This is a genomic window from Actinospica acidithermotolerans (genome assembly GCF_018139625.1).
GTDB lineage: Bacteria > Actinomycetota > Actinomycetes > Streptomycetales > Catenulisporaceae > Actinospica > Actinospica acidithermotolerans.
In genome coordinates this window covers 1-50,719 of the sequence record NZ_JAGSOH010000046.1, presented here as the reverse complement: position 1 = coordinate 50,719, position 50,719 = coordinate 1, and the positions used below count along the sequence as shown (strand labels likewise).

Here is a 50,719-nt window from a genome sequence, read left to right as displayed (position 1 = left end):
CCCGACCCCCCGCCCCTCACCCCAGCGGTGCCTTCTCCTCCCGCATGCTGACCCAGTCGCGCCAGGTGTGGCCGCAGGGGAGGACTGCGGGCTCTTCGACATCGCCGGCCATCAGGCGGGCGTGGGCCAGGGCGGTGGACTCGTCGGCGGGGGTCATGACCTGCATGCGCAGGCCGTTGGTGCCGTGGATGCCGAAGCTGGTGGAGACGAACCTGAGCAGGCCGACGGCGGGCTGGTAGTAGACGCGCAGCTGGCGGCCGAAGGCGGCCACCTCGTTGCGGGACCAGCACTCGGCGAAGACCTCGCTGTAGGCGATCAGGTCCCTGATGAGCTTCTCCCAGCTCGGCTCGCCGACGTGGCGGGCGTACGCGGCGCGGAGCAGGGCGACCATCTGGGGGATGGTCTCGTGGCGGTTGACGAAGGGGTGGCAGCACTCGGGCAGGTTGAACATGCACCAGAAGACGTTGTGGTTCTGCTTCGCCTGCGCGAGCACGCTGGGGAAGAGCACGTCGAACCGGCGGTTGGTGGCGACCATGTCGAAGCGCTCGTTCACCACCGTCGCGATGTGGCCCATGCCGTCGAGGATCGGGCGGATCTCGGCGGGCAGGCAGCAGTCCTCGGCCTCGGGCGCCCGCAGCTCGGGGACCTTCGCCAGGGTGTAGAGGTGGCGGTGTTCGGCGGCGTCCAGCTGCAGGGTGCGGGCGATGGCGTCGAGGACCTGGGTGCTGGCGTTGATCTGGCGGCCCTGCTCGAGCCAGGTGTACCAGGTCACGCCCACGCCGGCGAGCTGCGCCACCTCCTCGCGGCGCAGGCCGGGGGTGCGGCGGCGGGGCGGGACGGGGGGCAGGCCGGCCTGCTCGGGGGAGATGCGCTCCCGGCGCGAGCGCAGGAAGTCGGCCAGTTCGGTGCGTCGCGCGGCGTTCTTCGTCGCAGCCAGGTCCGTCACAAGTCCCAGTCTCGCCCCTCGTCGCTCCCGGTACCAGGTACCAGCGGTAATAGGATAACGAGGCTCTAGGTAACAGGATCGCCGGGCGCCCACGATGGAGCCATGACGACGACTCTCGGCTCCACCGAATCAGTCTACGAAAACGAGGGCAACAAGCAGGGTTCTGCGAGGAAGAGCCGGCCTGGGGCCGTGCTCGCGGTCGTGCTGCTCGGCTACTTCATGGCGATCCTCGACGTCGCGATCGTGAACGTCGCGCTCCCGACTATTCGCAGCACCCTTCATTCCTCCGGCGCCGGGCTTCAGCTGTCGGTGTCCGGATACACCATCTCCTACGCGGTGCTCATCGTCACCGGGGCGCGGCTCGGCGACCTGTGGGGGCACGCGCGGCTGTTCCGCGGCGGGCTCGTCCTGTTCACGCTCGCCTCGCTCGCCTGCGGGCTCGCGCCGAGCACCGGCGCGCTGGTCGCCTTCCGGCTGGTGCAGGGCGCGGGGGCGGCGGCGATGATGCCGCAGGTGCTCTCGCTCATCCAGCGCACGTTCGAGGGCCGGGCGCGGCTGAAGGCGATGAGCCTGTACACGGCCGTCATCTCCGGCGGCGCGGTCGCCGGCCAGGTGCTCGGCGGCGTGCTGATCTCGGCGGACATCCTGCACTCCACGTGGCGGCCGTGCTTCCTGGTGAACGTGCCGGTCGGGATCGTCGTGCTGCTCGCCAGCATCAGGGTGCTGCCGAAGGACAAGGGGGAGCCGGGCCGCGGCCTGGACCCGGTGGGCGTCGCGATCCTCACCCCGACCGTGCTCGCCTTCGTCGTCCCGCTGGTGATGGGGCACGACGAGCACTGGCCGCTGTGGGGCTGGCTGCTGCTCGGCGCCAGCGCACTGGGCCTCGCGCTGTTCGCGGTCGTCGAGAGCCGGATCGGCCGACGCGGCGGTACGCCGATCATCCCCGGACGCGTGCTGCGGCTCGAGGGCTTCGCCGTCAGCGTCGGCACGCTGTTCCTGTCGCTGGTTCTGATGATGGGCCTGATGTTCGCGATCACGCTGCACCTGCAGGGCGCGCTCGGCTTCTCCGCGCTCGACTCGGGCCTCGCGTTCGCCCCGCAGGCGGTCGCCGTCTTCCTGGTCGCGATGAACTGGCGGAGGCTTCCGCAGCGCTGGTTCGTGCACGAGGTCGTGTTCGGCTTCCTGCTGACGTCCGCCTCGGTGGCGGGCATGGCGCTGGTGCTGCGGCACGGCGGGACCGGCGGGGGTGCGCGCTGGATCCTGATGACCACACTCGGGTTCGGGCTCGGCTTCGCCTTCAGCCCGCTGATGGGCCTGATGCTCTCCCGGGTGCCGCTGCGCGACGCCGCCGACGCGAGCGGCGTGATCGCGACGCTCACCCAGATCGGCCAGGTGACCGGAGTGGCCACGGTCGGCACGCTGTTCCTGAACCTGGACACCGGCGCACGGGGTTCCTCGGCGCACGCGGTGGCGGTGGTGTGCGCGGTGTCCGCGGGGCTGGCGTTGCTCGGGGCGCTCGCTGCGTCGCGTATTCCACGTCTGCGGTAGCGATTCCCTTGATGATCAAAAGGTTTCGCCTTTCGCACAAGATCAATATTGCGGCCATGTTTCGGTAAGGGCTAAAAGGCCTGATGATCATGGTAAGGCGCGGATCTTCATGACTTCTTGATCCGATCGTGACGCGAGATCCTGTCCCAGGCAGTCCTTTCTGCGCTACAAATTCCCCCAGCACACGCAACGCCACAAGAAATCAGCAGGATGGCATGTCCCGCGCGGCGACCTCGCGTCGCGCGGCCGAGAGACCGCGCGCGCCGGAATCGGTGACCCCGTCCGGTGCTGCGCGCGGCTGTGCGTAATGGGATGGATGTTCGCTATGGCAAAAGATCGGAATCGGGGCCGCGGTCGCCTAACGGTGGGAATGGCGGCGATCGGCGCCCTCGCTCTGGCGTTTACCGCCGCGTGCTCCTCGTCGAAGGCCTCGACGACGCAGACGTCGGCCAACGAGAACACGTGGAACACGATCAACACCGCGTCCGTGAAGGACGGCGGCACGGTGACCGTGGGCATCGAGAAGCAGCTCGGTGACTGGAACCCGCTGGACTCCTCGATCTCGGCCGACCAGGTCTACGCGCTGGACGGGGTGTACTACGCCGGCGCCTTCATCTCCGACCCGGACGGCAGCGTGGTGCTCAACACGAACACCATGGCCAGCGCCACGCTCTCCAGCACGTCGCCGGAGACCGTGGTCTACAAGATCAAGCCGGGAGCGGTCTGGAGCGACGGCACGCCGATCGACGCGTCCGACTTCGTCTACGACTGGCTGGTCAACAGCGGCACGGACCCGAACATGCTGAACGCCAGCTCCACCGGCTACAACGACATCTCGTCGGTGGTCGGCTCGGACGGCGGCAAGACGGTCACCGTGACCTTCTCGACCGCGTTCCCGGACTGGAAGTCGCTGTTCGGCCCGCTGCTGCCGGCGCACATCGCCGCCAAGCACGGCTACGACGAGTCGATGACGCTCGCCCAGCTGACCGCCGACGTCAAGGCGGAGAACGGCGCGACCACCTCGACCGGCGCGGTGCTGCAGCTGGAGAACTCGTTCAACTACTTCAGCAACACCGCCCCGCCGGTCTCGAGCGGACCGTACGAGGTCACCAACGCGCCCTCCGACGGCTCGAGCGTGACCGAGACGAAGAACCCGAAGTGGTACGGCGACGGCGGGCACCTGGCCACGATGGTGTTCAAGTACATCGCGGACGCCTCGCAGGAGCCGACGGCCCTGCAGAACGGCGAGATCAACGTGATGTACCCGCAGCCGGAGACCGACCTGGTCACCCAGGTCAAGGGCATGGGCTCGTCGGTCAAGTACCAGATCGCCGCGGGCTACGAGTGGGAGCACTTCGACTTCAACCTCAACAGCACGGCGCTCGGCGGCAAGACCGAGTCCGCGCAGGAGGCCGCTGACAAGGTGGCGCTGCGCACCGCGATGCTGACGGCCGTCGACCGCAAGGCGATCATCGCCCGTACCGTCGGCCTGTTCGACCCGGCCTCCAAGCCGCTCAACAGCCGTCTGTTCATCCCGCAGCAGGCGGGCTACACGGACAACATCTCGAAGTACGGCCTGGGCTCCGGCTCCTCCAGCTCGGCCGAGTCGATCCTGAAGAAGGCCGGGTTCACCGGCATCGGCACCGCGCTGAAGTACCCGGACGGCACCGCCGTCCCGGCGCTGACGATGCGCTACACCTCGGGTAACTCCATCCGGCAGACCGAGTGCAACCTGTTCGCCTCCGAGATGAAGGCGCTCGGCATCACGGTGAACGTGGAGACGACCTCCAGCCTCGGCAAGTCCCTGACGCACGCGGCCGGCTACGACTACGACGTCATCGTCTTCGCCTGGGTGGACACCCCGTTCCCGAACTCCGGCAACTACTCGCTCTACGTCACCGGCCAGGGCCAGAACTACGGCGGCTACACCAGCGCCCAGGTCGACGCCCTGTACAAGACGGCCTCGTCGAGCTTCGACACCGCGACCGTGAACAGCGACCTGAACAAGATCGACAACATCCTGTCGCAGGACGCGATCACGCTGCCGCTGTACCAGAAGGACCAGATGGTGGCCTACGACTCCACCCTCGGCAACGTGCGGATCAACTCGACCGCCCAGGAGTTCACCTACAACGTGCAGGAATGGGGATACGTCTCGGGCTCGGCCTCGCCGAGCTCCTGACCCGACCCCCGCGGCCTGACAGGTCGCGACCGGTCCGCCCGTCGGACGCCGCAATCCGGCGTCCGGCGGGCGGCCGTCCCCGCTCCAGCACTGATATTCGAGGTCTTCGATGCTTGTCTACAGCGTCCGACGGCTGATCCAGTCGATACCGATCCTGGTCGCCTCGACCTTCGTCATCTTCCTGATGGTCGCCTCCTCGGTCGACCCGATGACGCCCTATCTCACGAAGAAACCGCCGCTGTCCGCCGCTCAGCTCGATTCGCTGAGGGTGAAGTTCGGGCTCACGAAGCCCCTCCTCCAGCGGTACTGGGACTGGCTGACCGGCCTCGTGCTGCACGGCACATTCGGCTCGAGCACCCAGACGAACTACCACATCGGCCAGCAGCTCGGCTACGCGATGGAGGTGACGCTGCGGCTGGTGGTCGGCACCATCCTGATCGCGTTGATCCTCGCGGTCATCGTCGGCGTGGTCACCGCGGTGCGCCAGTACAGCAAGCTGGACTACGCCACGACCACGATCGGCTTCCTGTTCCTGTCGCTGCCGACCTTCTGGTTCGCGGTGCTGCTCAAGGAATGGGCGATCCAGTTCAACGAGGCCACCGGCACCCACCTGTTCGACACGCTGTGGGAGTCGAGCCCCAATCCGCCGGCCGGCTTCCTGCCGCAGCTCGGCGACGCGGCCCAGCACATGATCCTCCCGGTGGTCACGCTCGCGCTGCTGTCCTACGCGGCGTGGTCCCGGTTCCAGCGCGCGTCCATGCTCGAGGTCCTCGGCAGCGACTACATGCGCCTGGCCCGCGCGAAGGGCCTGAGCCCGTTCCGGGTGATGTTCCGGCACGGCCTGCGCAACGCCCTGATCCCGCTGACCACGCAGGTGGCCCTGGACACCGCGGCGCTGCTGAGCGGCGCGGTGATCACCGAGACCATCTACTCGTGGCGCGGCATGGGCCTGTTCTTCATCAGCTCGATCCAGATGGCCGACCCGAACTCGGTGATGGCCTGGCTGCTGGTGACCGCCGTCTTCGTCATCGTCATGAACCTCATCGCCGACCTGCTCTACGCGGTCCTGGACCCGAGGATCCGTCTTGCCTAGCCGCGTGAACACCTCCGCCGGGGACACGCTCGGCACGACCGCCGCCCCGGGGGCGAAGGCCGCCGAATTCACCGTCCGCGCGCGCAGCCAGCGGCAGATCGTCTTCCGCCGCTTCCGCCAGCACAAGGCCGCGATGGCCTCGCTCGTCGTGTTCGCGCTCGTGGTGCTGTTCGCGTTCGTCGGCCCGCTGCTGTGGTCGACCAGCGCGTCGTTCATGAGCAACGACATCTTCACCGCTCCGGACGCCTCGCACCCCTTCGGCACCGACAGCAACGGCATCGACCTGCTGTCCGCGGTGATGAAGGGCACCCAGTCCTCGCTGATCATCGCCGTCGTCGTCTCGGTGGTCTCCACCGCGTTCGGCGCGATCTACGGCGCGGTCTCCGGCTTCTACGGCGGCTGGACCGACACGATCATGATGCGGATCGCGGACCTGTTCCTCACCTTCCCGATCATCGCCATCGCGATCATGCTGGACAACCGCTTCCAGGCCGAGGCCAGCTCGCTCTGGCTGCTGATATTCGTGCTCACCGCGCTGTTCTGGCCGAGCGCGGGGCGCGTCATCCGCGCGCAGGTGCTCTCGCTCAAGGAGAAGGAGTTCGTCGAGGCCGCGCGCGCCCTCGGCGCCCGGGACCGCCGGATCATCTTCCGGCACCTGCTGCCGAACACGCTCGGCTCGATCATCGTCATCAGCACGCTGACCGTGGCCGGCACCATCCTGACCGAGACCGCGCTGTCCTTCCTCGGCTTCGGCGTGCAGTTCCCGAACACCTCGCTCGGCCTGCTGGTGACCAACAACCAGACCGCGATCGAGGGCGGCCACCCGTGGCTGTTCTACATCCCCGGCATCTTCATCATCCTGATCGCGCTGACCATCAACTTCATCGGAGACGGCCTGCGCGACGCCTTCGATCCGCAGCAGACAAGGGTACGCGCGTGACCGACCGGAATCCCAGGTTCGACTCGGGCGAGGAACTGCTCGCCGTCCGGGACCTCACCGTCACCTTCCCGACCGCCGACGGCGACGTGCAGGCCGTGCGCGGCGTCGACTACGTGCTGCGCCGCGGCGAGGTGCTCGGCATCGTCGGCGAATCCGGCTCGGGCAAGTCGGTCTCCTCGCTGGCCGTGATGGGCCTGCTGCCGAAGTCGGCGCGGATCCAGGGCTCGATCACCTTCCAGGGCGAGGAGCTGCTCGGGCTCTCGGAGCGCAAGCTGATGAGCGTGCGCGGCAAGAAGATCGCGATGATCTTCCAGGACCCGATGACCTCGCTCAACCCCGTCTACAAGGTCGGATTCCAGCTCGAGGAGGCCATCCTCGCGCACAACGACATCCCGAAGGAGCAGGCCCGCAAGCGCGCGGTCGAGCTGCTCGAGATCGTCGGGATCCCCTTCCCGGCCAAGCGGATCGACCAGTTCCCGCACGAGTTCTCCGGCGGCATGCGCCAGCGTGTGGTGATCGCGATCGCGATGGCCAACAACCCGGACGTGATCATCGCGGACGAGCCGACCACCGCCCTGGACGTGACCGTGCAGGCGCAGGTGCTCGAATCGCTGCGCACGGCCCAGCAGGAGACCGGCGCCGCCATGGTGCTGATCACGCACGACCTCGGCGTCGTCGCGGGGCAGGCGGACCGGGTGCTGGTGATGTACGCCGGCAAGCCGGTCGAGATCGGCACCGTGGACGACATCTACTACAACCCGCGGATGCCCTACACGCTCGGCCTGCTCGGCTCGCTGCCGCGGCTCGACGCGGACCGCGCCGAACGGCTCACCCCGATCCAGGGCACCCCGCCCTCGCTGCTCTCGCTGCCGCCGGGCTGCCCCTTCATGCCGCGCTGCCCGCTGGCGAAGGACCGCTGCGCGGAGGAGGAGCCCGAACTGCTCGTGACGGACACGACCGACCACTCGGCGGCCTGTCACTACAGCGCGCTGCTCGCCGGCAAGCAGGCGGACGAGGTGTTCTCGCACACGGCCGAGGACGCGGCGATGCCCGAGTCCTACGGCGCCGAGATCGCCGGGGTGACCGGCGAGGTCTCCGCGGCCGCCGTGGAAGTGCCGAAGCCGAACACGAAGGGCGTCTCATGACCACGACCGACACCACGGCCGGGGCCGAGCCGATCCTCTCGGTGCGCAACCTGGTCAAGGAGTTCCCGATCAAGTCGGCCAGCGTGGTGCGGCGCACGATCGGCGCGGTGCACGCCGTCTCCGGGGTCTCCTTCGACATCCAGCCGGGCCAGACCCTCGGCCTGGTCGGCGAGTCCGGCTGCGGCAAGACCACCACCAGCCGCGCGATCCTGCACCTGCAGCCGGCCACCAGCGGCGAGGTGCTCTTCCAGGGCCGCGACGTGACGAAGATGTCGAAGGGCGAGCTGCGCCGGATGCGCCGGGACATGCAGATCGTCTTCCAGGACCCGTACGCGAGCCTGAACCCGCGCATCACGGTCAGCGAGATCATCGCCGAGCCGCTGCGCATCCACGGGCTGTACGGCAACGACGGGCCCGGGCAGGTCGCCGAGCTGATGCGGCTGGTCGGGCTCAATCCCGAGCACGGCAACCGCTTCCCGCACGAGTTCTCCGGCGGCCAGCGCCAGCGCATCGGCATCGCCCGCGCGCTCGCGCTCAAGCCGAAGGTGCTGGTGCTCGACGAGCCGGTCTCGGCGCTCGACGTCTCCATCCAGGCCGGCGTCATCAACCTGCTGGAGGACCTGCAGGACGAGCTGGGCCTCGCCTACCTGTTCGTGGCGCACGACCTGTCCGTCGTCCGGCACATCGCCGACCGGGTCGCGGTCATGTACCTCGGCAAGATCGTCGAGATCGCGGACGGCAACTCGCTGTTCGAGCGCAGCCAGCACCCGTACACGCAGGCGCTCATCTCGGCGATCCCGATCCCGGACCCGCGCCGGGAGCGCGAGCGGGAGCGGATCATCGTGCAGGGCGACGTGCCGTCCCCGGCCGACCCGCCCTCCGGCTGCCGCTTCCGCACCCGCTGCCCGCTGCGGATGACCCTCTCCGAGACCGACGCCGCCCGCTGCTCCGCCGAGGAGCCCGAGTTGCGCGATCGCGGCCTCGGCGCCGGCCATCTGACGGCGTGCCACTTCGTCGAAGCGTAACTCTAAACTCGTTGAAACTGAGACGACCCCGTCCGGGCAAATCCCGGGCGGGGTCGCAATTCTCTCAACACTAAAAAAGACGCCGTCGCCGCGGAGAGTGATGAGGCGCGCCGTTCGGTGTGCGCGCCTCCATGTGGGGGCAGCGAAGCACGGTGACCTGCGCTCTTGTCCGCGCCACTGGCGCGTTGCTGCCACCGCCCGCAGCGAATCATGGCGGGTTTCCGCCGCCTCGGCGAAGAAACATCAGGGAAACCTTGCACTATCCGGACGGTTTCTTGATCGGATCGTGATGGTTACGGCCTCCCGGCTCCGCGGATTTGTGGGGTACAAATGCGGAAGCACAAATGAGAGTCTTTCGCCGCGGTGGCCCACGGGTGACCTTCCCAGGGGCCGGCGACCCGCGACGCGCGTCCACCCATGACGCGTCTGCCGGGGGACTGAGTTGGCAGCACACCCGCGCTGCGTAGGTTCGTGGCGCGGTGGACGGTTTCGATTGCGCGTCCGGCGCCCACGGGGTCTGACGCATGTGCGAATAGGAATGCATTCCATGAGAATGTCGAGGAAGACACGGGCGGTCGCGGGCGTCGCGGCGCTCGCCGCGGGCGTTGCCGTGCTGGCGGGCTGCTCTGCGACGAAGAGCGGCTCGAGCACTCAATCGAACGGGGCGCCCAAGCAGGGCGGCGTCGCCCGGGTGGACCAGATCAGCGGCACGCAGCCGACTGCGATCTTCCCGCTTCTCACCCCCACCGAGAACCTCTCACAGAACTCTGCGTTCCAGTGGGAGATGTACGCGCCGCTGTACTTCTACGGCGCCAACGACAGCGTCACGCTGAACGCGACCGACTCGGCCGCCTCGAACACGACCTGGAGCGCCGACGGCAAGTCCGTCACCATCACGGTCAAGAGCTGGAAGTGGTCGAACGGCGAGAGCCTCGACGGCCAGGACGTGCTGTTCTTCCTGAACATGCTCAAGGCCAACAAGACGAGCTGGGCCCTGTACACGCCGGCGAACACCAAGCTCGGTGCCGACTACTTCCCGGACAACGTCACCTCGGCCACGGCCTCCGGCCAGACGGTCACCATCGGCTTCGACAAGGCCTACAACCAGACGTGGATGCAGGAGAACTGGCTCTCCGCGATCACGCCGTTCCCGCTGGCCTGGGACAAGACCTCCGCGTCGGCCGCCGGCAAGTGCTCCGCCGACGCCTTCGGCTCCAGCGCCGCCGCGACCGACTGCGCCGCGACCTACAAGTACCTCTCGACCGAGTCCACCGACGACAAGAACTGGTCCTCCAGCGCGCTGTGGTCGGTTGTCGACGGCCCGTTCAAGCTCAAGAGCTTCAACGCGACCTCGGGTGCGTTCTCGCTCGTGCCGAACTCGTCCTACAGCGGCACCGACAAGCCGTACCTCGACGAGGTCGACTTCGTGCCGTTCACCTCGGACACCGCGATGTACGCCTCGCTGAAGGCGGGCTCGAAGTCCAAGGACGCGCTGCAGGTCGGCTACGTGCCGGCCGAGGACATGCCGAAGTACGACGCGGGCAACCTGCAGCAGGGCAACCCGCTGGCCAAGGACGGGTACTACTTCTCGAACCCGATCAACATCGACCTCGTCTCGTTCTACTACCTGAACGACGGCAACCCGACGGTCGGCGCGCTGTTCAAGCAGGAGTACTTCATCAAGGCCCTGCAGGACACGATCGACCAGCAGGGTGAGATCAACGGCATCGCCAAGGGCTGGGGCTACCCGACCTACAACCTGATCCCGAGCCTGCCCGCCGGCAACCCGATCTCGCCGACGGCCGCCGCCGCCAAGGCCACCTTCGACGTGTCCGCCGCGAAGGCGCTGCTCAAGGCCAACGGCTGGGACGTCAGCACCACCCCGGCCACCTGCGCGAACCCGGGCACCGGCTCCGGCCAGTGCGGCGCGGGCATCGCCAAGGGCCAGAAGGCCGCGTTCAGCTTCAACTACGGCTCGGGCGTCCAGTCCGCCGTGACCGAGGTCAACGACATGGTCTCGAACGCCGCGCAGGCCGGCATCACCATCACCCCGGACGCGATGGCCTACTCCGCGCTGAACAACTACATGACCGCCAGCACCGCCGCCTCCGGCGGCACCGCGTGGGAGGCCAACTGGTACGGCAGCTGGATCTACAGCCCGTACCCCTCCGGCGAGGCCTTCCTCGCCACCGGCTCCGGCAACAACATCATGAGCTTCTCGGACGCCACGCTCGACAAGCTGATCTACAACGTGACGGTCGCCAAGGACTCCTCGGCCATGTACGCCTACGAGGACTACACGGTCACCCACGCCATCCCGCTGATCATGCTGCCGAACTACCAGAACACCTTCGAGCCGCTCGCGGTGGCCAACGGCTTCCACATCGACGCCGGCGACGCCTTCGGCGGCAACCTGATGCAGGACTGGTACTACACCAAGTAGTTCCGAGCCCCCGGGCGGCCGCGGCCGCCCGGGGCACCCGGACGAACAGAACGTGAACAAGGGGGAGGCCGTGGCCCACAGGACCTGTGGGCCACGGCCTCCCGTTCGATCAGTCGGGCCTCGAACTTAAGGATCGGTGCAACCAGCGTGAGCCCCGCCAACCCCCGTGTCGTCGAGCCCTCGAAGGGGAGGACTCCGTGACGGCGTACATCGTCCGCCGCACCCTGCAGGCGGTCCTGACCGTGATTCTGGTCAGCATCATCACCTTCGGCCTGCTGCACCTGCTGCCCGGCGGCATGGTCCGCGGCCTGCTCGGCACCCACGCCAACCCGCAGTCCATCGCCCAGCTCTCCGCGCAGATGGGCCTGAACCGTCCGCTGTTCATGCAGTATCTCAGCTGGTTCGGGAACTTTCTGCACGGGGATTTCGGCTGGGACTACTTCAAGCAGCAGAGCGTGGGCTCGCTGATCCAGGGCACGATCGGCCAGTCGATGTACATCGTCGGGCTCTCCCTGGTCCTGTCGGTGCTGATCTCGATCCCGATCGGCGTGCTGCAGGCCGTGCGCCGCAACACGCTGCTCGACCACACGCTGACCTTCGTCTCCTTCGTGCTCTGGGGAATCCCGACCTTCCTGATCGCCTTCCTCATGCTCGACCTGTTCGTCGACCAGCTCGGCTGGATCCCGACGAGCAACGAGATCGCCTCGTTCCACGACGCGCTGACCCAGCCGCAGGCGATCATCCTGCCGGTCGCCTGCCTGACGCTGACCAGCTTCGCCGGGTACAGCAGGTACCTGCGCTCCTCGGTGCTGGACGAGCTGACCCAGGAGTACGTGCGCACCGCGATCGCGAAGGGCGCCGGCCGGCGCCGTGTGCTCTACGGGCACGTGCTGCGCAACGCCATGATCCCGATGATCACGCTGATCGGCCTGTCGCTGCCCGCCCTCGTCGGCGGCGCGGTCATCATCGAGAACGTCTTCAACATCCAGGGCATCGGCCTGCTCACCACCCAGGCCGCGCTCACCAACGACTTCGGCGTGACGCTGGCCATCACCATGCTGACCGCCGCGCTCACCGTGCTCGGGTCGCTGATCGCAGACCTCAGCTACGCAATCCTCGACCCGCGAGTGAGGCTCGACTGATGACCACCACCCCTGAAGAAGTCCTCTCGCCGGAGCCGACCTCGGTCGAGCTCGGCCTGGAGTCGGTCGAGAAGCCGCGTTCGATGTTCCGCCGCGGCTGGGAGGTGTTCGCGGAGAACAAGCTCGCCCTCGCCGCGCTCGTCTTCCTCGTCGCCTTCATCCTGCTCTGCTACCTGGGCCCGATGTTCTACCACGGCAACGGAACCCAGTCGGACATGGAGGCGGTCACCCTGCCGCCCGGCGCCGGGCATCCGCTCGGCACCGACGAGAACGGCGCCGACGTGCTGGCGCAGTTCTTCAAGGGCGGCCAGCTCTCGCTCAACGTCGGCGTCCTCGGCGGGGTGATCAGCGCCGTCATCGGCACGCTGTACGGCGCGATCTCCGGCTACTTCGGCGGCTGGCTCGACGCGGTGATGATGCGCGTCATCGACGCCCTGATGTCGATCCCGCTGATCTTCCTGCTGATCTACCTGGGCATGATCTGGGGCCACGACGCGACCCTGATGATCTGGGTCATCGGCCTGACCGGCTGGGTGGGCATCACCCGCCTGATCCGCGGCGAGTCCATGGTGATCAAGGTGCGCGACTACGTCGCGGCGGCGCGCATGATGGGCGGCAGCGGCCCGCACATCATCCGCAAGCACATCCTGCCGAACACGATCGGCACCACGATCGTCAACACCACCTTCTCGATCGCCGGCTCGATCTTCTACCTCTCGACGCTGAGCTTCATCGGCCTCGGCCTCGAGTCCCCGCACGCCGACCTCGGCGGCATGCTCAACGACGGGACCCAGTTCGTCGACCAGGGCTACTGGTGGATGATCTACCCGGCGGCGATCGCGATCATCCTGGTGATCCTCGCCTTCAACGTCATCGGCGACGCCCTGCGTGACGCCTTCGAAACCCGTCTGCAGAAGCGGTGAGTCCAACCATGCCCCTGCTCGAACTGAAGGACGTCCGCACCGAGATCCGGCTCAAGCGCTCCACCGTGCACGCGCTCGACGGGGTCAACCTGTCCATCGAGGCCGGGCAGACCCTCGGCGTGGTGGGCGAGTCCGGCTGCGGCAAGACGATGACCGCGATGTCGATCATGCGGCTGCTGCCCAACGGCGGCGCCGTCACCGGCGGCGAGATCCTGCTCGAGGGCCGCGACCTGCTGCCGCTGAGCGACGCCGAGATGGCCAAGGTGCGCGGCAACGACATCGGCATGATCTTCCAGGACCCGATGACGTCGCTGAACCCGACGATGAGCGTGGGCCGGCAGATCTCCGAGTCGGTGCGCATCCACAAGGGCTACGACAAGAAGCAGGCGCACGAGCGCGCCGTCGAGATGCTCTCGTTCGTCGGCATGCCCTCGCCGCAGCGGCGCGCGCTCGACTACCCGCACCAGCTCTCCGGCGGTATGCGGCAGCGCGCGATGATCGCGATGGCGCTGGCGAACGAGCCGAAGCTGCTGATCGCGGACGAGCCGACCACGGCGCTCGACGTGACCGTGCAGAAGCAGATCCTCGGCCTGATCGACTCGATCAAGGAGCGGCTCGGGATGGCCGTCATCCTGGTCACCCACGACCTCGGCGTCATCGCCGGGCGCGCCGACAAGATCGCCGTCATGTACGCGGGCCGGGTGGTCGAGACGACCAACACCGAGACCCTGTACGCGAATCCGCGCCACCCGTACACCGAGGCGCTGTTCGACTCGCTGCCCGAGCGCGGCGCCGAGTCGGGCACCAAGCTCTACTCGATCCCGGGCCTGCCGCCGGACCTGACCAAGCCGCCGGCCGGCTGCCGGTTCGCGGCGCGCTGCCGCTACGCGCAGCCCTCCTGCCGCGAGCAGGACCCGCAGCTGACCGGCGAGACCTCGGAGCATCAGTACGCGTGCTTCTTCCCGGTGGGCGAGGTCGAGCGCTCGGCCAAGGCCGTGCCGGTGACGCTGACCGAGGAGACCAGCGCCGAGGCGATCCCGCAGTCGCGCATCGGCGAGCCGCTGCTGACGGTCAGGAACCTGGTCAAGGAGTACCCGATCACCGCGGGCGCCGTGCTGCGCCGCAAGATCGGCGCGGTCTCGGCCGTCGCGGACGTCTCCTTCACCATCTACCAGGGCGAGACCCTCGGCCTGGTGGGCGAGTCCGGCTGCGGCAAGACCACGGTCGGCAAGCTGCTGGTCGGCCTCGAGGACGCGACCGGCGGCGAGATCGGCTACGGCGGCCGGGACCTGGCCGCGGACAGGCACGCGCGCGGCGCGGTGCGCCGGGAGATCCAGCTGATGTTCCAGGACTCCTACGCGGCGATGAACCCGCGCATGCGGGTCCGCTCGGTGCTGCGCGAGCCGCTGGACATCCAGAAGGTCGGCGACAAGGCGAGCCGGGACAAGCGGATCGCCGAGCTGTTCGACCAGGTGGGCCTGCCGCGCACCGCGCTCGAGCGCTACCCGCACGAGTTCTCCGGCGGCCAGCGCCAGCGCGTCGGGCTGGCCCGCGCGCTCACCCTGGCGCCGAAGCTGATCGTGGCGGACGAGCCGGTCTCCGCGCTGGACGTCTCGATCCAGTCGCAGGTGCTGAACCTGATGAAGGACCTGCAGGTCGAGTTCGGCCTGTCGTACCTGTTCATCTCGCACGACCTGTCCGTGGTCCGCTACCTCTCGGACCGGATCGGCGTGATGTACCTGGGCAAGCTGGTGGAGATCGGCCCGGCCGAGTCGGTGTACGCGAACCCGGTGCACCACTACACCCGCGGCCTGCTCGACACCATCCCGGTGGCCGACCCGGCGGTGGAGAAGGCCAAGGAGGACAAGGGGATCGTCGGCGAGCTGCCCTCGGCGATCGACCCGCCCTCCGGCTGCCGCTTCCGCACCCGCTGTCCCGCGGCCCAGTCGCTGTGCGCGGAGCAGGAGCCGCCGCTGGTGGAGTTCGGCACGAACGGCCACCTGGCAGCCTGCCACTTCCCGCTGCGCAGGTTCGACGGCGACGCGGGCGAGCCGGCGGCCGTCGGCGAGGTCGTGCTGCCGTCCCAGCCCGACGCGATCGACGACGCGACGGAGTCGGCCACAGCCTGAGCGGCGAGCTGACGGAGCTGGAGCAGCGGCCTCGCGCCCCGGGGATTCCGGAGCGCGAGGCCGCTCGCCGTGGGACGGGCCGAGATGGCCGACAGCGCCGCGTATCCACGATGCCGACGTACGGGTTTTGGCGCGAGCCGGTTGAACTGTGTGCGGGTCGGAGCGGCGTGAGCGACGCCCGACCCGCACACGCTCGGTTGGCCGGGCCGCGTCAGCCCTCCAGCGCCCGGGACTTCAGCGCGCGCTCGACGCCGTCGCGGGCCTCGATGAGCACGCGCCGCAGCGCGTTGTCGCGCGGCTCCGCGTCGAGGAAGGCGTCGACGCGGCGGATCAGCTCCTCGGAGGCCGCGGTCTGCGGGAACAGGCGCGCGACGAGCAGGTTGCGCATCTGCTCGGGGCGCTCGGCCCACAGCCTCGGCAGCACCTCGAAGTAGGCGTCGACGTACCCGCGCGTCAGCTCGGCGTGCTCGCCGACGCCGAATCCGTCGCTCAGGCTCATGACACCCTCGGGACCGAGCTCGGTCTGCGTCAGCAGCCGCCAGGCCTCGGCCTTGTGCTCGGCGTCGGGGATGGCGGCGCGGGCGCCGAGGGCGTGGTTGCGGCCCTGGTCGGTCGCGTCGCGCTCCAGTTCGGCGTCGATCTCGGCGTCGCCGATCTCGCCGAGCGAGGCCAGCCGGCGTACCAGGGTCCAGCGCAGGTCCGTGTCCACGGTCAGTCCCGGCAGCTCGATCGTCCCGTCGAGCAGGCCCTGGGCGAACTCCACCTGCTCCGGCGTGGTGGCCAGGCCCCCGACCAGCTGGGCCCAGGTCAGCTGGCGGTCGCTGCCCGGCTCGGCCGCGCGCAGCAGCTCCAGGCCCGCGGCGGCCAGCTGCGCCTTGCCGGTCGGGATCCAGTCCGGCTCGGCCAGCGCGCGCATCGCGCGGGATCCGGTGGCCAGCAGCGACTGCAGCACCGAGATCGAGCTCTCGTACGCCATGCCCTGAGCCAGCATCCTGATGAACGCCGGGATGGACAGCCGGGCCTGGCTCGCCATGTTCATCGCCGCGCTCCAGGACAGGGCGCGCGGGAGCGAGTCGGCGAACTCGCCGACCGACTCCGTGAGCGTGCCGAGGGAGCGCTCGTCGAACTCGATCAGGGCGAAGGTGAGGTCGTCGTCGTTGAGCAGCACCAGGTCCGGCTGCTCGATCCCGACGAACCCGGGCACCTCCGTGCGCGCGCCGGTCACGTCCAGCTCCACCCGGTGGGTGCGCACGAGCGCGCCGTCGACCCGGTTGTAGAGGCCGATCGCGATGTGGTGCGGCCGCAGGTGCGGGTGCTCCTCGGGGGCGCCCTGCACCACGGTGAACGCGGTGTAGCGGCCGTCGGCGTCGAGTTCGAACTCTGAGCTCAGGGTGTTGGGTCCGGCGGTCTCCAGCCAGGCCTTCGACCAGTCCGACAGGTCCCGGCCCGAGGCCTGCTCCAGCTTCGCCAGCAGGTCGCCGAGCGAGGCGTTGCCCCAGGCGTACTCGGCGAAGTACGCGCGCAGCCCGGCGAAGAAGTTCTCCCGGCCGACGTAGGCGACCAGCGCCTTGAGCACCGAGGCGCCCTTGGCGTAGCTGATCCCGTCGAAGTTCGCGATCGCCTCGCTGAGGGTCTCCACGTCGGCCGAGATCGGGTGCGTGGACGGCAGCTGATCCTGGCCGTAGCCCCAGGTCTTACGGTCGTTGGTGAACGTGGTCCAGGCGTCAGTGAACCGGGTGGCCTCGGCCGAGGCGAAGGTGCCGGAGAACTCGGCGAACGACTCGTTGAGCCACAGATCGCCCCACCACTTCATGGTCACGTAGTCGCCGAACCACATGTGCGCCATCTCGTGCAGGATGACCATCGCGCGCAGCTCGTAGCGAGAGGCGGTGACCTTGGAGCGGAACACCAGCTGTTCGGTGAAGGTGACCAGGCCCGGGTTCTCCATCGCCCCGGCCCGGAACTCGGGCACGAAGATCTGGCCGTACTTCGGGTACGGGAAGTCGCAGTCGAACAGCTCGGTGAAGAAGTCCAGGCCCTGCCCGGTGACCTCGAACATGTCGGCCGGCTCGAGATGCTCGGCGAGCGACTCGCGGGCCGCCAGCTCCAGCGGCACGGTCTGGCCGCGCCGGGTGGTGTGCGAGCCGGTCACGACGCGGTACGCACCCGCCGCGACGCAGATCAGGTACGTCGAGAGCCGCGCGGTCGGCGGGAAGCTCCAGGTGGCCGCGTCGCCGGACGCGGCGGGGACCGGCTCCGGAGCCGGGGTGTTGGCCAGCACCGTCCAGTCGGCGGGCGCGGTGACCTCGATGTGGAAGACGGCCTTGAGGTCGGGCTGCTCGAAGTTCGCGTAGATGCGCCGGGCGTCCGAGGGCTCGCAGTTCGAGTACGTGTACACCTTGCCGTCGGCGGAGTCGACGTACCGGCCGAGGCCGCCGCCGTCCGTGCTGTAGGCGCAGGAGGCGACGACGCGCAGCTCGTTGTCCGCCTCGAGCCCGTCGAGGGCGATCCGCCCGTCGGCGTACGCGGCGGCGGGGTCGATCGCGCGCCCGTTGAGGGTGATCTCGTGCACCGTTTCCGCGACCAGGTCGGCGTACGTGGTGGCGCCTGCCTCGGTGGCTGAGAAGCGGATGACCGACGTGGACCGGAAGGTCTGCTCGCCCTGGGTGAGGTCGAGCGAGACGTGGTACGTGTCGACCCGCAGCAGCCGCGCCCGTTGCGCGGACTCCGTGCGGGTGATTTCAGCGATTGGCATGCGCTGTTCCTTAGCCGGTCGGCGTTGTGGGATACGAGTGCCAGCATAGGCGCGCCCGATAATCCCGCGCAGTGCTCGGAGGCGGCGGATACGCTCGCCCGCATGAACGAATTCGCGCAGCGCCCGCTCACCGAATCCGACGCGTCCGCGTACGCCGCCCTGACCGCCGCGACGAGCGCGGCAGACGAGAGCGGCCACCGCGCGGACGAGGCGGCGTTCCGCTTCCAGCTGCACCACCCGCTGCGCGCCGAGGGCTTCGAGGAGCTGCAGGGAATCTTCGACGGGAACCGGCTGGTGGCGATGGCCTGGATCCAGCGCGGTTCGACGGCCGAGGAGGCGCACTGGATGCGCGCGGACGGCGCCGTGCACCCGGACTACCGGGGCCGCGGCCTCGGCACCCGGCTCGTGCGCTGGCAGGACGGCCTCGCGCCGCGCGTCCACGAGAAGTACTTCCCGGACAGGCCGCTGGAGGTCACCGCGAGGCTCGCGGACACCAACACCGCGGCCCGCGAGCTGTTCGCCGCCGAGGGCTACGAGCCGATCCGCTGGTCCTGCCAGATGCGCCGCCCCGCCCACGCCCCCGACCCGGACACCGAGCTGCCGGGCGGCCTGGAGATCGAGCCGTTCACCCCGGCCGTCGCCGAGGAGCTGCGGCACGCGCACAACGAGATCTTCGCCGACCACTTCCGGGGCGCGCCGTGGACGGCCGAGGCCTGGCAGGCCTGGATCTCGCAGGAGAAGATCCGCCACGATCTCAGCTTCCTGCTCCGCGACCCGGCGGCCGAAGGCGCCATCGCCGGCTTCGTCGTCAGCAGCCATGCCGCCGCCGCCGACCCGGCCCCCGGAGCCCTCGACCTGCACCTGAACATGGTCGGCACCCGCCGCGCCCACCGCGGCCGCGGCGTGGCCTCCGGCCTGATCGCCCACATCGTGCGCGAATCCCGCCGGCACGGCTTCGCCACCCACAGCCTCGGCGTCGACGCCGAGAACCCGACCGGCGCCCTAGCCGTGTACGAGCGCAGCGGCTTCATCGTGGAGAGGAAGTACGTGCTCTACAACAAGGTGTTCGAGCTCTGAGGCGGAGGTGGAGGCGGAGGTGGATGCGCGCGGCGGATGCGCGTGGCGGGTGGCGGTCAGCGGCGGCCCGCCGTCTCCGAGCGCACCACCGCTCGCCGATCCCTCCCGGATTCGAACCCTTACAGGCCGACGGCCTTGTACAGCGAGCCGATCTCCTGCTGGTTGAGGTTGCGGACCTTGCCGGGGCGCTGGTCGCCGAGGGCGATCGGGCCGAAGTGGGTGCGCACCAGGCGGTTGACCGGGAAGCCGACCTCGGCGAGCAGGCGGCGCACGATGTGCTTGCGGCCCTCGTGGATGACGACCTCGACCAGGGCGTTCTTACCGACCGCGTCGACCATCTTGAACGAGTCCACCCGGGCGAAGCCGTCCTCCAGTTCGACACCTTCGCGCAGCCGCTTGCCGAGATCGCGCGGGATGACGCCCTCGACGCGGGCCAGGTAGGTCTTCTGCACGCCGAAGGACGGGTGCGCGAGCCGGTTGGCCAGCTCGCCGTCGTTCATCAGCAGGATCAGGCCCTCGGTCTCCGCGTCGAGCCGGCCGACGTGGAACAGCCGCTGGCCGCGGTCGGCCACGTAGTCGCCGACCGTCGGGCGGCCCTCGGGGTCGTGCATCGCCGACAGGACGCCGCGCGGCTTGTTGAAGGCCACGTAGAAGGCGTCGGGGGCCGAGGAGATGCGCATGCCGTCGACGTGGATGACGGCGGTCTCCGGCTTGACCCGCATGCCCTGCGAGGTCACCTTCTTGCCGTCGACCGTGACCCGGCCCATCTCGATGATCTCCTCGCACACACGGCGGGAGCCGATGCCCGCGGCGGCGAGCACCTTCTGCAGGCGCACGCCCTCCTCGTTGGGGTCGGTGAACCCGGGCTTGCGCCGTTCCATCTTCGTGCCTTTCCGAAAAAGTCCATCAATTCACGCGCGGGGCGCCGGCTCAGGCGAAGTCCTCGACGTCGACGTCGGCCGCGCTCGGCAGCAGCGGCGCCAGGTCGGGCAGCTCCTCCAGCGACTTCAGGCCCATCCGCTCCAGGAAGAACCCGGTGGTCTGGTAGAGCACCGCGCCGGTCTCGTGGTCGTTGCCGTACTCCTCGACGAGGCCGCGCGCCAGCAGCGTGCGCATGACGCCGTCGCAGTTCACGCCGCGGATCGCGGAGACCTTCGACCGGCTCACCGGCTGCCGGTACGCGACCACCGCCAGGGTCTCCAGGGCCGCCTGGGTGAGCTTGGCCTGCTGGCCGTCCCGGACGAAGCGCTCGACCACGGGCGCGCATTCGGCCCGCGAGTAGACCCGCCACCCGGTGCGCTCGCCCTCGCCGCCCACGCCGACTTCGCGCAGCTCGAAACCGCGCCCAAGGACAGTGTATTCCTCCGCGAGCTCCCTCAGCGCCTCGGCGACCTCGGCCGTGGGCCGCTCGAGCACCTGCGCGAGGGTGACGACGCTCACCGGCTCGTCGACGACCATCAGGATCGCCTCGACGCACGTCTTGAGCGGCGGCAGCGGAAGAGCGAGCTCCCCGCCGGTCAACTGCCAGGCGGGCTCGTCGGACGCGGAGTTCCCGGGCTCCCCGGACGTGGATTTCCCGGGTTCGCGGGAGGCGGAGTTCCCGGGTCCGCGGGGCGCGGACTTCTCGGGTTCGCGGGGCGCGGAGTTCCCGGGTTCGCCGGCCCGCTCGCTGCGCTGCTGCGGGAAGCCCGGCAGCGGACTGTCCTCGACGGCGACCGCGGCTTCCACCGATTCGGGCTCGGGCTCGGGGTCGGGCTCGGCTTCGGGGTCCGGCGTCTGGCCGACACCGGCTTGCGGCTCGGCCTCCGCGACCTGCTCGGGGTCCGCGGCCTGCTCGACGTCGGCTTTCGGTTCCGCCTCTGCGACCTCCGCGACCTGCCCGGGGTCCGTGACCTGCTCGGCGTCGGCTTCGGGCCCCGCCTCCGCGACGACCTCCACCGGCTCCTCGACGGCGTCACCCTCCGCGACCTGCGGAACGACCTCGTCGACCTCCGTCGTCTCCTCGACGAACTCCTCCTCGTCGACTACCTCCGGCTCGATCCGGACGCCGCGGGCCGCCCAGAACGCGGCTCCGCCGCTCATCGGCTGCTCGGTCACTCGTCGTCCTCCTGGTCACGGTCTTCCGCCGCATCGCCATCGCGCCCATCGCGCCCGTCGCGCCCATCGTGTCCATCGCTCGCGGCGCGGGCATCGCGGTCATCTTCGCCGTCGCGCGGGACGGGGAGGGCGCGGACGCCGTCGCCCTCGTCGAACTCGCCGTCCACCTCGACATCGCCGTCGTCGTCTCCGGTCCAACGGACCGTCAGCTCGGCGTACGCCTCGTCCTGGTTCTGATCGAAGCCGACCGCGCGCTCGCGGAACAGTTCGAGCAGCGCGAGGAAGCGGGCGACGACGTGCAGGGTGTCGGGGGCGTCCTCGACGAGCTGCTGGAAGGAGGCGATGCGCAGCTCGCGCAGCTTCTCCACGATCACGGCGGCCTGCTCGCGCACCGAGACCTGGATCTGGTGGATGTGCGCGATCGAGACGGTCGGGGGGATCTTCGGCGTCATCGCCTTGACGGCGAGTTGGGCGAACTGCTCCGGGGTGAGCGCGAAGATCAGCTCCGGCAGCAGGTCCCGGAACTCCGGGTCGAGCGGCACCGAGCGCGGGTGGCGCAGCGAGGCGTTCGCGTAGCGGTCCGCGAGCACCGCGGCCACCTGCTTGTAGGCGCGGTACTGCAGCAGCCGGGCGAAGAGCAGGTCGCGCGCCTCGAGCAGCGCGAGGTCCTCCTCATCCTCGACCTCCGCGGACGGCAGCAGCCGGGCCGCCTTCAGGTCGAGCAGGGTCGCCGCGATGAGCAGGAACTCGCTGGCCGCGTCCAGGTCCCAGTCAGGGCCCTGAGCCCGGATGTAGGCGATGAAATCGTCGGTGACCTGGGAGAGCGCCAGCGTGGTGACGTCCAGCTTGTGCTTGGAGATCAGCGAGAGCAGCAGGTCGAACGGACCCTCGAACTCGGCGAGCTTGACCCGGAAGACGTTCGGGTCCCCGTCGTCCTCCATGACCGCGTCGGCGAGCTCCGGGGGCAGCGGTTCGTCCCCCGGCCCGGCCTCGCGATCCACGGCCTCTGCCTCGGCCAACGTCTGGTCCACCCGCCCACTCTAGTACGCGCGGGCGGTCCGTCCGGCGCGCGACGCCCGGAGCGCGGGGGCGGCTCAGCGTTCGCCGGCGAAGTCCATCCGCAGCACCCGGACGAGGCTGGAGTCCTCGCCGTGCTCGCTGAGGTCGGCCAGCACGAGGTTCACCGCCTCCCGCACGATCCGGCCGCGGTCCACGGCCAGCCCGTGCCCTGCCCGCAGCATGATCCGCGCCTGCTCAAGGCCGACCAGCTCCTCTGGCGAGACGTACACGGTGATCTTCTCATCGTGCCGCTCCCGGCCGCTGGCCCGGCCCGACCTGCGCTCCACGGGCAGCCGGGGAGCGGAGGCGCCGCCGCGCTGGGCCGAAGCCTCGCGCAGGGCGGCCTCGGGGGCCGCGCGCAGCGCGGGCTCCATCTCCTCGGCGTCGTCCTCGTCCTCGACCGGGTCCGGCACGGCGCGCAGCCGTGCCGCCGTGTTGCCCAGCGTCACGGGGCCGCGCCCGAACAGCTCGTCGGCCCCGGGCATCCTCACGCGACGGGGCACCGCGCGAGCACCTCCCTCGCCAGCTGGCGGTACGCGGCGGCGCCGACCGAACTCGACGCGTAGGAGGTGATCGGCTCGCCGGCGACCGTGGTCTCCGGGAAGCGCACGGTGCGGCCGATGACGGTGTGGAACACCTGCTCGCCGAAGGCCTGCACCACCCGGGCCAGCACCTCCCGGCTGTGCACGGTGCGCGCGTCGTACATCGTGGCCAGGATGCCGTCGAGGTCGAGCTCGGGGTTCAGCCGCTCCCGGACCTTCTCGATCGTCTCCGTCAGCAGCGCCACGCCGCGCAGCGCGAAGAACTCGCACTCGAGCGGCACGATCACGCTGTGCGCGGCCGTCAGGGCGTTGACCGTGAGCAGGCCGAGCGACGGCTGGCAGTCGATGATGATGAAGTCGTACTCGCTCAGCGCGGGCTTCAGGGCCCGGGCCAGCGCCGACTCGCGCGCCACCTCGGTCACCAGCTGGACCTCGGCCGCCGAGAGGTCGATGTTGCTCGGCAGCAGGTCCATGCCCGGCGTGATCGTCTTGAGCAGGATGTCCTCGATCGTCACGCCCCGCTCCATGAGCAGGTTGTAGACGGTCCGGTCCAGCTCCATCGGGTTCACCCCGAGGCCCACCGAGAGCGCCCCCTGCGGGTCGAAGTCGACCAGCAGAACCTTGCGACCGTACTCGGCCAGCGCCGCGCCGAGGTTGATCGTCGAGGTGGTCTTGCCGACCCCGCCCTTCTGGTTGCACATGGCGATGATCTTCGCCGGGCCGTGCTCCATCGCGGGCCGCGGCGCCGGGAAGCGCGGCATCGGCCGCCCGGTCGGCCCCACCCGCTCGCGCCGCTGCGTCGCCGGGTCCGGTGCCAGCGTGGCCGCGTACTCGGGGTCGGGCTCTATCTCAGCGTCCGGATCGAAGCCGTCCTCGTAGCGCAGCTCGTCGTCGATGCCGTACGGATCATCGATCTCGACGTCGCCGGCCCACCGGCCGGCCTCGGCCTGACCGCTCGCAGCAGTCGTCATCGTCGAATCAGTCACCTGCCGGTCATCCTCCCAGCCCCCCACTCAAGTCTGTCGTCGCAGCGCGCACTCGCGCTCGCATGGCCTAGTGTCCACCGACCGGGGTGCAATTGTCGACCTATCGACTCGTCAATCTGACCGCGTATTGTCCCGGCTGGCCTGGGCAGACTCTAGACAATACGGGGCAATGAGAGCAAAGGCGCGTCGCTCGTGCGGGCTAACGCCCCGAGACTGTTGCGGATTTGTCGACAAGTCGCCTCGGTCGCGTCACCATCGATCGCAGGGGGCCGACACGCCGCGTCACCAGGCGTCGTCGGATGAACCGATTACCGTATGCTGCAAGCCGTCTTTTCTCGCTCACGGAGGGGATCCATGTGAATCAGCGGAAGATCGCAATACCCGATCTGGTCTTCGCGGCGGCCGGGCTGCTCGCGATCATCTCGACGTTCCTGCCGTGGTGGAGCTACTCGGAGTCGGCCGACGGGCAGAGCGTCGGCTTCTCGGTCAACGGCTGGAACTCCGCCTCGCGCTCGGTGGACCTGGCGAAGACCATCACGGGGCCGCTGGTCTGGATCCCCATGCTGCTGCTGTTCCTGCTCGGCGCGCTCGCGCTGACCCGCGCGCTCGCCGCGCCGCAACTGCTGCCCGGCAAGCTCTTCTACCAGGTCGGCATCGGCGTCGGGGCGCTGGCCGTACTGCTGGTCGTCATCCGCTGGATGACCTACTTCACGCCGCCGGCCAGCACGGAGACCTCTGTCTCGGTCAGCTCAGGCGCCGGCTTCGGCACGTACCTCGGCCTGCTGCTCGGCCTCGCGACGGCCGGTGTCGGCGTCTGGGCCCTGCGGCAGCCGCAGTTGACGGCCGCTCAGGGCGGTGCGGCCGCGGGCGGTTTCGGGGGATACCAGCAGCCCGGCCAGTTCGGCGGGTACCCGCAGCAGCAGTACGGCCAGCCGCAGTACGGCGCGCAGCCGGGCCAGTTCGGCCAGCAGCCGGGCTACCCGCAGCAGGGCCAGCAGCCACAGTACGGCCAGCCCGTCCAACAGGGATATCCGCAGCCGCAGCAGGGATATCCGCAGCAGGGACAGCAGCCGGGCCAGCCGCAGCAGGGCTACGCGCAGCAAAGCCAGCCGCAGTACGGCCAGCCCGGGCAGCAGCAGCCGTACCCGCAGCAGGGCTATCCGCAGCAGCAGTACGGCCAGCAGCCCGCGCCGCAGCAGAATTACGGCCAGCAGCAGCCGCAGCAGAACTACGGTCAGCAGCAGCCGCAGCAGGGTCAGCAGCAGAACTACGGCCAGGCGCCGCAGTTCGGTCAGCCGCAGCAGCCCCAGCAGAGTCAGCAGCAGCCCCCGCAGCAGGGTCAGCAGGGCCAGCAGCAGGGCCAGCAGCAACCGCAGCAGGGTCAGCAGGGCCAGCAGCAACCGCCGACTTGGCAGTGACCAGGGCCCCGAGGGTTACCTCCCGATCTGCACCCAGACCGTCCCGGAGCATCAGCCGCCGATCGGCTGAACCACCGAACGGCCGAACGGCTGAATCGCCGGACGTGCCGGACCGCCGAACCGCTGAACCGCCGAACGTGCCGGACGGCCAAACGGCTGAACCGCCGGACGTGCCCCGGACCGCCGATCGGCTGAACCGCCGGACGTGCCCCGGACCGCCGATCGGCTGAACCGCCGAACGCGCCGGACCGCTGATCCGCTGAACCGCCGAACGTGCCGGACGGCCAAACGGCTGAACCGCCGGACGTGCCGGACCGCCGAACCGCCGAACGTGCCGGACCGCCGATCGGCTGAACCGCCGGACGTGCCGGACCGCTGATCCGCCGGACCGCTGATCCGCTGAACTGCTGAACAGGTTGAGCGGATCTGCGTAAGAGCCCCGGATTCCCTCGCGGATCCGGGGCTCTTTCTGTTATCCGTGCCGTACGCCATCGGCCTGACACTCCGTCACTTGGGCGCGTGGAACAGCTCGCTGACACTCTCACCGTTATGGATCCGCCGCATCGCCTCGGCCAGCGCCGGAGCGATGGAGAGCACTGTCAGCTTCGAGGTGCGCTCGCCGACCGGCACCGGCACCGTGTTCGTGCAGACGATCTCCTCGACGTCCGGCTGGTCGCTCAGCCGCTTGAGCGCGCCCGCAGCGAACAGCCCGTGCGTGCACGCGACGCGCACCGAGTTCACCTTCTGCTCGCGCAGCCGGTCCAGCAGCTCCAGGACCGTGCTGCCGCGGGCTATCTCGTCGTCGAGCACGATCACGTCGCGCCCGGCCACGTCGCCGATCACCGAGCTGATCGCCACCCGGTCGTCCGCGTACCGCTCCTTCGCGCCGGCGGCCGCCGGGATGCCGAGCATCCGGCCGAACGCCGCCGCCTCCTTGATGTTGCCGAGGTCGGGGGAGACGACCACGGCGTTGGCCAGGTCGTAGCGGCCGAAGTGCGCCGCGAGCTCGCGCAGCGCGTGCAGGTGGTCGACCGGCACGCTGAAGAATCCGTGCACCTGCGGCGAGTGCATCGACATCGCCAGCACCCGGTCGGCCCCGGCCGTCACCAGCAGGTCGGCGACCAGCCGCGCGCCGATCGAGATGCGCGGCGCGTCCTTCTTATCGCTGCGCGCGTAGGCGAAATACGGCATGACCACGGTCGTGCGCGCCGCGGAGGCCCCGCGCGCCGCGTCCGCCATCAGCAGCAGCTCGACCAGGTTCTCCTGCACCGGTGCGACGAGCGGCTGGATCAGGAACACGTCCCGCTCCCGGCAGCTCTCCTGCAGCTGGACCTCGAGGCAGTCGGTGGAGAAGCGGCTCACCCGCACCGGGTGCAGCGGCACGCCGAGATGCGCGCACACCTCAGCCGCGAGCTCGGGGTGGGCGCTGCCGCTGAAGACGGCTATGTCACGCAAGGGGGCTCCTCCATGGCGCTGATGAGGGGTCACCTCGCATCTTTCCATACGCCCGATTCGCGCCCCACCCCCGAAGGCCGAACGTACTACAAGACGATCGGCCCCTGGGGGACAAAGGAACAGCCCGGTTCCGCCGCACACGGAACCGGGCTGTCTCTACATGCCCCAGCGGATGAACCGCCGGCCTGGGATGCGATCAGGCCAGCAGTTCGTCGAGCTTGAGGTGGTCGAGGCCGTGGGCCTCGGCGACCTGGGCGTTGGTGAGCTCGCCTCGGTGCGTGTTGAGCCCGAGGGCGAGCGCGTGGTCGGAGCGGCTGGCCTCGTGCCAGCCCTTGTCCGCGAGCTCCACCGCGTACGGCAGCGTGACGTTGGTCAGCGCGTAGGTCGAGGTGTTGGCGACGGCGCCCGGCATGTTGGCGACGCAGTAGAACACCGACTCGTGCACCTTGAAGGTGGGCTCGGCGTGCGTGGTGGGCCGCGAGTCCTCGAAGCAGCCGCCCTGGTCGATCGCGATGTCCACGAGGACCGAGCCGGCCTTCATCCGGGAGACGAGCTCGTTGGTGACGAGCTTCGGCGCCTTGGCGCCGGGGATCAGCACCGCGCCGACGACGAGGTCGGCCTCGAGGCAGGCCCGCTCCAGGTTGAACTTGTTCGAGGCCATGGTCTTGACCCGGTTGCCGAAGACGCGGTCGGCCTCGCGCAGCTTGTTGATGTCGCGGTCCAGCAGGGTCACGTCGAAGCCCATGCCGATCGCGATGGTCGCCGCGTGCCAGCCGGAGACGCCGGCGCCGATCACGACGCACTTGGCGGCGGCCACGCCGGGCACGCCGCCCGGCAGCACGCCGCGCCCGCCGGAGAAGCGCATCAGGTTGTAGGCGCCGACCTGCGGGGCGAGCCGGCCCGCGACCTCGGACATCGGGGCCAGCAGCGGCAGCGCGCCGTTCGGCAGCTGCACGGTCTCGTACGCGATCGCCGTGGTGCCCGCCTTGAGCAGCGCGTCGGTGCACTCGCGCGACGCGGCCAGGTGCAGGTACGTGAACAGCGTCTGGTCCTCGCGCATCCGGTGGTACTCGGAGGCGATCGGCTCCTTGACCTTCAGGATCAGGTCACCGGTGGCCCACACCTCGTCGGCGCTGTCCAGCAGCGTCGCCCCGGCGGCCGTGTACTCCTCGTTCGGGATGGAGGAACCGAGGCCCGCGTCCGTCTCGACGTACACCTCGTGCCCGTGTCCGACGAGCTCGTGCACGCCCGCCGGGGTGATGGCCACGCGGTACTCGTGGTTCTTGACTTCTCGGGGAATTCCGACCTTCACGACGAACCGTCCAAGAGGGGGGAAGCTGGTAGGGATCTGCTTTGCAGCGTAGCCCCGGAATTCGCTCTTGACGTTACGGAAAGGCCTTACAGCGTGCAGCGCGTTTCCGGGAAGGCCCGACGCACTGTCGGGCACTTATCTCTTGCTTCCCAGGAAAAGCCCATCCCGCGCCTTAGTTAGCAAGGCTCGGAATGGGCTTTTCCGTTGAATCTAGAAGGGACGAGCGGGCCACGGGGCGTCCGCGGGCCGCAGGGAGTCCCAACCACCCGGACGGGTGAGTGCCACCTGGAGCGCGCAGACGGCGGCCACCATCGAGGAGGTGCCGACCCGGCCGTCCAAGACCCGCTCGACCATCTCGGGCAGCGCTATCCACTGCGCGACGATCCCGGCCTCCTCGCCCTCCCGGGCGAACTGCTCGCCGTCCGCCGCGCTCACCCCGCGCGCGACGAAAATCCGCGTCGCCTCGTCGGAGGTGCCGGAGGAGTTGAAGTAGTCCACCAGCACCCGCCACTCGGCGGCCTGCAGGTGCGCCTCCTCGTACAGTTCGCGCTTGGCCGCGGTCAGCGGGTGCTCCCCGGACTTGTCCAGCAGCCCGGCGGGCAGTTCCCACAGCAGCCGGCGCACCGGGTGCCGGTACTGGCGCAGCGTCAGCATCCGGCCCGCGTCGTCCAGGGCGATCACCCCGACCGCGCCGTGGTGCGTCGTGTACTGCCGGCGCGCCCGCGTCCCGTCGACCATCAGGACCAGGTCCTCGTGGTACGCGCTGATCCCGCCCTCGGCCAGCACCTTGCTGCTCAGCACCGGCCAGGATTCCGCGGTGTCTTCGATCTCGAATTCGGCTTCCGTCGTCACGGAGAGACATTCTGCCGCTCGACCGCGGCCGCGATCAGCCCGGCGAACAGCGGGTGCGGACGGGTCGGGCGCGAGCGCAGCTCCGGGTGCGCCTGGGTGGCCACGAAGTAGGGGTGCGTCTCGCGCGGCAGCTCGATGAACTCGACCAGGCGGCCGTCCGGCGAGGTGCCGGAGAAGACCAGGCCGCCGGCCGCGATCTGCTCGCGGTACTTGTTGTTCACCTCGTAGCGGTGCCGGTGCCGCTCCTCGATCTTGGCCAGGCCGGAGTACGCCTCGCGCACCAGCGAGCCCTCGGCGAGCACCGCCGGGTACAGGCCCAGGCGCATCGTGCCGCCGAGGTCGCCGCCCGCGATGATGTCCACCTGGTCGGCCATCGTGGAGATGACCGGGTGCTTGGTGTTCTCGTCGAACTCGGCCGAGTTGGCGCCCTCGATCCCGGCCAGGTGCCGCGCGCTCTCGATCACCATGCACTGCAGGCCGAGGCACAGCCCCAGCGTCGGGATCTTGTGCTCGCGCGCGTACTTCACCGCGTTGATCTTGCCCTCGATGCCGCGCACGCCGAAGCCGCCCGGGATGCACACCGCGTCCACCGCGCCCAGCGCCTCGCGCGCGCCCTCGTCGGTCTCGCAGTCATCCGAGGGCACCCACTTGATGTTCACCCGCGTGCTGTTCGCGAAGCCGCCGGCGCGCAGCGCCTCGGTGACCGACAGGTAGGCGTCCGGCAGGTCGATGTACTTGCCGACCAGCGCGACCGTGACCTCCCGCTCCGGGTTGTGCACCCGGCGCAGCAGCTCGTCCCAGACCTTCCAGTCCACGTCGCGGAAGGGCAGGTCCAGCCGGCGCACCACGTAGGCGTCCAGGCCCTCGGCGTGCAGCACCTTCGGGATGTCGTAGATGGACGGGGCGTCGGCCGCGGTGGCCACCGCCTCCTCGTCCACGTCGCACATCAGCGAGATCTTGCGCTTGATCGAGTCCGGGATCGGCCGGTCGGCGCGGCAGACGATCGCGTCCGGCTGGATGCCGATGGAGCGCAGCGCGGCCACCGAGTGCTGTGTCGGCTTGGTCTTCAGCTCGCCCGACGGGCCGATGTACGGCACCAGCGAGATGTGCAGGAAGAAGCAGTTGCCGCGGCCGATCTCGTGCCGCACCTGGCGCGCGGCCTCCAGGAAGGGCTGCGACTCGATGTCGCCGACCGTGCCGCCGATCTCGGTGATCACGATGTCGATGTCCGGACCGTCCGCGGCCAGCATCCGCGCCTTGATCTCGTTCGTGATGTGCGGGATGACCTGGACCGTGTCGCCGAGGTACTCGCCGCGCCGCTCCTTGGCGATCACCGAGGAGTAGATCTGGCCCGTGGTCACGTTCGCCGAGCCGTGCAGATCGGTGTCGAGGAAGCGCTCGTAGTGGCCGATGTCCAGGTCCGTCTCGGCGCCGTCGTCGGTGACGAAGACCTCGCCGTGCTGGAACGGGTTCATCGTGCCGGGGTCGACGTTGAGGTAGGGGTCCAGCTTCTGCATGGTCACCCGCAGGCCGCGGGCCTTGAGCAGCGCGCCCAGGCTGGAGGCCGTCAGGCCCTTGCCCAGCGAGGAGGCGACGCCGCCGGTGACGAAGAGGTGCTTGGTTCTGCTGGACACTGCCAACGCGGGGCTCCCGTGGGGTCGTGATGATTGGCCGGATGAGCGGGGGACGGCCTCGTCGTCCACGGGCTACCAGCTTATCAGCGAAAGCCTGCCGCTTCGTCAGGAGGGACCGCGCTGCGGCCGACTCGTCCGGGTGACCCCCGGTTCGGATAGGCTGATCGCGGACGCAGGGCAGGCCCGAAAGACTCCCGGAGGTGCGGCGGTGGCGGTGCGCGCGGTGCGCGGCGCGGTCCAGGTGGACGCGGACGAGCGCAGCCTGGTGCTGGGCGCGACGACCGAGCTGGTGACGGCGCTGTTCGAGGCGAACGCGCTCACCCCGGAGGACGTCATCTCCATGGTCTTCACCGCGACCCCCGACCTGACCAGCGAGTTCCCCGCGCTGGCCGCGCGCGAGCTTGGCCTGGCCGACACCCCGCTGCTGTGCGCGAGCGAGATCGCCAAGGCGGGCGCCATGCCCCGGGTGGTGCGGATCCTCGCGCACGTCGAGACCATGCGCTCGAAGCAGGAGGTGCGGCACGTCTACCTCGGCGGCGCCGCCGCGCTGCGGACGGACATCGCGCAATGAAGACGGCGGTCGTCCTCGGCACCGGCCTGATCGGCACGTCGGTCGCCCTCGCCCTCTCCCGGCACGGCGTGCTCGTGCTGCTCGAGGACCGCGACCCGGACGCGGCGCGCACCGCGGCCTCGCTCGGCGCCGGCACCGTGCTCGTGCCCGAGGGCCTCGAGCAGCCGGTGGACCTGGCGATCCTGGCCGTGCCCCCGGCGCACGTCGCGCGCACCCTGCGCGACGCCCAGGCGCGCAACCTCGCCCGCGCCTACACCGACGTCTGCTCGGTCAAGGGCAGCCCTGCCGCCGAGGCCGCCTCACTCGGCCTGGACACGACCGGGTACATCGGCGGGCACCCGCTGGCCGGCCGGGAGAAGTCGGGCCCGCTGGCCGCCCGCGCCGACCTGTTCGAGGGCCGGCCCTGGGTGCTCACCCCCGACCAGGGCACCCGCCGCGACGTGCTCAACCGCGCGCTGGAGCTGGTCTCGCTGTGCGGCGCCGTGCCGGTGGTGATGGACCCCGTCGAGCACGACCACGCCGTCGCCCTGATCTCGCACGCCCCGCACCTGGTCTCCGCCCTGATGGCCGCCCGCCTCGAGCACGCCAGCGAGGAGGCCGCGCGCATCGCCGGCCAGGGCGTGCGCGACGTGACCCGCATCGCCGCAGGGGATCCGGCGCTGTGGCGGGAGATCCTCACCGCGAACGCCGGCGCCGTCGCCGACGTGCTCGAGGACTACGCCGGGGACCTGGCCGCCGTCATCGGCTCGCTACGTTCCCTGGCCAAGGAGCCCAACAGCCCCGCGGGCGAGGCGGCGGCCGAGGAGCTCGTCGCCCGGCTGCGCCGCGGAAACGCCGGCCAGGCCAGGATCCCGGGCAAGCACGGCGCGCCGCGCGCCGCCTACGCCGCGGTCCCCGTCGTGATCGGCGACGCGCCCGGCGAGCTCGCCAGGCTGTTCGCGGCCGTCGGCGCGATAAGGGTCAACATCGAGGACCTGGCGATCGAGCACTCGCCAGGGCAGAACGTCGGCCTGGTCACCCTGTACGTCGACCCGGACGCGGCGCCGGGCCTGGCCGCGCAGCTGGTCGAGCGCGGCTGGACCGTGCAGAACTGAACCGGGCCGTGCAGAACCGCCGTGCAGAACCGCCGCGCAGAACCACCATGCAGAACCACCGTGCAGAATTACCGTGCGGAACCGAAGCGGTCCCGCGCCGTACGACGGCGCCATATTCGACAGAGCATTGACAGAGTTGCGCAGTGACAGAGCTACGCGAGTTCCGCAGTCATGAGTGGGGAGAGCCGGTGTCGCAGTACAAGCCGTCGGGCCATGGGGTGGTCGTCGCGATCGACGGGCCGTCCGGCTCAGGGAAGTCGAGCACCTCGCGCGGCGTGGCCGCCGACCTCGGCCTGCGCTACCTCGACACCGGCGCGCAGTACCGCGCGCTGACCTGGTGGATGATCGAGCACGGCGTCGACGTGGACGACGCGGCGGCGATCGCCTCGGCGAGCCTGTGGCCGCGCCTCGAGTCCGGCACCGACCCCGAGGCGCCGACGATAACCGTCGACGGCCGCCGGGTGGACGCCGAGATCCGCGGCCAGGCCGTGACCGACGCGGTCTCCCGGGTGGCCGGCGTGCAGACCGTGCGCAACCGGCTGATCGAGCTGCAGCGCGAGTACATCCGCGCCGCGCTGGCCGAGGGGCCCGGCGTGGTCGCCGAGGGCCGGGACATCGCCGCCGTGGTCTGGCCGGTGGCCGACACGAAGATCTACCTGACGGCCGATCAGGCCGTGCGCGCCGCCCGCCGCGGCGCCGAGAACGGCGGCGCCGACCTCATCAAGACCCAGGCCGACCTGGCCCGGCGCGACGCCGAGGACGCGCTGACCACCCGGCCGCTGGACGCCGCCCCCGGCGCCGTCGTGGTGGACGGGACGCACCTGAGCCTGGCCGACGTCATCGCCAGGATCGTCGAGATCGCGACGGAGGCGGTCCGGTCGTAGGCGGGTCTCCGATGCTCGTCGAGGGCGGCCGGAGCTCGCCCGTCAAGGTTCGTCCCCGCTTTACGGCACAATAGGAGGGTTACACACGCCTGCCGGTGAGGACCTCCCCATGTACGACGACGACGCCGAGTTCGAACTCGACGCCCCATTCGACCCGAGCGAGTTCGTCGACGAGTACGGGAACGCCGAGCCCATCGACCTCTCGGCCGAGGAGGGCGGCGAGGACGTCCCCGGCGGCGGCCTGCTGCCGGTGCTCGCCATCGTCGGGCGCCCCAACGTCGGCAAGTCCACGCTGGTCAACCGCATCCTCGGCCGCCGCGAGGCCGTGGTCCAGGATGTGCCGGGCGTGACCCGCGACCGCGTCTCCTACGAGGCCAACTGGTCCGGGCGCCGGTTCATGGTGATGGACACCGGCGGCTGGGAGGTCGACGTCGCCGGCCTGGACAAGCGGGTGGCCGAGCAGGCGGAGATCGCCGTCGAGCTGGCCGACGCCGTGCTGTTCGTCGTCGACGCCACGGTGGGGCTGACCGACACCGACGAGGCGTTCGTGCGCGTGCTGCGGCGCAGCAAGAAGCCGGTCGTGCTGGTCGCCAACAAGGTCGACAACCCGCAGCTCGAGGCCGAGGCCGCCGCGCTGTGGAACCTGGGCCTCGGCGAGCCGCACCCGGTCTCGGCGATGCACGGCCGCGGCGCGGGCGACATGCTCGACGCGATCTTCGAGGCGCTGCCGAAGCAGCCGCCGGCCGAGACCTTCGGCACCCCGCTCGGCGGACCGCGCCGCGTGGCCCTGGTCGGAAAGCCGAACGTCGGCAAGTCCTCGCTGCTCAACCGCCTGGCCGGCGAGTACCGCGTCGTGGTCGACTCCACCGCCGGCACCACCCGCGACCCGGTCGACGAGATGGTCGAGCTCGGCGGCAAGACCTGGCGCTTCGTCGACACCGCCGGCATCCGGCGCCGCGTGCACCACACCTTCGGCGCCGACTACTACGCCTCGCTGCGCACCGCCGCCGCGATCGAGAAGGCCGAGGTCGCCGTCGTCCTGATCGACGTCAGCGAGACCCTCGCCGAGCAGGACCTGCGCATCATCTCCAAGGTCGCCGAGTCCGGCCGCGCCCTGGTCATCGCCTACAACAAGTGGGACAAGCTCGACGACGAGCGCCGCTACTACCTCGAGCGCGAGATCGAGCAGGAACTCGTCCAGGTCCAGTGGGCCCCGCGCGTGAACATCTCCGCCAGCACCGGCCGCCACGTCGAGAAGCTCGTCCCCGCCATCGAGACGGCGCTGCAGGGCTGGGAGACCCGCATCTCCACCGGCAAGCTCAACGCCTTCCTCGGCACCCTGGTCGCCGAGCACCCGCACCCCGTCCGCGGCGGCAAGCAGCCCCGCATCCTGTTCGGCACCCAGCCCTCGGCCAAGCCGCCGAGGTTCGTCCTGTTCGCCTCCGGCTTCCTCGAGGCCGGCTACCGCCGCTTCATCGAGCGCCGCCTCCGCGAGGAGTTCGGTTTCGCCGGCACCCCCATCGAGATCTCGGTGCGGGTGCGCGAGAAGCGCGGCGGCCGGGTGAAGAAGAAGTAAGCCGGAGCCAGCGCCGGCTACGGGGCAGGAGCCGTAGCCGGGGCGGGGGCAGGAACTGTAGCCGGAGCGGGAACCGTAGCCGGAGTCGTCATCGGAGCAGGAACTGTAGCCGGAGCCGTTATCGGAGCAGGAACTGTAGCCGGGGCGGGAGCAGGGCGCAGATCACTCAGCTTCGACGAGGCCGGCCAGATCCAGCCGGTCACCGCTGACTTCGGCGAGCCAGGCATCGTGGACGTACTCGAAGTCGTACGTGTCCGTGTCGAGCACGCCGATGCTGCCCGCCTTGATCTGTTGCCGCGGATTGACCGGCTCGGCGGTCCTGTGGTTCGTCTTCGCTCCCACGAGGTCGGCAAGCGCGTAGGAGACGGTCGATCCGTAGCGTCGGGGACCGTTCTGATGGTGGTAGTGGCCGCCGACGTGAAGCCGCGGCCGAAGGTGGCCGATGAGCCGGGAGAGTTTGGCCGAGCCCCGGGGAATGCCGCGGTATTCCGAGAGACCGCGCGGTCCGTCGTGAGTGACCAGGATGTCGACGCTGCCCGGTTCCGCGGCGAGGAACGCGTCGTACGCCTCCGGTTCGTAGTCCATGTCGTCCGACTCGATACGTCCGAGGAAACCCACGCGCTGACCGGCAACGTCGATGACACTCCCGCACGCGACGTGGCGGTACGCACCCAGCGGATCGACCGGCGTCACGGCGGCGGCAGCCGCCTGATGCAGTCCGGCCAGCCAGTCGTGGTCCTCATGGTTGCCGCTGACGAACAGGAACGCCGGAACCTGCTCAAGCGCCGCTCGCACGCCCTCGGCCAGTTGCGGCGACGGATCGAGGAGCCGGAAGAAGTCGCCCTCCGCCGGGTTGCCCACGATGAACCTCCGCGTGGCCTCGTCGAGTCGCTCCGGCGAGGGGAACGATCCGAGATCGCCGACCTGCACCATCGCGTCGAGCCGGATTCGCCGCCGCTTCTGCAGCATCACCGCCGCGCCGAGTGCATGCAGCACGCGCCCGTGCACGTCGCCGAAGAACGCGACCTTCATCCTCTTGCTACCCCCCCATGACAGCTTTCGACGATACTAGCGCGAGCCGAGCAGGCGTGCCCTTCTCGCAGCAAGCCTGACCCGGGCGATTCCTCCGTCGAACCCGATGCCGCCCCACGCCCGCGTCGCCCTTATCAGACGGGCACTCCCGCACCCTTGAGAATGTCCCGCAGTGCCGCGGCGGCCGGGCCGGCTTGCGAGGGCTCGGCGCCGAGAAGGGCAGCGAGCGCCTCGTTGAGATCGTCGGGGACGCCTTGCGCATCGAGAACCGGAGCGCCTGCCCACGAGTGCTTCCACCTCACCAGCCCGGCCTCGGCAAGTTCGGCGTTGATCCATGCGGGCAGCGCAGACGCCAGCGCCCGCGCGCCGATCTCGAGAGCGACTGCGGGATTCGACGTGGTGTAGCCCACCTGCGCCGGTGTCAGCATGCGGTGGAGTACGACTTCCATCTGGCCGGCCTCCACCCGGTCGAAGAAGCCTGCGAGCGTTGCCGGTGTTCCGTTGAGCATGCGTATGGCGGCAATGAGCGGGCCCGCAATGTTGCGGGCCCGCGCCCGCGCGACGGCGTCTGCCAACGTGTCCCAGTCCACGGCGTGCTTATCCGCTCGTTGCGCTTCGCTTCGCGCGACCGCGGCCAGCAGGACTGCCGCATCGTCGAAACGGTCGACGGCGCGGTCTGAGGATTTGTCCTCGGGGCGTCCGTCGCTGGGCAGTGCACGAAGAGCGGCTACGCGGTCCGCGATCGGCGGGTGGGAGTCAAAGGGCGTGGGCTTGCGCACGGGGGGAGCCGGTCGCTGCGCTTCGACGGCGGTCTGCCAACGGGATTCGTCGAGCATTCTGCCGAAGCCCGCGAACAGCTCCTCGGGCATCGGAACAAGGCCGAGGCCGGTGCCGACGTCGGCGAAGCGGGCTCGGTAGAAATGGTAGGCCGCGCCGTAGGCCGGAAGGTCGGACAGCATGGCCGCGGCCGTGTCGCGCCCGCACAGCTCCGCGCTGATCCGGTCGGCGAGGTACTCCTGGGACCGGCTGATCTTCTGGGTGGTCTTGAGGAACCCGACCGCGTAGGCGTGGATGAGCCTGACGACCAGGATCTGCACGGTGACCAGCCAGCGTCCGTTGCTCACGTTCGCCGTCTTGAAGAAACTGGCGGTACGCAGAGCCGCGGCCAGCCCTGACCGGCCTCGCATGACGATGGGCAGCAGGTGCGTGTCGCGATGGGCGAAGTGGCCGAATTCGTGCGCGAGGACGGCGTCGAGCCTGGCCGGCGACAAGGCCACCAGCATCGGCGCGCCGACGACGAGGTGCCGCTGCCCGGGTCGCAGACCGAGCCAGCGGGTCTGCTCGTACACGGAGGCGTTGAACCGGGAATCGATCCACAGGCAGTCGGGCGGAGCCGTTCCGGCCGCGGCCGCCGCCGTGCGGATCGCGGACCAGACGGCGGGCTGCTCCGACTCGGGCACCGCGACGCCGGCGATCTCACGTGGGCGGAGCCTGAGTGAGGCGTAGAACGCCCTTCCCACCAGGAAGAACGCCGCTGCCGTGAACGGCAGCGCGAGAATCGCGGTCACCGGCGCCCTGCTGAAGCACATGAGGATGTTGATCCCCACCACCACGGCGATCAGCCCGAGGCCCATGACGTAGAAGCCAATCAGCAGCATGACAGCCAATGCCGCGCGTACACCTATGCTCACGGATCCACACCCTCCCGCGCGTGAGCGTACCAGGCGGCGTCATAGGGCGAAGGAAAGGCGAAGAATGGGGCGAATAATAGGGCGAAGAACGGGGCGGAGAAAAGGCGCCGGAATTTCTGCTCGCTGAATCGGGTGATGGTGGATATCCACGTCCCTTCCGCTTGACAGGGAAAACTGACGAGCCGTTAGAGTGTGTTTCCGGAATGACCGTATAAAGAAAGGGGTGGACGATGACCATGACCGAGGGTGCGGTGATCGGCCGCGCGGAACCCACCATCCGCGACGTGCTGGCGGCCATCCAGGGGCTCGGCGGACGCATCGACGGCCTGGACGGCCGGATGGGGCGGTTCGAGGACGGGATGGACCGCGTCGAGGGCCGGATGGGGCGGTTCGAGGGCAGGATGGACCAGGTCGAGGACAGGATGGGGCGGGTGGAGGAGGCGACGAACAGCATCGTGGTGCAGCTGCGCGGGCTGGGGACGCGGATGGGCGGGCTGGAGTCGGAGGTCGGCGGACTGCGGGTCGAGGTCGGCGTGCTCAGCGACAAGGTCGACAAGCTGGACGCTCACGTCGAGGCCACGAACGAGCGGATCACGAGTGCCATCGCCTTCTCGGCGGTGAACATCAGGAATCTGACGGACTGGGGAAATGAGATCCGGGCGCAGCTCGGAATGCCGCACGGGCAGATGGTGACCATGGTTCCCTGACCGGACAGGTAACCGGGACGATTGAGGCGGGGGTTTGCGCGGCGTCGCCGAGGGCGCGGCGCAGGCTCCCTCCGGTTTACTCCGTTTCGGTCCCACCGGTCAGGATCGCGAAAGCGCCGAGCGCGAGGGCGTCGAAGAGCGCGATCACCACGCCCATCGGCACGGCGTCGTGCCGACCGCCCAGGCCTACGAGCGGGGATGCGAGCGCGCCCAGCACGTACGGTGTCGGGCCGAGCAGCGAGGCCGCCGCGCCGGCCGCGTCGCCGTGCTTCGCGAGGCCCAGCGCCCCGGCGTTCGGCAGTACGAGGCCGAGGCAGGCCACGTTGACGAACAAGAGCGGAAGCAGCACGGGCAATCCCGCGCCGGAGAGCGTGCTCAGCAGCACGCCGACGCCGCCCGCGGTCACGCCGATGAGGCCGGCCAGCATGAGCGTGTGCGCGCCGAAGCGGCCGACGAGCAGCCGGCTCGCCTGGCTGCCGAGCACGATGCCGGTGCCGTTCGCGGCGAAGACGAGGCTGTACTGCTGAGCCGTCAGGCCGTGGATGTCCTGGAGCACGAACGGCGAGCCGGAGATGTAGCCGAACATGGCGCCGAGCGCGAGGCCGTTGCCGAGCAGGCAGCCCACGAACACGCGGTCCCGCAGCAGGCGTCGGTAGACCGGTATCAGTGCGCGCGACCCGCCGCCGTGGCGTCGCCGGTCGGTGGGCAGTGACTCCCCGAAGAGGAACACCGAGGTCAGCAGCAATGCGGCGCCGATTCCGGCGAGAACCAGGAACACGCCGCGCCACGTCGTCCAGTGCAGCAGTTGGCCGCCGATCACCGGGGCCGCGATCGGGGCGATGCCGTTGACGACCATGAGCGTCGCGAACAGGCGTGCGGTGGCCGTGCCGCTCTCGCCGCGGTCGCGCACCGCGGCCGTCGCGATGACCATGCCGGCGCCGCCCGCCGCGCCCTGCACGAGTCGCATCGGAATCAGCACCCAGATCGACGGCGCGAGGGCGCAGAGCACCGAGGCCGCGGTGTACAGCGTCATGCCGACCAGCAGCGGACGGCGGCGTCCCCGGGCGTCGCTGAGCGGGCCGACGTACAGCTGCCCGAGCGCCAGGCCGATGAGGCACGCCGTCAGCGTCAGCTGGGTGGCCGACGCGGTGGTGTGCAGGCCGGCGGCCATCGCGGGCAGGCCCGGCACGTACATGTCCAGTGACAGGGCCGCCAGCGCGCTCAGTGCGCCGAGCAGCACGATCGGCTGGCGGGCGGCGGGGCCCGGGCGGCGGGATGCGGCGGGCCGCGACCCCTCGGCGGGCTCGACGGTCTCGGCGGACGCTGCCATGCGGGGGAGTCTCCTGGCGGGAAATCGATCGGCGGGGGCCACGCGGGTGAGGCGCGCGGGTAAAGGGTGCGCCTCCGTATTGTCCCGTACCGGTGGCGAGCTGGGGAAATCCTGCGTCACCCGGGGGCGCCGGGCGGCGCGCCGAACAGGGCCGCCCGGCCTGTCACAGGCGGGGGCACAGGAGTAGCGTGGAAACCTGCGGATGCCCGGATGGCGTCCCGGATCGACGCGAGGGGTGCGTGAGCAAGCGGTGCAGGACGAGTCCGCCCTGGGCTCCACCGGGGTGTTGACGATCGGCACGCGCGGGGCGGCGGGTCCCGGCGAGGCATTGCTGGGGATCCGCGGGGGCACGGAGGCATACATCGCCTGGTCCGAGCGGCCGCTGCCGCGCGGTACCCAGGTGCTGGCCGTGACCGCCCGGGGTCCGCGCGCCGTTGAGGTGGTGCCCTGGCCCGAAGATCCATTGGACGAGCTCGGCGGTATCGAGCCGTCGTGACAGCGTGTGGGAAGTAGGGGAGCTACAAACGATGCTGTTCTACAAGGTTCCGGCCCCGGACCAGGCGATGCTGGTCTCGGGCGGCCGGCGGCAGGGCGGGGCGCCGTTCCGGGTGGTGACGGGGCACGGGACGTACGTGCTGCCGATCTTCCGTAAGGTCAGGTTCCTCACGTTGGCGATGGCCGAGGCCGAGGTCGCCGAGACCTGTGTGACCAAGCAGGCGATCCCGCTGCAGGTCAAGGCCATTATCGCGTTCAAGGTCGGCAACGACCCGGAGTCCATCGTCAACGCCGGGCAGCGGTTCCTGTCCGATCAGAGCCAGATGTCGGTGCTGACCGGCCGGATCTTCGCGGGCCACCTGCGCTCGATCATCGGCTCGATGACGGTCGAGGAGATCATCACCGAGCGGCAGAAGCTCGCGGAGGCGGTGCTCGACACCTCGAAGGGCGAGATGGCCAAGATCGGCCTGCTGGTCGACTCGCTGCAGATCCAGTCGATCGACGACATGGGCAGCGGCTACATCGAGGCGATGAGCGCCCCGCACAAGGCCGAGATCCGGCGGCAGGCGCAGGTGGCGCAGGCCGAGGCGACCCGGGCGTCGTCGATGGCCGAGCAGGAGGCGGAGCGCCAGCGCGCCGAGTACGCGCGGCAGACCGCCGTCGTCCAGGCGCAGTACAAGGCGCAGATCGACAAGGCGCAGGCCGAGGCGGCCCAGGCGGGCCCGCTCGCGCAGGCCAGCGCCCAGCAGCAGGTGCTCCTCGCGCAGACCGAGCTCGCCCAGCGGGCGGCCGAGCTGCGCCAGCAGCAGCTGCAGGCCGAGGTGGTCAAGCCCGCGCAGGCCGAGGCCGAACGCATCAGGGTGCTGGCCGAGGCGGAGGCGGACCGGATGCGGATCCAGGCCGAGGCCGCCGCGTCCAACGGCCGCGTCGCGCTGGACCGGATGATCATCGACCAGCTGCCGCAGATCGTGCGCGAGGCGGCGAACGGCCTGCAGGGCGCGAACATCAATGTGCTCAACGGTGCGGACGGCCTCGGCCAGATCGCGGCCGGTCTGGTCAGCCAGGGCCTGACGATCCTGGAGTCGGTGAAGTCGGGGCTCGGCGAGGTCGTCGAGCAGCCGGGTACCGAGGTCGAGCGGGTCCAGGTCCAGGACGCCGCGCCGACCGACCGCCCGCAGCGGTAGCGGTCGCAGCACGAATCGACGGAGCCCCGTCCGAGCGAACCACCTCGGACGGGGTTACCGTCCGGCCCCGGCGTCGTTGGGCCGGGTATGGATGCGACACAGAGCGCAAGTGCGATCGCGGCGGACGCGGAGGCGGGCGACGGAGCGGTGGCCGGGGCGGCGAACGGGCCGACAGCGGAGCCGACGCCGGAGTCGGTGGCGGAGTCGATGGCGGCGGTCCTCACGGAATCGGCGACCGAGCCCGAGCCCGCAGCGCAGCGCGAGCCCGCAGCGGAGCGCGAGCCCGCAGCGGAGCGCGAGCCCGCAGCAGAGCCCGAGTCCGGACCCGCCGCCGAGCAAGCCCCGGAGCCGGCCGCCGAGCAGACATCTGCCGAGCAGACTTCCGCCGAGGACGTCCCGCAGCCGCGTACGGCCGAGGCGGAGCCCGCCAAGGCGAAGAAGCGCAAGTCCGCGCCGAAGTCCAAGACCGCTGCCGGGAGCAAGGCGCTCGTCGTGTTCCGGGACGGCAAGGTGCACTACGCGGATGACACCGTCGTCGTTTTAGACCTCGACGACGCCGCGCACCCCGACACCGACGTCCACGACGTCGTCGACAAGCTCTCCGAACTGCGCGACGCCGTCGAGTCGGCGGGTCGGGCCGAGGCCGTGTCCCTGGTCGCCGAGCTCATTCAGGCCAAGGCGCTCGCCTAAAGCGGCTCTGCGCCTACGGTGTGGCTGCCGCAGTGTCGTAGTAGACGACGGTCAGGCTCGCGATGGCGACGTACCCATAGTGCGCGAACGCGGCCGACTCCACCGCGTCCGGCGTCACGGCCGGCTTCTCGATCCAGGCCACCGTGGCGTCGTACGGGTCGACCGGCGCGTCGCCGGGTGAGTCAGCCATCGGGGTCAGCTGCGGCCGCTCGGCCCAGCGGATGTCCAGGTGCAGCGTCAGCTCGCCGGTCGCCGCGTCGTTCACGCTGCGGGAGTAATACCCCGAAGCGTTGCCTGGGCGGGTGCCGACGCCGCTCCATCCGTTCGCGCGCAGCGCGGCGCCCCAGGTCTCCGTGCCCTGCGTCAGCGGGGCGGTGAAGTTAGTAGTACCCGACGGCCGTGCGCACGCAGCGCGTCGGCCCCCACTGCTCGCCGAAGCTGGCGACTCTCTGGCTGATGCAGTAATCCGAAACCGTGGTCGGTCCGCTCGCCGGCCGGGATGCGCCGTGCGGCGCGGCTTGTGCCAGGGCACTGCTTATCTCGGCCGCCGCACCCCGGTCCGCGGCCACGACCGCCGACGAGCGGGCGGTCCCGCCGACATCGGGTACCTGCTGATACCGATGGAACTGGATCGCCACCAGGATCCAGAACACGATCACGACCACCAGCGCGATCCCCGCCAGCCAGCCGATCAAGCGGAAGAACCCTCGTGCCCCGTCCCCGAGCTCCACTCTCCCAACGGTACTGCGGTGAGTGCGTCATTTGCGCAACGACGCCGCAACGGTCAGCGCCGCGTAGGCGGCGCGTCCCCGTCCCCGATCTCCACTCTCACGACGGTACCGAGGTGAGTGCGTCATTTGCGCAACGACGCCGCAACGGTCAGCGCCGCGCCAGCGCCGCGTACGCGGGGCGCAGCAGATCCGTCAGGTCGGGGGCGTCGCGCTCGCCTTCGCCGCTCACGCCGATGCCGAGGGGGCCGTAGCGGTCGAGGATGGCGCCGGGGCGCTCGTCGGGCTGCGGCTTCGGTAGGTCGGGCAGCGGCTGGGGGCTCTCCCAGAAGCGGTCCACGCAGTCCGCCAGCGCGGCGTCCTCCGGCTCGGGGCTGGTGTCCGGCTGCGCCCAGGCCTGCGCGTCGCGCAGCGACTCGATCTTGCGCATCAGCTCGGTCTTGCGGCGGCCGCGCCAGGCGAGCAGCGCGAAGGGGTCCTCGTCGAGGCGGTCGGCGAGGACGTAGCAGGTCGCTGCGATGTGCTTGCACGGGTTGGCCATGTCAGGGCACGTGCAGTCGGCGACGAACTCGCGGCGGGTCGGGAACAGGGTCAGGCCGGTGTCGTGGAAGGCGTCCTCGATGTGCTCGGGCATCTGGCCGGCGAGCAGTGCGGAGAGCAGGTCCACCCGTCCGGCCAGCTGCTTGACGACGCGGTCCCACTGCTCGGCGCGCAGCACGTCGATCTCGATCGTCACGCTGTACGGCCGGCGCCGCGAGCCCTGCACGCTCGCGTAGACCTCGCCGGGCCGGATCTCCAGCTCCTGCACCGCCCCGCTGCGCGCGTAGCCGCGGCCGCGTGCCAGGCGCGGGCCGTAGCCGAAGCTCTCCAGCACCGTGATCAGCCGCTTGGACCACCAGTGTTCGCCGAACTGCCGCACCGCCATGATCTGATCAGCCCCCTACTCCACCACCGCGTCGCCGGAGAGCAGGACCAGCTCGCGCAGCTGCGTCACCGACAGCTCCGTCAGCCAGCTCTCGCCGGAGCCCACGATCCGCTCGGCCAGGCCTTTCTTGTCCTCGATCACCCGATCGATCCGCTCCTCCAGGGTGCCCGCGCACATCAGCTTCCTGACCTGCACGTTCTTGCGCTGTCCGATGCGGAAGGCGCGGTCGGTGGCCTGGTTCTCCACCGCCGGGTTCCACCAGCGGTCCACGTGCAGCACGTGGTTGGCCGCGGTCAGGTTCAGGCCGACGCCGCCGGCCTTGAGGGAGAGCACGAACAGCGGCGGGCCGTCCGGCAGCTCGAAGCGGCGCACCAGTTCGTCGCGCGCGGCCTTCGGGGTGCCGCCGTGCAGGAAGGCGACCGGCCGGCCGAAGCGCTCGGCCAGGTGGCGCTGCAGCATCCCGCCGAACTCGGCGTACTGGGTGAACAGCAGCGCCCGCTCGCCGGCGGCCAGCACCTCGTCGCAGAGGTCTTCGACGCGCGCCAGCTTGCCGCTGCGGCCCGGCAGCCGCGAGCCGTCCTTGAGGAAGAGCGCGGGATGGTCGCAGATCTGCTTGAGCCGGGTGAGCCCGGCCAGCACGACGCCCTTCTTGCCGATGCCGTCCTTCGCCGACTGCACGGCCGCCAGCATCCGGTCCACCTCGGCCTGGTAGAGGCTCGCCTGCTCGCTGGTCAGGTTGCACACCACCGGCATCTCGACCTTGTCCGGCAGGTCGCTGATGATGTTCGGGTCCGTCTTCACCCGGCGCAGCACGAACGCCGAGGTCGCCTGGCGCAGCCGCTCGGCCGCCGCGTCCGCGCCCTCGTTGCCGCGCTCGATCGGGCGGGCGAAGCGGTCCTTGAACTGCTCGGCGGTGCCCAGCAGGCCGGGGTTGGCGAACTCCATGATCGACCACAGGTCGGCGAGCCGGTTCTCCACCGGCGTGCCGGTCAGCGCGATCCGGCGCGGCGCGGTGAGCGAGCGGATCGCGCGGGCCTGCTTCGTCGCCGCGTTCTTGATCGCCTGCGCCTCGTCGATCACGATCCGCCGCCAGCCGACCTCGCTCAGCTGCTCGCGGTCCCGCAGGGCCAGCGCGTACGTCGTGATGACCAGGTTCACGCCCTTGACCTCGCGTTCGAAGGCCTTGCCCTCCAGGCGCTCCGAGCCGTGGTGCACGTGGACCTTCAGCCGCGGGGTGAACCGCTCGGCCTCGCGCTGCCAGTTGGCGACCAGCGACATGGGGCAGATCAGCAGCGTCGGGTCGATGCGCCGGCGCCCGGCCTCGGTGCGCTCCTGCTCCAGCAGCGTCAGCACCTGGACGGTCTTGCCGAGGCCCATGTCGTCGGCCAGGATCGCGCCGAGGCCGAGCCCGTCCATGAACGTCAGCCAGCCCACGCCGCGCTTCTGGTAGGGCCGCAGCCTCGCCTTGAGCCCGCGCGGCTCCCTGGCCACCGCGTACCGCTGCTCGACCGAGCCGGAGAGCAGGTCGCCGAGCCAGCCGGTCGAGCTGACCGCGACCTCGAGCGGGTTGTCCAGCAGCGAGCGCGGCAGCCGCTTCTGGTCGAGGCCGTGCATCGCCTGGCTCAGCACCTCGGCGGCGGTCATCGTGCCGGTCTGCGCGCTGCCGAGCGCCTGCGCGGCGGCCGCGAGCCGGGCCGCGTCCACCTCGATCCACTCGCCGCGCAGCTGGACCAGGTCCGTCTTGGCGGCCGCGAGCTCCTTGAACTCCTCGTCGGTGAGCTCTATCGCGCCGATCGAGGCCTTCCACTGGTACTTCAGCAGTTCCTGCAGGCCGAACTTCGCGTCCTTCTCCTGCTCTGCCGCGCCGGGCTGCGAGGCGGGCGCCTCGGCGTGCAGGTTCAGCGAGACCCGGGCGCGCTTGCCGGCCCACCACGGCGGCAGCAGCACCCCGAAGCCGCGCTCGCGCAGCGCGGGCGCGGTGTGCCGCAGGAAGTGCAGGGCCTGCTCGGCGTTGAGCCGGACCACGTCCGGGCTCGGCTGCCGCAGCGCCTCGCCGAGCTGCGGGAAGTAGCGCGCGGCACGGCCGAGGCCCTGCAGCAGCGCCTGGCGCGGGTCCACGCCCGTCTGCCGCAGCAGCCGCGCGGCGCCCGAGCGCTTCCACACCTCCGGGGCGGTGGCGAGCAGCGAAGGGTCCTGAGTCGACTGCAGCAGCAGCTCGACCGACCAGTCCTCGACGTCGTGCTCCTGCTGGCCGGGATCGCGCAGCCGGAAGCAGGTGCGGACCGGGCCCTCCTCGTCGACGGCGGCCGTGGTCCACGCCTCGAGCAGGTCGATCAGCTCGTCGGCCTGCTCCGGCTCGAGCAGGTCAGGATCGAGCCGGTTGCCCTTCGTCGTCGTCAGGGCCCTGAGCCACAGCTCGGCGGCGGACGGCCGGCCGCGGCGGCCGGCCGGGACCAGCGGTTCGCCGTGCAGGCCGTGCGGTCCGGCGAAAGCCGCGAGCACGTAGGCGTCGACGAGGGCGGCGAGCGCGTTGTCGAACACCTCCTCGGCGGGCAGCCCGGTCAGCTCCTCGCCGAGCAGCTGGCAGCGGAACGCCGGGGGCATCGCGGAGATCAGCGCCCTGCGATGCGCGGCCGACTCCAGCGCGTAGGCCGGCACCCAGCTGGCGAAGTAGCCGCGCTCCTGCGGCTGGTAGGCCAGCCACGGGTGGATCTCGCCGCGGCTGACCAGCGCGTCGGCGAACGCGGCGACGGCGTGCGCGTAGGAGACGCTGGGGTCGAGCGGCAGCTCCCGCTCGGTGCCCTCCTCGTCGTACACGGTCAGCAGGTCGCCGCCGCCGAGCGCGAGCAGCAGCCCGGCGCCGGCGGCCGGGTCCAGGGCGAGGGTCGGCACGATCCAGGCGCGCAGCTCGGGGCCGGGCCGCGCGGCCCCCTCGGCGCCGGCCCGGGCGGCGTGCGCGGGCGCCTCGGCGAGCCCGGCGACCCGGGCGAACCGGTCGCCGGGCAGCGGCGAGCGCGGCCCCGAGGGCAGCGCGAGCGGCAGCGAGCCGCGCGGATCCGCCTCGGCCAGGGCCGCGGCGACCACCGGGCCCGCGCCCTTGAGCACCTCGGCGAGCTCGGCCGGGTCGGCGGCGAAGGGATGGCGCGCGACCCCGGCCGGCGCCTTGCCCTTGCCGCCCTTCGCCGCGAACGCCCGCGCGCGCTCGGAGTCCTCGGCCCACAGCTCCCACAGGCCGGACTCGCTGAACTGCGCGTGCAGGACGTACATCGCTCGCTCGGATTCCCCTCGCCGGATCGTTCGCTTCGTAAAACTCCAGCGTATCCCACGGTGCTCGGGGGTTGCCGCCGCCCGCGGCCGGGGTGTGTCAGCTCCAGCGGTACCGCTCGCGCAGGTGCGAGACGACCTTGTCGAAGTCCTCGCGCGGCATCGCGCAGGCCTCGCGCCGGATGCCGTGCTGGTGGATCCGGATGACCCGGTCGACCACGGCCCAGGACTCGCGGGCCTCCCGGTCCCAGGCGCCGTTGCCGACGTCCACCCAGTTCTCCGCGTCGGCGTGCCAGACGCTGGTCAGCTTGATCGCCAGCTGGGTATCCAGGCCCTTCTCGTGCGCCACGACCAGCACCGGGCGGTCCTTGCCGCGGCCGTCGTGCTCCTCGTAGGGCACCCAGGTCCAGACGACCTCGCCGGGCTCCGGGGCGCCGTCGTGCTTCGGCGCGTACTCGGTGTGCACCGGACCCAGCGCGCGCGGGTCCACCTCGACGGTGGCGAACGGACCCGACTTGCCGGGCGAGTCCGCGAACGGGTCGTGCTCGTGCTGCGCGCGGCCCGGCGCGTGGCCGTCGTGCTCGGCGTCCGGTCGGGCGTTGATGTGCGGCTCGTGCTGGACCTGGTGGTGCGGCAGGTCCATGGGAGTCGGGTGATGGGTCTCGGTCATGCGACGCACCTTATCGGTCCGCCCGGACACCGCGCCGCGCCCTATCAGGGCTCATACACGAAGGGCGTCGTGACGGCGAGCGGGTGGAAGCCGAGCCGGCCGAGGATCGGGCGGCTGTCGTCGGATGCGTCGACCTGGAGGTAGCGGCAGCCGCGCTCGGCCGCGATCCGCGCCCGGTACGCCACCGTGGCCTTGTAAATGCCCTGACCGCGCCACCGCGGGGCCGTGCCGCCGCCCCACAGGCTGCCGAACTCGGTGCCCTTGTGCAGTTCCAGCCGCGCGGCGCAGACCGGCTCGTCGTCCCCGGCGAGCACCACGAGCGCGACCAATGACGCGTCGCGGTCCGCGACCTGCCGCAGCAACTGCTGCTCCAAGCGCGGCGAGGGCCGCCCGAACGCCGCGTCGTGCGCCCGCACCATCTGGGCGACCCCGGCCGCGTCCGTCACCTCGACGATGCGCACCCCCTCCGGCAGCCGCGGCTCCGTCGGCAGTCCCGCGATCTCGGCGATCATCAGCGCCTCCGGCTCCTCGGGCGCGAACCCTGCCTTCAGCAGCCGGTCGGCGAGGTCGGCGGGCATGTCGTGGCTGTAGTGCTTCCACTCGAACTCGCGCCCGAGTTCCGTGAAGTACCGCACCTGCTCGGCGATCGCCGCGTCCGCGTTCCGCGCGTTCAGATCCGACCACACCACCCCGCACCAGCCGGCGCCGCCGGAGGCGACCAGCCGCACCACGTCGCCCACCCGCTCGACCCGGTCGCCCGGCCCCTCCCCGTGATGATCGCGACGAAGCTGCCGGTCGAAGAGCGCGAGCACCGCTGCGGAGTCCATGTCCGCAGGCTACCGATCGTGCGCCGGACCGCCACGGATTATTCATTCCCGCCGCTCGAAGTCTCTGGCAGAGTGATCACCATGCTGGACGACGCGCAGATTGCCCGGGTCGCGGAGATCATCCGCGAGGTCGGTGCCACCGAGATCCTGCCCCGCTTCGGGCGGCTCGAGGACGGCGAGATCGTGGAGAAGGGGCCGGGCGACCTGGTCACGGTCGCCGACCGGGCCTCCGAGCAGGCGCTGACCGAGAAGCTGCGGGACCTGCTGCCCGGCTCCCGCGTCGTCGGCGAGGAGGCGGTGTTCGCCGACCGCGGCGTGCTGGACGCGCTCGACGGGCCGGATCCGGTGTGGATCATCGATCCGATCGACGGCACCGAGAACTACGCGAACGCCAACGCCCGCTTCACCGTCCTGGTCGCCCTCGCCCGGGGCGGCGAGTTGCTGGCGGCCTGGATTTACGAGCCCTACTTCGGGCGGATGGCGCACGCGGTCAAGGGCGGGGGCGCGTACCTCGACGGCGAGCGCCTGCGCGTGGCCCCGGCGCCCGACCCGGCAGACGGCCTGCGGGACGTCCCGGTCTCGACCTCGCGTCCGCGCTTCTGGAACGAGCGGGCCAGGGAGGCGATCACGGCCCTGAGCACGCACGGCGTGTGGCTGTCCTACGGCGACGGCGCAGGGCTCGAATACGTGACGCTGGCGGCGGGCAAGCGGACGTGCGCGCTGATGGTCTGGGAGAACGTCTGGGACCACGCGGCCGGCCTGCTGCTGCACGCCGAGGCCGGCGGCGTCGCGCTGACCTCGGCGGGGACGCCGTTCCGGCTCGCCGGGGGCAACGCGCTGCCGTTCGTGGTCGCGCCGGACGCCGCGACCGCCAAGGCCCTGATCGCCGCGGCGGGCGTCCGGGTCGGGCCGTGGGAGTAGGCCGCCGGAAGGACTGGGCGGGCCGAATGGCCTGGTCCCGCGGAAACCCCGCCCCCGCAACGTTTTCCCGCGCAACGATACGGGACCTTCGGCCCTAGTCCGTGGCCGCGGAGCCCGGTAGTAGTCATGGGGTGCTCAACGAGCTGACTACGCTAAGTGATCGATGTCAACCGGATTGTTACCAAGCTGGGGCGCGTCGATCGACGACACGAGCGCCAGACCGTGCGATGCTCGCGCTGGCGGACAACGGTGGTGAACCCGACACCCCGCGCCCGCCACGCTAACCGGATGGCAGATTCGAGCGCGTGTGACGGCTGAGGGAGATCCGTCCGCGCGTGGCGAGGTGCCGGCAGAGGGTTCGCATGGTTCGTACTCGCTCCGCCGGGTCCCGCCCCGATTCCGCCGACCGTGCCGCTCCCGGCGCGCCCACGCCGACGAGCCCTGACCGTGCAATTTCCTGACGTGGCACCACACACGGCACCAGTGCTGTGGAGGTAGCGAGACATGAACGACGTCGGCTCGGGTCCGATCGTGGTGACGAGCCGTTGCAGACACGGGGACGGCCGATCGCCGATTCCCCCAGGCCAGGCGGCACCGCGGCCGCACGGGGCCTGAGCATACGACACACGGGAGTGGCGGCACGCCGGTCGGCGGCGGCCCCACGGCTGCACGGGTCGATGACCCCTTATGACGTCATGGACCGCAGGCCGCGACGGGTCGCCGCGCGGGAGTTGCCCGCCGCCGAAATCACCCCGACCCCGCCGTCCCCGCGGCGGCGGTGGCCGCCACAGCAGGGGGGCTATCCCTGCCGTGACGGCGGATCACCTCATGAGTCCGATCTCAGAAAGAGGCAATCCTTGACTGACAACGAATCGGCGACCCCGGCGGTTCGCCCCGGACCAGCGCGTACGGGGGTGCCGCGATGACGGACAGACGCGGGTCCGCGCCCCCGCCGCCGTCCGGCAGCCTGAGCCTGGCGCAGGTCATCTACCAGTCGGCGCTGATGACGCCGTTCAAGCTGCACGACCTGGAGATGACCGAGGAGGACATGGCCTATTGCGCCAGCCTGGCGCGCAAGCTCACCGGCGAGGAGGCCAACTGGCTGCTCCGCTCGTTCCAGCGGTTCTTCATCTGGGGCCGGGTGGACCTGCTCGGCTCCTCCAGCGGCCCCGCGCCCCGCGAGATGCCGCCGCGGTAGCCGCCGCGACCGGCTCTCTCGCGGCACGTCCGCGCAGCAGGTCCGCGCGGCAGGTCCGCGCGGCACGTCCGCACCGCGCCGCCGTCCGCGCGCGACGGCGGATGCCGCCACAGCAGGGGGGCTATCCCTGCTGTGGCGGCGGATCAACCTCACGAGTCCGATCTCAGAAAGAGGCAATCCTTGACCCCCAACGACGGACCGAGCGTCACGGTTCCCCCCAGACCCACCC

Annotated in this window: 42 protein-coding genes; 22 read left to right on the top strand and 20 right to left on the bottom strand. The window is 70.5% G+C overall.

Translation table 11 applies throughout. The features are described 5' to 3' along the window. Window positions 1-16: 16 nt before the first annotated feature. Window positions 17-946, bottom strand: a complete 930-nt coding sequence (locus KDK95_RS16830; RefSeq protein WP_212519126.1) for a helix-turn-helix transcriptional regulator — start codon at window positions 944-946, stop codon at window positions 17-19. Between the two features lie 102 nt (window positions 947-1,048). Here KDK95_RS16830 and KDK95_RS16825 point away from each other — a divergent pair, with 102 nt between their 5' ends. The 10 genes from KDK95_RS16825 to KDK95_RS16780 all read left to right on the top strand — a co-directional run bounded on the left by KDK95_RS16825 (window position 1,049) and on the right by KDK95_RS16780 (window position 15,516). Continuing rightward, window positions 1,049-2,494 (top strand): MFS transporter, encoded by a 1,446-nt coding sequence (locus KDK95_RS16825; protein ID WP_212519125.1) that lies wholly within the window; start codon window positions 1,049-1,051, stop codon window positions 2,492-2,494. 370 nt (window positions 2,495-2,864) lie between these two features. Beyond that, the gene (locus KDK95_RS16820) at window positions 2,865-4,676 is read left to right on the top strand and encodes an ABC transporter family substrate-binding protein (protein ID WP_212519124.1); all 1,812 of its coding nucleotides are present in this window, start codon (window positions 2,865-2,867) and stop codon (window positions 4,674-4,676) included. A 109-nt stretch (window positions 4,677-4,785) separates the two neighbouring features. Continuing rightward, complete coding sequence (locus KDK95_RS16815; protein WP_212519123.1) at window positions 4,786-5,769, top strand: ABC transporter permease; 984 nt, start codon at window positions 4,786-4,788, stop codon at window positions 5,767-5,769. 4 nt (window positions 5,770-5,773) lie between these two features. After that, window positions 5,774-6,709 carry an ABC transporter permease gene (locus KDK95_RS37000; protein ID WP_307844406.1) on the top strand — a complete coding sequence of 312 codons (936 nt, stop codon included), beginning with the start codon at window positions 5,774-5,776 and terminating at the stop codon, window positions 6,707-6,709. Beyond that, window positions 6,706-7,854, top strand: a complete 1,149-nt coding sequence (locus KDK95_RS16805) for an ABC transporter ATP-binding protein (protein WP_212519122.1) — start codon at window positions 6,706-6,708, stop codon at window positions 7,852-7,854. The genes KDK95_RS37000 and KDK95_RS16805 overlap by 4 nt, the downstream gene beginning before the upstream one ends. Next, window positions 7,851-8,879 (top strand): ABC transporter ATP-binding protein, encoded by a 1,029-nt coding sequence (locus KDK95_RS16800; RefSeq protein ID WP_212519121.1) that lies wholly within the window; start codon window positions 7,851-7,853, stop codon window positions 8,877-8,879. The genes KDK95_RS16805 and KDK95_RS16800 overlap by 4 nt, the downstream gene beginning before the upstream one ends. Window positions 8,880-9,426: 547 nt before the next feature. Continuing rightward, window positions 9,427-11,322, top strand: a complete 1,896-nt coding sequence (locus tag KDK95_RS16795) for an ABC transporter substrate-binding protein (protein WP_212519120.1) — start codon at window positions 9,427-9,429, stop codon at window positions 11,320-11,322. 197 nt (window positions 11,323-11,519) lie between these two features. Continuing rightward, window positions 11,520-12,464: an ABC transporter permease gene (locus KDK95_RS16790; protein ID WP_212519119.1), complete on the top strand. Its 945-nt coding sequence runs from the start codon at window positions 11,520-11,522 to the stop codon at window positions 12,462-12,464. Further along, window positions 12,464-13,387, top strand: coding sequence for an ABC transporter permease (locus KDK95_RS16785; RefSeq protein WP_212519118.1), 924 nt, complete (start codon window positions 12,464-12,466; stop codon window positions 13,385-13,387). Before KDK95_RS16790 ends, KDK95_RS16785 begins: the two co-directional genes overlap by 1 nt. Window positions 13,388-13,395: 8 nt before the next feature. Next, the gene (locus tag KDK95_RS16780; RefSeq protein ID WP_212519117.1) at window positions 13,396-15,516 is read left to right on the top strand and encodes an ABC transporter ATP-binding protein; all 2,121 of its coding nucleotides are present in this window, start codon (window positions 13,396-13,398) and stop codon (window positions 15,514-15,516) included. A gap of 211 nt (window positions 15,517-15,727) precedes the next feature. Here the strand turns inward: KDK95_RS16780 and pepN are convergent, their stop codons facing one another. Further along, window positions 15,728-18,271 carry an aminopeptidase N gene (pepN, locus tag KDK95_RS16775; RefSeq protein WP_212519116.1) on the bottom strand — a complete coding sequence of 848 codons (2,544 nt, stop codon included), beginning with the start codon at window positions 18,269-18,271 and terminating at the stop codon, window positions 15,728-15,730. Window positions 18,272-18,373: 102 nt separating this feature from the next. On the opposite strand from pepN, the gene KDK95_RS16770 reads away from it, so the two are divergent. Then, the gene (locus tag KDK95_RS16770; RefSeq protein ID WP_212519115.1) at window positions 18,374-19,348 is read left to right on the top strand and encodes a GNAT family N-acetyltransferase; all 975 of its coding nucleotides are present in this window, start codon (window positions 18,374-18,376) and stop codon (window positions 19,346-19,348) included. A gap of 119 nt (window positions 19,349-19,467) precedes the next feature. On the opposite strand, the gene KDK95_RS16765 is transcribed toward KDK95_RS16770, so the two are convergent. From KDK95_RS16765 to KDK95_RS16745, 5 genes are all read right to left on the bottom strand, one after another. Beyond that, complete coding sequence (locus KDK95_RS16765; RefSeq protein ID WP_212519114.1) at window positions 19,468-20,229, bottom strand: pseudouridine synthase; 762 nt, start codon at window positions 20,227-20,229, stop codon at window positions 19,468-19,470. Window positions 20,230-20,278: 49 nt separating this feature from the next. After that, window positions 20,279-20,869, bottom strand: coding sequence for an SMC-Scp complex subunit ScpB (gene scpB / locus KDK95_RS38255; protein ID WP_372463335.1), 591 nt, complete (start codon window positions 20,867-20,869; stop codon window positions 20,279-20,281). A 572-nt stretch (window positions 20,870-21,441) separates the two neighbouring features. Beyond that, complete coding sequence (locus KDK95_RS16755) at window positions 21,442-22,476, bottom strand: segregation and condensation protein A (protein ID WP_307844403.1); 1,035 nt, start codon at window positions 22,474-22,476, stop codon at window positions 21,442-21,444. A gap of 63 nt (window positions 22,477-22,539) precedes the next feature. Further along, window positions 22,540-22,989: a cobyrinic acid a,c-diamide synthase gene (locus KDK95_RS16750; RefSeq protein WP_306466565.1), complete on the bottom strand. Its 450-nt coding sequence runs from the start codon at window positions 22,987-22,989 to the stop codon at window positions 22,540-22,542. A 2-nt stretch (window positions 22,990-22,991) separates the two neighbouring features. Then, entirely contained in the window at window positions 22,992-24,017 is a 1,026-nt protein-coding gene (locus tag KDK95_RS16745) for a ParA family protein (RefSeq protein WP_372463334.1), read from the bottom strand. Between the two features lie 371 nt (window positions 24,018-24,388). On the opposite strand from KDK95_RS16745, the gene KDK95_RS16740 reads away from it, so the two are divergent. After that, window positions 24,389-25,450 carry a hypothetical protein gene (locus tag KDK95_RS16740; RefSeq protein ID WP_212519111.1) on the top strand — a complete coding sequence of 354 codons (1,062 nt, stop codon included), beginning with the start codon at window positions 24,389-24,391 and terminating at the stop codon, window positions 25,448-25,450. A gap of 507 nt (window positions 25,451-25,957) precedes the next feature. Here KDK95_RS16740 and KDK95_RS16735 read toward each other — a convergent pair. The 4 genes from KDK95_RS16735 to pyrG all read right to left on the bottom strand — a co-directional run bounded on the left by KDK95_RS16735 (window position 25,958) and on the right by pyrG (window position 30,703). After that, the gene (locus KDK95_RS16735) at window positions 25,958-26,905 is read right to left on the bottom strand and encodes a ribose-phosphate diphosphokinase (protein ID WP_212519110.1); all 948 of its coding nucleotides are present in this window, start codon (window positions 26,903-26,905) and stop codon (window positions 25,958-25,960) included. A 196-nt stretch (window positions 26,906-27,101) separates the two neighbouring features. After that, window positions 27,102-28,217 (bottom strand): alanine dehydrogenase, encoded by a 1,116-nt coding sequence (gene ald / locus KDK95_RS16730; protein WP_212519109.1) that lies wholly within the window; start codon window positions 28,215-28,217, stop codon window positions 27,102-27,104. Window positions 28,218-28,427: 210 nt separating this feature from the next. Further along, window positions 28,428-29,069: an NUDIX domain-containing protein gene (locus KDK95_RS16725; RefSeq protein WP_212519108.1), complete on the bottom strand. Its 642-nt coding sequence runs from the start codon at window positions 29,067-29,069 to the stop codon at window positions 28,428-28,430. Further along, a complete protein-coding gene (pyrG, locus tag KDK95_RS16720) occupies window positions 29,066-30,703 on the bottom strand; it encodes a CTP synthase (RefSeq protein ID WP_212519107.1) in 1,638 nt (545 codons plus the stop codon). The genes KDK95_RS16725 and pyrG overlap by 4 nt, the downstream gene beginning before the upstream one ends. 208 nt (window positions 30,704-30,911) lie before the next feature. Here pyrG and aroH point away from each other — a divergent pair, with 208 nt between their 5' ends. From aroH to der, 4 genes are all read left to right on the top strand, one after another. Further along, window positions 30,912-31,274 carry a chorismate mutase gene (gene aroH / locus KDK95_RS37735; protein WP_212519106.1) on the top strand — a complete coding sequence of 121 codons (363 nt, stop codon included), beginning with the start codon at window positions 30,912-30,914 and terminating at the stop codon, window positions 31,272-31,274. Then, window positions 31,271-32,368, top strand: a complete 1,098-nt coding sequence (locus KDK95_RS16710; RefSeq protein ID WP_212519105.1) for a prephenate dehydrogenase — start codon at window positions 31,271-31,273, stop codon at window positions 32,366-32,368. Before aroH ends, KDK95_RS16710 begins: the two co-directional genes overlap by 4 nt. 188 nt (window positions 32,369-32,556) lie before the next feature. Further along, on the top strand, window positions 32,557-33,252 hold the full coding sequence (cmk, locus tag KDK95_RS16705) for a (d)CMP kinase (protein ID WP_212519104.1): 696 nt from the start codon (window positions 32,557-32,559) through the stop codon (window positions 33,250-33,252). Between the two features lie 109 nt (window positions 33,253-33,361). Further along, a complete protein-coding gene (gene der / locus KDK95_RS16700; RefSeq protein ID WP_212519103.1) occupies window positions 33,362-34,828 on the top strand; it encodes a ribosome biogenesis GTPase Der in 1,467 nt (488 codons plus the stop codon). 162 nt (window positions 34,829-34,990) lie between these two features. Here the strand turns inward: der and KDK95_RS16695 are convergent, their stop codons facing one another. Both KDK95_RS16695 and KDK95_RS16690 read right to left on the bottom strand, forming a co-directional pair. Continuing rightward, window positions 34,991-35,860 carry a metallophosphoesterase family protein gene (locus KDK95_RS16695; RefSeq protein ID WP_212519102.1) on the bottom strand — a complete coding sequence of 290 codons (870 nt, stop codon included), beginning with the start codon at window positions 35,858-35,860 and terminating at the stop codon, window positions 34,991-34,993. A 134-nt stretch (window positions 35,861-35,994) separates the two neighbouring features. Further along, window positions 35,995-37,518 (bottom strand): M48 family metallopeptidase, encoded by a 1,524-nt coding sequence (locus KDK95_RS16690; protein WP_249161411.1) that lies wholly within the window; start codon window positions 37,516-37,518, stop codon window positions 35,995-35,997. 263 nt (window positions 37,519-37,781) lie between these two features. Between KDK95_RS16690 and KDK95_RS16685 the strand changes: the two genes are divergently transcribed. Then, a complete protein-coding gene (locus KDK95_RS16685; protein WP_212519100.1) occupies window positions 37,782-38,258 on the top strand; it encodes a hypothetical protein in 477 nt (158 codons plus the stop codon). A 76-nt stretch (window positions 38,259-38,334) separates the two neighbouring features. On the opposite strand, the gene KDK95_RS16680 is transcribed toward KDK95_RS16685, so the two are convergent. Next, window positions 38,335-39,588, bottom strand: coding sequence for a multidrug effflux MFS transporter (locus KDK95_RS16680; RefSeq protein ID WP_212519099.1), 1,254 nt, complete (start codon window positions 39,586-39,588; stop codon window positions 38,335-38,337). A 235-nt stretch (window positions 39,589-39,823) separates the two neighbouring features. On the opposite strand from KDK95_RS16680, the gene KDK95_RS16675 reads away from it, so the two are divergent. The 3 genes from KDK95_RS16675 (at window position 39,824) to KDK95_RS16665 (ending at window position 41,957) form a co-directional block, all read left to right on the top strand. After that, window positions 39,824-40,084 carry an NfeD C-terminal domain-containing protein gene (locus tag KDK95_RS16675; protein WP_307844400.1) on the top strand — a complete coding sequence of 87 codons (261 nt, stop codon included), beginning with the start codon at window positions 39,824-39,826 and terminating at the stop codon, window positions 40,082-40,084. 31 nt (window positions 40,085-40,115) lie between these two features. After that, window positions 40,116-41,267 carry a flotillin family protein gene (locus KDK95_RS16670; RefSeq protein WP_212519097.1) on the top strand — a complete coding sequence of 384 codons (1,152 nt, stop codon included), beginning with the start codon at window positions 40,116-40,118 and terminating at the stop codon, window positions 41,265-41,267. An 87-nt stretch (window positions 41,268-41,354) separates the two neighbouring features. Then, complete coding sequence (locus KDK95_RS16665) at window positions 41,355-41,957, top strand: hypothetical protein (protein WP_212519096.1); 603 nt, start codon at window positions 41,355-41,357, stop codon at window positions 41,955-41,957. 13 nt (window positions 41,958-41,970) lie between these two features. Here the strand turns inward: KDK95_RS16665 and KDK95_RS16660 are convergent, their stop codons facing one another. The 6 genes from KDK95_RS16660 to KDK95_RS16635 form a co-directional block, all read right to left on the bottom strand. Further along, a complete protein-coding gene (locus tag KDK95_RS16660; protein WP_212519095.1) occupies window positions 41,971-42,222 on the bottom strand; it encodes a hypothetical protein in 252 nt (83 codons plus the stop codon). A 115-nt stretch (window positions 42,223-42,337) separates the two neighbouring features. Next, the gene (locus KDK95_RS16655; RefSeq protein WP_212519094.1) at window positions 42,338-42,688 is read right to left on the bottom strand and encodes an SHOCT domain-containing protein; all 351 of its coding nucleotides are present in this window, start codon (window positions 42,686-42,688) and stop codon (window positions 42,338-42,340) included. A gap of 148 nt (window positions 42,689-42,836) precedes the next feature. Then, window positions 42,837-43,610 carry an SWIM zinc finger family protein gene (locus tag KDK95_RS16650; protein WP_212519093.1) on the bottom strand — a complete coding sequence of 258 codons (774 nt, stop codon included), beginning with the start codon at window positions 43,608-43,610 and terminating at the stop codon, window positions 42,837-42,839. Window positions 43,611-43,625: 15 nt separating this feature from the next. Next, complete coding sequence (locus tag KDK95_RS16645; protein ID WP_212519092.1) at window positions 43,626-46,877, bottom strand: DEAD/DEAH box helicase; 3,252 nt, start codon at window positions 46,875-46,877, stop codon at window positions 43,626-43,628. A 97-nt stretch (window positions 46,878-46,974) separates the two neighbouring features. Continuing rightward, window positions 46,975-47,544 carry a type II toxin-antitoxin system PemK/MazF family toxin gene (locus tag KDK95_RS16640; RefSeq protein ID WP_249161409.1) on the bottom strand — a complete coding sequence of 190 codons (570 nt, stop codon included), beginning with the start codon at window positions 47,542-47,544 and terminating at the stop codon, window positions 46,975-46,977. Between the two features lie 44 nt (window positions 47,545-47,588). Then, entirely contained in the window at window positions 47,589-48,371 is a 783-nt protein-coding gene (locus tag KDK95_RS16635; protein ID WP_212519091.1) for a GNAT family N-acetyltransferase, read from the bottom strand. Between the two features lie 81 nt (window positions 48,372-48,452). On the opposite strand from KDK95_RS16635, the gene KDK95_RS16630 reads away from it, so the two are divergent. Both KDK95_RS16630 and KDK95_RS16625 read left to right on the top strand, forming a co-directional pair. Then, a complete protein-coding gene (locus tag KDK95_RS16630; RefSeq protein WP_212519090.1) occupies window positions 48,453-49,292 on the top strand; it encodes an inositol monophosphatase family protein in 840 nt (279 codons plus the stop codon). 922 nt (window positions 49,293-50,214) lie between these two features. After that, window positions 50,215-50,490 (top strand): hypothetical protein, encoded by a 276-nt coding sequence (locus tag KDK95_RS16625; protein ID WP_212519089.1) that lies wholly within the window; start codon window positions 50,215-50,217, stop codon window positions 50,488-50,490. The last annotated feature ends 229 nt before the right edge of the window (window positions 50,491-50,719 follow it).

Coding starts and splice junctions, on each gene's coding strand:
- KDK95_RS16825 (WP_212519125.1), top strand. CDS start 1,049: ATGACGACGACTCTCGGCTCCACCGAATCAGTCTACGAAAACGAGGGC.
- KDK95_RS16820 (WP_212519124.1), top strand. CDS start 2,865: ATGGCGGCGATCGGCGCCCTCGCTCTGGCGTTTACCGCCGCGTGCTCC.
- KDK95_RS16815 (WP_212519123.1), top strand. CDS start 4,786: ATGCTTGTCTACAGCGTCCGACGGCTGATCCAGTCGATACCGATCCTG.
- KDK95_RS16800 (WP_212519121.1), top strand. CDS start 7,851: ATGACCACGACCGACACCACGGCCGGGGCCGAGCCGATCCTCTCGGTG.
- KDK95_RS16795 (WP_212519120.1), top strand. CDS start 9,427: ATGAGAATGTCGAGGAAGACACGGGCGGTCGCGGGCGTCGCGGCGCTC.
- KDK95_RS16785 (WP_212519118.1), top strand. CDS start 12,464: ATGACCACCACCCCTGAAGAAGTCCTCTCGCCGGAGCCGACCTCGGTC.
- KDK95_RS16780 (WP_212519117.1), top strand. CDS start 13,396: ATGCCCCTGCTCGAACTGAAGGACGTCCGCACCGAGATCCGGCTCAAG.
- pepN (WP_212519116.1), bottom strand. CDS start 18,271: ATGCCAATCGCTGAAATCACCCGCACGGAGTCCGCGCAACGGGCGCGG.
- KDK95_RS16770 (WP_212519115.1), top strand. CDS start 18,374: ATGAACGAATTCGCGCAGCGCCCGCTCACCGAATCCGACGCGTCCGCG.
- KDK95_RS16765 (WP_212519114.1), bottom strand. CDS start 20,229: ATGGAACGGCGCAAGCCCGGGTTCACCGACCCCAACGAGGAGGGCGTG.
- KDK95_RS16750 (WP_306466565.1), bottom strand. CDS start 22,989: ATGCCCGGGGCCGACGAGCTGTTCGGGCGCGGCCCCGTGACGCTGGGC.
- KDK95_RS16745 (WP_372463334.1), bottom strand. CDS start 24,017: ATGACGACTGCTGCGAGCGGTCAGGCCGAGGCCGGCCGGTGGGCCGGC.
- KDK95_RS16710 (WP_212519105.1), top strand. CDS start 31,271: ATGAAGACGGCGGTCGTCCTCGGCACCGGCCTGATCGGCACGTCGGTC.
- der (WP_212519103.1), top strand. CDS start 33,362: ATGTACGACGACGACGCCGAGTTCGAACTCGACGCCCCATTCGACCCG.
- KDK95_RS16695 (WP_212519102.1), bottom strand. CDS start 35,860: ATGAAGGTCGCGTTCTTCGGCGACGTGCACGGGCGCGTGCTGCATGCA.
- KDK95_RS16690 (WP_249161411.1), bottom strand. CDS start 37,518: ATGCTGCTGATTGGCTTCTACGTCATGGGCCTCGGGCTGATCGCCGTG.
- KDK95_RS16685 (WP_212519100.1), top strand. CDS start 37,782: ATGACCATGACCGAGGGTGCGGTGATCGGCCGCGCGGAACCCACCATC.
- KDK95_RS16680 (WP_212519099.1), bottom strand. CDS start 39,588: ATGGCAGCGTCCGCCGAGACCGTCGAGCCCGCCGAGGGGTCGCGGCCC.
- KDK95_RS16670 (WP_212519097.1), top strand. CDS start 40,116: ATGCTGTTCTACAAGGTTCCGGCCCCGGACCAGGCGATGCTGGTCTCG.
- KDK95_RS16665 (WP_212519096.1), top strand. CDS start 41,355: ATGGATGCGACACAGAGCGCAAGTGCGATCGCGGCGGACGCGGAGGCG.
- KDK95_RS16650 (WP_212519093.1), bottom strand. CDS start 43,610: ATGGCGGTGCGGCAGTTCGGCGAACACTGGTGGTCCAAGCGGCTGATC.
- KDK95_RS16645 (WP_212519092.1), bottom strand. CDS start 46,877: ATGTACGTCCTGCACGCGCAGTTCAGCGAGTCCGGCCTGTGGGAGCTG.
- KDK95_RS16640 (WP_249161409.1), bottom strand. CDS start 47,544: ATGACCGAGACCCATCACCCGACTCCCATGGACCTGCCGCACCACCAG.
- KDK95_RS16635 (WP_212519091.1), bottom strand. CDS start 48,371: ATGGACTCCGCAGCGGTGCTCGCGCTCTTCGACCGGCAGCTTCGTCGC.
- KDK95_RS16630 (WP_212519090.1), top strand. CDS start 48,453: ATGCTGGACGACGCGCAGATTGCCCGGGTCGCGGAGATCATCCGCGAG.
- KDK95_RS16625 (WP_212519089.1), top strand. CDS start 50,215: ATGACGGACAGACGCGGGTCCGCGCCCCCGCCGCCGTCCGGCAGCCTG.